This window comes from Lysobacter rhizosphaerae (genome assembly GCF_054779795.1).
Map to the genome: position 1 here is coordinate 165,276 of NZ_BAAGXO010000010.1, position 54,517 is coordinate 219,792.

General features: G+C 66.9%; 58 protein-coding genes and 1 pseudogene (2 of these 59 only partly in view). 25 read left to right on the top strand and 34 right to left on the bottom strand.

Annotation, left to right across the window (positions count from 1 at the left end):
- Positions 1-129: the final stretch of a general secretion pathway protein GspB gene (locus ACYVGE_RS14420; protein ID WP_460730819.1), read on the top strand. The gene continues 657 nt to the left of window position 1, outside the view; 129 of the gene's 786 nt are visible here — the last part of the coding sequence; its start codon lies off the left edge, out of view; it ends in the stop codon at positions 127-129.
- An 18-nt stretch (positions 130-147) separates the two neighbouring features.
- Here the strand turns inward: ACYVGE_RS14420 and ACYVGE_RS14425 are convergent.
- A pseudogene (locus ACYVGE_RS14425) lies at positions 148-487 on the bottom strand (cupin domain-containing protein).
- A 165-nt stretch (positions 488-652) separates the two neighbouring features.
- Between ACYVGE_RS14425 and ACYVGE_RS14430 the strand changes: the two are divergent.
- Together ACYVGE_RS14430 and ACYVGE_RS14435 are read left to right on the top strand one after the other, a co-directional pair.
- On the top strand, positions 653-1,168 hold the full coding sequence (locus ACYVGE_RS14430; protein WP_310053696.1) for an RNA polymerase sigma factor: 516 nt from the start codon (positions 653-655) through the stop codon (positions 1,166-1,168).
- Positions 1,169-1,195: 27 nt separating this feature from the next.
- Positions 1,196-1,852, top strand: a complete 657-nt coding sequence (locus ACYVGE_RS14435) for a serine/threonine protein kinase (RefSeq protein ID WP_460730820.1) — start codon at positions 1,196-1,198, stop codon at positions 1,850-1,852.
- A 59-nt stretch (positions 1,853-1,911) separates the two neighbouring features.
- Here the strand turns inward: ACYVGE_RS14435 and ACYVGE_RS14440 are convergent, their stop codons facing one another.
- Positions 1,912-2,940: a fatty acid desaturase gene (locus tag ACYVGE_RS14440; RefSeq protein WP_460730821.1), complete on the bottom strand. Its 1,029-nt coding sequence runs from the start codon at positions 2,938-2,940 to the stop codon at positions 1,912-1,914.
- Positions 2,941-3,096: 156 nt separating this feature from the next.
- Here ACYVGE_RS14440 and ACYVGE_RS14445 point away from each other — a divergent pair, with 156 nt between their 5' ends.
- From ACYVGE_RS14445 to ACYVGE_RS14455, 3 genes are all read left to right on the top strand, one after another.
- The gene (locus ACYVGE_RS14445; RefSeq protein WP_460730822.1) at positions 3,097-3,318 is read left to right on the top strand and encodes an RNA-binding S4 domain-containing protein; all 222 of its coding nucleotides are present in this window, start codon (positions 3,097-3,099) and stop codon (positions 3,316-3,318) included.
- An 83-nt stretch (positions 3,319-3,401) separates the two neighbouring features.
- Entirely contained in the window at positions 3,402-3,935 is a 534-nt protein-coding gene (locus ACYVGE_RS14450; RefSeq protein ID WP_460730823.1) for a hypothetical protein, read from the top strand.
- A 91-nt stretch (positions 3,936-4,026) separates the two neighbouring features.
- On the top strand, positions 4,027-4,929 hold the full coding sequence (locus ACYVGE_RS14455; protein ID WP_460730824.1) for a c-type cytochrome: 903 nt from the start codon (positions 4,027-4,029) through the stop codon (positions 4,927-4,929).
- 33 nt (positions 4,930-4,962) lie between these two features.
- Here ACYVGE_RS14455 and ACYVGE_RS14460 read toward each other — a convergent pair whose 3' ends face one another.
- Positions 4,963-5,841, bottom strand: coding sequence for a sterol desaturase family protein (locus ACYVGE_RS14460; protein ID WP_460730825.1), 879 nt, complete (start codon positions 5,839-5,841; stop codon positions 4,963-4,965).
- 170 nt (positions 5,842-6,011) lie between these two features.
- Here ACYVGE_RS14460 and ACYVGE_RS14465 point away from each other — a divergent pair, with 170 nt between their 5' ends.
- Complete coding sequence (locus ACYVGE_RS14465) at positions 6,012-6,932, top strand: CPBP family intramembrane glutamic endopeptidase (protein WP_460730826.1); 921 nt, start codon at positions 6,012-6,014, stop codon at positions 6,930-6,932.
- Between the two features lie 30 nt (positions 6,933-6,962).
- Here ACYVGE_RS14465 and ACYVGE_RS14470 read toward each other — a convergent pair whose 3' ends face one another.
- Both ACYVGE_RS14470 and ACYVGE_RS14475 read right to left on the bottom strand, forming a co-directional pair.
- Entirely contained in the window at positions 6,963-7,640 is a 678-nt protein-coding gene (locus ACYVGE_RS14470; RefSeq protein ID WP_460730827.1) for a GNAT family N-acetyltransferase, read from the bottom strand.
- A gap of 100 nt (positions 7,641-7,740) precedes the next feature.
- On the bottom strand, positions 7,741-9,345 hold the full coding sequence (locus ACYVGE_RS14475; RefSeq protein WP_460730828.1) for a PQQ-dependent sugar dehydrogenase: 1,605 nt from the start codon (positions 9,343-9,345) through the stop codon (positions 7,741-7,743).
- 295 nt (positions 9,346-9,640) lie between these two features.
- On the opposite strand from ACYVGE_RS14475, the gene ACYVGE_RS14480 reads away from it, so the two are divergent.
- The 4 genes from ACYVGE_RS14480 to ACYVGE_RS14495 all read left to right on the top strand — a co-directional run bounded on the left by ACYVGE_RS14480 (position 9,641) and on the right by ACYVGE_RS14495 (position 11,781).
- Positions 9,641-10,003: a DUF1428 domain-containing protein gene (locus tag ACYVGE_RS14480; RefSeq protein WP_460730829.1), complete on the top strand. Its 363-nt coding sequence runs from the start codon at positions 9,641-9,643 to the stop codon at positions 10,001-10,003.
- 208 nt (positions 10,004-10,211) lie between these two features.
- On the top strand, positions 10,212-10,460 hold the full coding sequence (locus ACYVGE_RS14485) for a GIY-YIG nuclease family protein (RefSeq protein ID WP_460730830.1): 249 nt from the start codon (positions 10,212-10,214) through the stop codon (positions 10,458-10,460).
- A gap of 147 nt (positions 10,461-10,607) precedes the next feature.
- Positions 10,608-11,264: an NAD-dependent epimerase/dehydratase family protein gene (locus tag ACYVGE_RS14490; protein ID WP_460730831.1), complete on the top strand. Its 657-nt coding sequence runs from the start codon at positions 10,608-10,610 to the stop codon at positions 11,262-11,264.
- Positions 11,265-11,340: 76 nt separating this feature from the next.
- A complete protein-coding gene (locus ACYVGE_RS14495; protein ID WP_460730832.1) occupies positions 11,341-11,781 on the top strand; it encodes a hypothetical protein in 441 nt (146 codons plus the stop codon).
- Positions 11,782-11,823: 42 nt separating this feature from the next.
- Here ACYVGE_RS14495 and ACYVGE_RS14500 read toward each other — a convergent pair whose 3' ends face one another.
- Both ACYVGE_RS14500 and hutU read right to left on the bottom strand, forming a co-directional pair.
- Entirely contained in the window at positions 11,824-12,519 is a 696-nt protein-coding gene (locus ACYVGE_RS14500; RefSeq protein ID WP_460730884.1) for a TonB family protein, read from the bottom strand.
- Between the two features lie 168 nt (positions 12,520-12,687).
- Positions 12,688-14,358, bottom strand: a complete 1,671-nt coding sequence (gene hutU, locus ACYVGE_RS14505) for a urocanate hydratase (RefSeq protein WP_460730833.1) — start codon at positions 14,356-14,358, stop codon at positions 12,688-12,690.
- A 147-nt stretch (positions 14,359-14,505) separates the two neighbouring features.
- On the opposite strand from hutU, the gene ACYVGE_RS14510 reads away from it, so the two are divergent.
- Positions 14,506-15,090 (top strand): TetR/AcrR family transcriptional regulator, encoded by a 585-nt coding sequence (locus ACYVGE_RS14510; RefSeq protein WP_460730834.1) that lies wholly within the window; start codon positions 14,506-14,508, stop codon positions 15,088-15,090.
- 219 nt (positions 15,091-15,309) lie between these two features.
- On the opposite strand, the gene ACYVGE_RS14515 is transcribed toward ACYVGE_RS14510, so the two are convergent.
- Positions 15,310-15,669, bottom strand: coding sequence for a hypothetical protein (locus tag ACYVGE_RS14515; RefSeq protein WP_460730835.1), 360 nt, complete (start codon positions 15,667-15,669; stop codon positions 15,310-15,312).
- A gap of 88 nt (positions 15,670-15,757) precedes the next feature.
- Positions 15,758-16,294: a YybH family protein gene (locus ACYVGE_RS14520; protein ID WP_460730836.1), complete on the bottom strand. Its 537-nt coding sequence runs from the start codon at positions 16,292-16,294 to the stop codon at positions 15,758-15,760.
- A gap of 100 nt (positions 16,295-16,394) precedes the next feature.
- Here ACYVGE_RS14520 and ACYVGE_RS14525 point away from each other — a divergent pair, with 100 nt between their 5' ends.
- The 3 genes from ACYVGE_RS14525 (at position 16,395) to ACYVGE_RS14535 (ending at position 19,811) form a co-directional block, all read left to right on the top strand.
- Entirely contained in the window at positions 16,395-17,636 is a 1,242-nt protein-coding gene (locus ACYVGE_RS14525; protein ID WP_460730837.1) for an alkaline phosphatase family protein, read from the top strand.
- A 130-nt stretch (positions 17,637-17,766) separates the two neighbouring features.
- Positions 17,767-19,308 (top strand): DNA-3-methyladenine glycosylase 2 family protein, encoded by a 1,542-nt coding sequence (locus tag ACYVGE_RS14530; RefSeq protein ID WP_460730838.1) that lies wholly within the window; start codon positions 17,767-17,769, stop codon positions 19,306-19,308.
- On the top strand, positions 19,305-19,811 hold the full coding sequence (locus ACYVGE_RS14535) for a methylated-DNA--[protein]-cysteine S-methyltransferase (protein ID WP_460730839.1): 507 nt from the start codon (positions 19,305-19,307) through the stop codon (positions 19,809-19,811). Before ACYVGE_RS14530 ends, ACYVGE_RS14535 begins: the two co-directional genes overlap by 4 nt.
- 6 nt (positions 19,812-19,817) lie before the next feature.
- Here the strand turns inward: ACYVGE_RS14535 and ACYVGE_RS14540 are convergent, their stop codons facing one another.
- The gene (locus tag ACYVGE_RS14540; RefSeq protein WP_460730840.1) at positions 19,818-21,167 is read right to left on the bottom strand and encodes a formimidoylglutamate deiminase; all 1,350 of its coding nucleotides are present in this window, start codon (positions 21,165-21,167) and stop codon (positions 19,818-19,820) included.
- A gap of 74 nt (positions 21,168-21,241) precedes the next feature.
- Between ACYVGE_RS14540 and hutI the strand changes: the two genes are divergently transcribed.
- Together hutI and ACYVGE_RS14550 are read left to right on the top strand one after the other, a co-directional pair.
- Positions 21,242-22,459, top strand: a complete 1,218-nt coding sequence (hutI, locus tag ACYVGE_RS14545; protein ID WP_460730841.1) for an imidazolonepropionase — start codon at positions 21,242-21,244, stop codon at positions 22,457-22,459.
- Between the two features lie 37 nt (positions 22,460-22,496).
- A complete protein-coding gene (locus ACYVGE_RS14550; RefSeq protein WP_460730842.1) occupies positions 22,497-23,687 on the top strand; it encodes a dipeptidase in 1,191 nt (396 codons plus the stop codon).
- 66 nt (positions 23,688-23,753) lie between these two features.
- On the opposite strand, the gene ACYVGE_RS14555 is transcribed toward ACYVGE_RS14550, so the two are convergent.
- The 5 genes from ACYVGE_RS14555 to ACYVGE_RS14575 all read right to left on the bottom strand — a co-directional run bounded on the left by ACYVGE_RS14555 (position 23,754) and on the right by ACYVGE_RS14575 (position 27,730).
- On the bottom strand, positions 23,754-23,942 hold the full coding sequence (locus ACYVGE_RS14555) for a 30S ribosomal protein THX (protein WP_460730843.1): 189 nt from the start codon (positions 23,940-23,942) through the stop codon (positions 23,754-23,756).
- A gap of 224 nt (positions 23,943-24,166) precedes the next feature.
- Positions 24,167-24,595, bottom strand: a complete 429-nt coding sequence (locus ACYVGE_RS14560) for a MerC domain-containing protein (protein WP_460730844.1) — start codon at positions 24,593-24,595, stop codon at positions 24,167-24,169.
- A 36-nt stretch (positions 24,596-24,631) separates the two neighbouring features.
- Positions 24,632-25,438 (bottom strand): metal ABC transporter permease, encoded by an 807-nt coding sequence (locus ACYVGE_RS14565; protein WP_460730845.1) that lies wholly within the window; start codon positions 25,436-25,438, stop codon positions 24,632-24,634.
- Positions 25,435-26,334 carry a metal ABC transporter substrate-binding protein gene (locus ACYVGE_RS14570; protein WP_460730846.1) on the bottom strand — a complete coding sequence of 300 codons (900 nt, stop codon included), beginning with the start codon at positions 26,332-26,334 and terminating at the stop codon, positions 25,435-25,437. The genes ACYVGE_RS14565 and ACYVGE_RS14570 overlap by 4 nt, the downstream gene beginning before the upstream one ends.
- Before the next feature lie 19 nt (positions 26,335-26,353).
- Positions 26,354-27,730 (bottom strand): hypothetical protein, encoded by a 1,377-nt coding sequence (locus ACYVGE_RS14575; protein WP_460730847.1) that lies wholly within the window; start codon positions 27,728-27,730, stop codon positions 26,354-26,356.
- A gap of 144 nt (positions 27,731-27,874) precedes the next feature.
- Here ACYVGE_RS14575 and ACYVGE_RS14580 point away from each other — a divergent pair, with 144 nt between their 5' ends.
- Both ACYVGE_RS14580 and ACYVGE_RS14585 read left to right on the top strand, forming a co-directional pair.
- On the top strand, positions 27,875-28,324 hold the full coding sequence (locus tag ACYVGE_RS14580) for a MarR family winged helix-turn-helix transcriptional regulator (RefSeq protein ID WP_460730848.1): 450 nt from the start codon (positions 27,875-27,877) through the stop codon (positions 28,322-28,324).
- Positions 28,321-29,550 (top strand): MFS transporter, encoded by a 1,230-nt coding sequence (locus ACYVGE_RS14585; RefSeq protein ID WP_460730849.1) that lies wholly within the window; start codon positions 28,321-28,323, stop codon positions 29,548-29,550. Before ACYVGE_RS14580 ends, ACYVGE_RS14585 begins: the two co-directional genes overlap by 4 nt.
- Before the next feature lie 20 nt (positions 29,551-29,570).
- Here ACYVGE_RS14585 and ACYVGE_RS14590 read toward each other — a convergent pair whose 3' ends face one another.
- The gene (locus tag ACYVGE_RS14590) at positions 29,571-30,068 is read right to left on the bottom strand and encodes a transcriptional repressor (protein ID WP_310053727.1); all 498 of its coding nucleotides are present in this window, start codon (positions 30,066-30,068) and stop codon (positions 29,571-29,573) included.
- Between the two features lie 9 nt (positions 30,069-30,077).
- Positions 30,078-31,481 carry a glutamate--tRNA ligase gene (gltX, locus tag ACYVGE_RS14595; protein ID WP_460730850.1) on the bottom strand — a complete coding sequence of 468 codons (1,404 nt, stop codon included), beginning with the start codon at positions 31,479-31,481 and terminating at the stop codon, positions 30,078-30,080.
- Between the two features lie 186 nt (positions 31,482-31,667).
- Between gltX and lpxH the strand changes: the two genes are divergently transcribed.
- Complete coding sequence (lpxH, locus tag ACYVGE_RS14600) at positions 31,668-32,399, top strand: UDP-2,3-diacylglucosamine diphosphatase (RefSeq protein WP_460730851.1); 732 nt, start codon at positions 31,668-31,670, stop codon at positions 32,397-32,399.
- 90 nt (positions 32,400-32,489) lie between these two features.
- Here the strand turns inward: lpxH and ACYVGE_RS14605 are convergent, their stop codons facing one another.
- The 8 genes from ACYVGE_RS14605 to serA form a co-directional block, all read right to left on the bottom strand.
- Positions 32,490-33,002 (bottom strand): COG3650 family protein, encoded by a 513-nt coding sequence (locus ACYVGE_RS14605; protein WP_460730852.1) that lies wholly within the window; start codon positions 33,000-33,002, stop codon positions 32,490-32,492.
- A gap of 58 nt (positions 33,003-33,060) precedes the next feature.
- Positions 33,061-33,879: a ferritin-like domain-containing protein gene (locus ACYVGE_RS14610; RefSeq protein WP_460730853.1), complete on the bottom strand. Its 819-nt coding sequence runs from the start codon at positions 33,877-33,879 to the stop codon at positions 33,061-33,063.
- A 130-nt stretch (positions 33,880-34,009) separates the two neighbouring features.
- Positions 34,010-35,494, bottom strand: a complete 1,485-nt coding sequence (gene purF, locus ACYVGE_RS14615; protein ID WP_460730854.1) for an amidophosphoribosyltransferase — start codon at positions 35,492-35,494, stop codon at positions 34,010-34,012.
- Between the two features lie 16 nt (positions 35,495-35,510).
- A complete protein-coding gene (locus ACYVGE_RS14620; protein ID WP_460730855.1) occupies positions 35,511-36,221 on the bottom strand; it encodes a CvpA family protein in 711 nt (236 codons plus the stop codon).
- 47 nt (positions 36,222-36,268) lie between these two features.
- Positions 36,269-37,354: an SPOR domain-containing protein gene (locus ACYVGE_RS14625; RefSeq protein WP_460730856.1), complete on the bottom strand. Its 1,086-nt coding sequence runs from the start codon at positions 37,352-37,354 to the stop codon at positions 36,269-36,271.
- Between the two features lie 143 nt (positions 37,355-37,497).
- Positions 37,498-38,814: a bifunctional tetrahydrofolate synthase/dihydrofolate synthase gene (gene folC, locus ACYVGE_RS14630; protein ID WP_460730885.1), complete on the bottom strand. Its 1,317-nt coding sequence runs from the start codon at positions 38,812-38,814 to the stop codon at positions 37,498-37,500.
- A 64-nt stretch (positions 38,815-38,878) separates the two neighbouring features.
- Entirely contained in the window at positions 38,879-39,523 is a 645-nt protein-coding gene (locus ACYVGE_RS14635) for a histidine phosphatase family protein (protein ID WP_460730857.1), read from the bottom strand.
- 2 nt (positions 39,524-39,525) lie between these two features.
- Positions 39,526-41,091, bottom strand: a complete 1,566-nt coding sequence (serA, locus tag ACYVGE_RS14640; protein ID WP_460730858.1) for a phosphoglycerate dehydrogenase — start codon at positions 41,089-41,091, stop codon at positions 39,526-39,528.
- A gap of 312 nt (positions 41,092-41,403) precedes the next feature.
- Between serA and ACYVGE_RS14645 the strand changes: the two genes are divergently transcribed.
- From ACYVGE_RS14645 to kbl, 3 genes are all read left to right on the top strand, one after another.
- On the top strand, positions 41,404-41,802 hold the full coding sequence (locus ACYVGE_RS14645; RefSeq protein ID WP_457098083.1) for a DUF3224 domain-containing protein: 399 nt from the start codon (positions 41,404-41,406) through the stop codon (positions 41,800-41,802).
- Positions 41,803-42,001: 199 nt separating this feature from the next.
- Positions 42,002-43,036 carry an L-threonine 3-dehydrogenase gene (gene tdh / locus ACYVGE_RS14650; protein ID WP_460730859.1) on the top strand — a complete coding sequence of 345 codons (1,035 nt, stop codon included), beginning with the start codon at positions 42,002-42,004 and terminating at the stop codon, positions 43,034-43,036.
- A 10-nt stretch (positions 43,037-43,046) separates the two neighbouring features.
- A complete protein-coding gene (kbl, locus tag ACYVGE_RS14655; protein ID WP_460730860.1) occupies positions 43,047-44,240 on the top strand; it encodes a glycine C-acetyltransferase in 1,194 nt (397 codons plus the stop codon).
- A gap of 120 nt (positions 44,241-44,360) precedes the next feature.
- Here the strand turns inward: kbl and ACYVGE_RS14660 are convergent, their stop codons facing one another.
- The 6 genes from ACYVGE_RS14660 to ACYVGE_RS14685 all read right to left on the bottom strand — a co-directional run bounded on the left by ACYVGE_RS14660 (position 44,361) and on the right by ACYVGE_RS14685 (position 50,348).
- Entirely contained in the window at positions 44,361-44,648 is a 288-nt protein-coding gene (locus ACYVGE_RS14660) for a hypothetical protein (RefSeq protein WP_460730861.1), read from the bottom strand.
- Between the two features lie 170 nt (positions 44,649-44,818).
- Positions 44,819-45,583, bottom strand: a complete 765-nt coding sequence (locus ACYVGE_RS14665; protein WP_460730862.1) for a pseudouridine synthase — start codon at positions 45,581-45,583, stop codon at positions 44,819-44,821.
- A 32-nt stretch (positions 45,584-45,615) separates the two neighbouring features.
- Positions 45,616-46,125: a hypothetical protein gene (locus ACYVGE_RS14670; RefSeq protein WP_460730863.1), complete on the bottom strand. Its 510-nt coding sequence runs from the start codon at positions 46,123-46,125 to the stop codon at positions 45,616-45,618.
- 205 nt (positions 46,126-46,330) lie between these two features.
- Complete coding sequence (locus ACYVGE_RS14675) at positions 46,331-47,410, bottom strand: OmpA family protein (protein WP_460730864.1); 1,080 nt, start codon at positions 47,408-47,410, stop codon at positions 46,331-46,333.
- A gap of 250 nt (positions 47,411-47,660) precedes the next feature.
- A complete protein-coding gene (locus ACYVGE_RS14680; RefSeq protein WP_460730865.1) occupies positions 47,661-48,737 on the bottom strand; it encodes an OmpA family protein in 1,077 nt (358 codons plus the stop codon).
- A 114-nt stretch (positions 48,738-48,851) separates the two neighbouring features.
- On the bottom strand, positions 48,852-50,348 hold the full coding sequence (locus ACYVGE_RS14685) for a bifunctional 2-methylcitrate dehydratase/aconitate hydratase (RefSeq protein ID WP_460730866.1): 1,497 nt from the start codon (positions 50,346-50,348) through the stop codon (positions 48,852-48,854).
- Positions 50,349-50,503: 155 nt separating this feature from the next.
- Between ACYVGE_RS14685 and ACYVGE_RS14690 the strand changes: the two genes are divergently transcribed.
- On the top strand, positions 50,504-51,286 hold the full coding sequence (locus tag ACYVGE_RS14690; RefSeq protein ID WP_460730886.1) for a DODA-type extradiol aromatic ring-opening family dioxygenase: 783 nt from the start codon (positions 50,504-50,506) through the stop codon (positions 51,284-51,286).
- 299 nt (positions 51,287-51,585) lie between these two features.
- Positions 51,586-52,044, top strand: coding sequence for a cell wall hydrolase (locus ACYVGE_RS14695; protein ID WP_460730867.1), 459 nt, complete (start codon positions 51,586-51,588; stop codon positions 52,042-52,044).
- Between the two features lie 66 nt (positions 52,045-52,110).
- Here ACYVGE_RS14695 and ACYVGE_RS14700 read toward each other — a convergent pair whose 3' ends face one another.
- The 3 genes from ACYVGE_RS14700 to prpB form a co-directional block, all read right to left on the bottom strand.
- Positions 52,111-52,587, bottom strand: a complete 477-nt coding sequence (locus ACYVGE_RS14700; RefSeq protein ID WP_460730868.1) for a potassium channel family protein — start codon at positions 52,585-52,587, stop codon at positions 52,111-52,113.
- A gap of 17 nt (positions 52,588-52,604) precedes the next feature.
- On the bottom strand, positions 52,605-53,759 hold the full coding sequence (gene prpC / locus ACYVGE_RS14705; protein ID WP_460730869.1) for a bifunctional 2-methylcitrate synthase/citrate synthase: 1,155 nt from the start codon (positions 53,757-53,759) through the stop codon (positions 52,605-52,607).
- 250 nt (positions 53,760-54,009) lie between these two features.
- Positions 54,010-54,517 carry the 3' portion of a methylisocitrate lyase gene (prpB, locus tag ACYVGE_RS14710; protein ID WP_460730870.1) on the bottom strand. 380 nt of this gene lie beyond the right edge of the window, so only the last 508 of its 888 coding nucleotides appear in the window; its start codon lies beyond the right edge, outside the window; the stop codon is at positions 54,010-54,012.

A 54,517-nucleotide genomic window follows, 5' to 3' on the forward strand; every position in this document is an offset into this window, starting at 1 on the left:
TTCGCGATCATCGACGGCACGCGCGTCAACCAGGGCGATCGCCTCGGCGAAGCCACCGTCGAATCGATCCAGAACGACGGCGTGATACTCGCGTGGCGCGGGCGCCACCTGCGTCTGCCGATTCGCTGAAGGTTCGCCCGAACCGTCTCAACCCCGCCCCGGCCCCTTCGGATTGCCATCAGCATCGAAGGCCGGCGGGTGAGAAATTGAGCGTCTTGAGCAGCGCGCGCCCGGTGTTGCGGACTTCATGGCGTTCGCGCTTCTCGATCACCAGCAGTGCGCCGGCCTTGAGCGGTACGCGGCGTCCCTCGACGATCGCCACGCCGCTGCCCGACAGGACGAACAGCCACTGGTCCGCGCCGCGATGACGGTTGTCCGGCCCGCCTTCGCTGTCGCCCGGCGCGATCACCATCTCCGCCGCCTGCGCCTTGCGCACATCGAAGGCGACGCGGAAGCCCTCGCCGAACTTCAGGGTTTTGCCGCGCATGGCCGCCTCCCGGGAACAGGCCCAAGCCTGCCCGCGCCGGCGTCAACGCCGGATGCAGGACGACCCTGTAAGGAATCGCCGCCCTGCGCGAATCACGTTTCCGACGACGCCGTGGGCGGCCCGCTGGCCCACGGTGACTCCACCTAGAATCGACACGGATCTTCCATGGAAATCGCCGCCCCCATGCAGGACAGCACGCGACAGGAATTCGGCGAACTGCTCGAACGCCATCGCGGCATCGTGTTCAAGGTCGCGTACTCGTACTGCCACCACCCCGACGATCGCGCCGACCTGGCCCAGGAGATCGCCACGCAGCTGTGGCGCGCGTTCCCCGGCTACGACGCCAGCCGCGCCAGCTTCTCCACGTGGATGTATCGCATTGCCCTGAACGTGGCGATTTCCCAATTGCGCAGCAACCGCCATCGCCAGCAGCAATCGGTGCCGCTGGACGAGTCGCTGCACGACATCCCCGGCGATGGCGGGGACCACGAAAGCGACCAGCACCTGCGCCTGCTCCATCGCTTCATCGTCCGGCAGGACCCGCTCAACCGCGCGCTGCTACTGCTGTACCTGGAAGACCGCAGCCATCGCGAGATCGCCGACATCCTCGGCATCAGCGAAGGCAACGTCGCCACCAAGATCAGCCGGCTCAAGCAGCGCATCCGCAACGACATGGCCTGAGCCATGCACGCAGACAGGACCCCGCCCATGGAACTCGACGACTTCAAGACCGCGTGGCAGAGCCTCGACCGCCGCCTGCAGCAGCAACACCAGCTCAACCTGCAGGTGTTCCGACAGGGCAAGCTCGACCGCATGAAATCCGGCTTGCGCCCGCTGTTCTGGGGCCAGATCGTGCAGATGCTGTGGGGCCTGGCGTTCATTGCCCTGGCCGCGCTGCTGTGGAGCCAGAAGCCGGAAGCGGCGTCGGTGATCGTGGCGGGCGTGATCGTGCACGCCTACGGCGTGGCCTGCATCATCCTCGCCGGCGTCACCCTAGGGCAGATGGCACGCATCGATTATTCGGCGCCGGTGCTCGACATCCAGAAACAACTGGCGAAGGTGCGGCGCTCGTACATCGTCAGCGGCATGGTGGCCGGCCTGCCGTGGTGGTTCATGTGGCTACCCATCCTGATGGTGCTGCTGGCCCTGGCCGGCGTCGATCTCTACGCACGGGCACCGTCGCTGGTCGGGATCGGCGCACTGGTCGGCGTGGCGGGGCTATTGGCGACCTGGTGGTTCCACCACTGGTCCCGGCATCCCAGCCGCCCGCGCCTGGCCCAGGCCATGGAGGACAGCATCACGGGAGGCAGCCTGCGCAAGGCGAAGGCGCAACTGGACGAACTGATGCAGTTCGAGCGCGAGTAAATCCAGACGCAAACAAAAAGCGGGCCGAAGCCCGCTTTTTGTTTTAACTAGTTGGGGTCTCAGGCGTGCAGCTGCTTGAAGCCCACCATCCGGCGCGTCTCCTCGCACCACAGCTTCAGGCGCGCGCTCTTCAGGCTGGTCCACAGCGTGATGCGCGGCGCCGCCTGCAGCAGCGGGCTCGACTCGAACGCCTCGCGCAGGCGGTAGTTCGGAATGCGGCTGGCGAGATGGTGGATGTGGTGGTAACCGATGTTGCCGGTGAACCAGTGCACCACGCGCGGCAGGTCGTAGTAGGAGCTGCCGGCGATCGCGGCCTGGCTCGAATCCCAGTCTTCCTTGCGCGACCAGTACGCGTCCTCGAACGTGTGCTGCACATAGAACAGCCACACGCCGGCGGCGCCCGCGATCAGAACGATCGGCAGGTGCACCAGCAGCACGGCCTTCCAGCCCAGCGCCCACATCATTGCGCCACCGACGACGATCAGTACCAGGTTGTTGAGCAGCACGCTCGCCCATTCCTTCTTCCACGTGAAGGGAAGGTCGAACGGAAAGCGGTGCTTGAGCACGAACTGATACAGCGGACCGATGCCCAGCAGCACCGGCGTGCTGCGATACATGCGATAGACCAGGCGACCGAACTTCGAACGCGAACGGTATTCGGCGACGGTCAGCGTTTCGATGTCGCCCATCTCGCGGCGGTCGAGGTTGCCGGAGGTGCCGTGGTGGATGGCGTGCGTCTTCTTCCAGTAGCCGTAGGGAAACAGCGTCACCACGCCGAGGACACGGCCCACGATGTCGTTCGCCCGCGCGCTGGCGAAGAACGAGCCATGGCCGCAATCGTGCTGGATGATGAAGGTGCGGACGTAGAGGCCGGCTGCAGGGACTGCCAGCAGCAGCGTCCATCCATGGCCCCATTCGGCGATCACGCTCCATGCCATCAGCGTCCACAGCACGATGAAGGGCACCAGCGTGTTGATCAGCTGCCACACGGCACGACCCAGTTGGGGAGCGGCGAATTGCGCGCAGAGTTTGCGCAGGTTGACGGACGGAGCGGCGTTGGGGGTGACGTGCGATGCAGCAGTATTCAAGGTGTTCTCCCGAAAGGGGCCCCCATTGTCCGGCCCAGCACGTCCCACCGCAAATGAGGGGTGCTACGGTCCGATATGAATGCGTGCCCCGTCACACTCTGCTTGCGAATCCGCGATCCGGCTGCGACGCTGGACCAATTCCTCCCAGAAACGACCATGCAGCTCATCACTTTCGAACTCGATCGCGACTTCGTCGAACTCAACCAGCTGCTCAAACTCACCGGCCTGTGCGACAGCGGTGGCGCCGGCAAGCAGCTCGTCGCCAGCGGCGTGGTGCGCGTGGACGGCATGGTGGAGTTGCGCAAGACCTGCAAAATCCATGCAGGCCAGCGCGTCACGATCGATGACATCGGGATCGACGTGGTTGCACAGGACTGAGCGCACGGAGCCCACGGGCGCAACCGACTTTCGCCGACGGAACTGGTTTACGCTTCGACTCCCGCACGCGGAGGTCGCCGTTGGTGGACGTCGTCAGTCGATTCCTGTTGCACCGAGACCGGCTGCTGCTGCGGCTCGACGAACTGCTGCAACAATCCGCCGATGCGGATGAGGTGGCCTGGATCCTGTGCGAGCACACCGGCCGCGAACTCAATCTCGCCGACTGCGTCCTGTACCTGCCCGCCGGTGACGACACGCTGGTGCAGGCTGCGGCCTGGGGGCCCAGGCGCGGCGCCGGTCGCATGCCGGAAGCGCGCCTGCGCCTGTCCGTCGGCCGTGGCGTGGTAGGCGATTGCGCGCGCCTGTTGCGCACGCAACGCGTCGACGACACCCGCCTGGATACGCGCTATGTCCACGACGGCGGGCTGGGCCTGTCCGAACTCGCCACCGCCATCAGCCACGACGAGATCCTGCTCGGAGTGCTCGACAGCGAAGCCGTGGACGCCGCGTTCTATGACACGCGTTACGAGCAGGCCTTCGAAGCGATCGCGGCGTGTGGCGCGGCGCACCTGTGGCGTTTCCGCAACGCGGCGGTCGCAGGTGCCGGCCGGCGCTGAATACGTATTCATCCGCTCCCGGCGCGGATCCCTGTCCGTTTGAGCAACCGGTTTTCGTGAGTGGTCCTGAATCAACAGGAAGACACGAACGATGCGACGTTTCATGAAATGGGCCGGCCTCGGCTTGGCCATCCTCCTGCTCGGCGTTGCCGGGTTGTTCGCCGTGGCCTGGGGCGTTACCGGCAAGGCGATGTCGCGCAAGTACGCGGTCAACGACCCGCCGTTGCGCATCGGCACCGACGCCGCGGCGCTGCAGCGCGGCAAGCACCTGTTCGACACGCGCGGCTGCGGCGATTGCCACGGCCCGCAGGGCGCCGGGCGCGTGCTCATCGACGATCCGATGCTCGGCCGCATCGTGCCACCCAACCTCACCCGCAGCCTGCGCAATCCGGCCTACACCGACGACGCGCTCGCCGCTGCCATCCGCCACGGCGTGCGTCCCGGGGGCACGCCGCTGCTGCTCATGCCGTCGGGTGAGTTCGCCAACCTCGCCGACGCCGACACCGCCGCCCTCGTCGCCTACATGCGCACGCTACCGCCCAGCGACAACGATCCGGGCACCAGCACCATCCGTCCGATGGGCCGCGTGCTCTACACGCTCGGCAAGGTGCCCCTGTTCTCCGCCGAAACCATCGACCATGCGCCGCGCCCGCGCCAGGCACCGGCCGCTGCGGCCACGCCCGACTATGGCCGCTATGTCGCGCAATCCTGCACCGGCTGCCATGCGCCGGACCTCGCCGGCGGCATCGTCGTCATTCCCGGCAAGCCGATGTCCGCCAACCTCACGCCGCATCCGAACGGACTGGCGAAGTGGAGCGAAGCCGACTTCCTCCGCCTCATGCACACCGGCCATCGCCCCGACGGCACCGTGGTGGATCCGCTGATGCCGTGGGCCGTCTACAACAACATGGATGAAACGGAATTGCGTGCAGTGTGGGCCTATCTGCGCACCGTCGAGCCTTCGCCGGGACGCGGCAAGGTGGCCCAGCGCTAACACCGGGGCACGCGCCCCACGGACGATGCGCCATCACGGCGACGTGATGTCCGCCCCGACCCGCAGGCGATGCGACAAAGCCCGTTCCGGCGGGCAGAACAATTGCCCGATCGCGGCGCGCCAGCCCTTCGCGCGCGCCGCGTCGCGGAACATCGCGATCCATTCGTGGAAGGTCAGGCGCAGCGGGTTGTGGCTCCCAGTCTTTCCAAGTGCGTCCTGCCCCACGATGCCGTACTCGCACGGCACCGCCGGGTCTTCCTCCACGAAGCTGCCGAACAGCTTGTCCCACACGATCAGCACGCCGGCGTAGTTGCGATCGATGTATTTCGCATTGCGTGCGTGGTGTACCCGGTGGTGCGAAGGCGTGTTGAACACATGCTCGATCCACCCCAGCTTCCCGACTGCCTGGGTGTGCACGAAGAACTGGAAGCCCAGGTTGATCGCCACCACCGCGACGATGTGCGTGGGTTCGAATCCGAGCCACGCGAGCGGCAGCCAGAACAGCCACATTCCGGAAATCGGATAGGTCAGGCTCTGCCGGAATGCGGTGGACAGGTTCAGTCGCTCCGACGAGTGATGGGTCACATGCGACGCCCACAGCCAACGGATGCGGTGGCTGGCGCGATGGAACCAGTAGTAGAAGAAATCCTGCGCTAGGAACAAGGCGGCGATCGTCCAGGCCGAAGCCGGCACCAGGTCGAACAACCGATGCCGGTACACCGCGTGGTAGATGCCGATCACCAGCAGCCAGGCCACCGCGTCGGCCGCCTGGTGCATCAGCGCCAGCGCCGCGTTCGACAACGTGTCGAGGCCGCTGTACATGCCCGGCCGGCGCCTGCGCCAATACCAGGCCTCAAGCGCGATCAGGCCGAGGAATACCGGGCCCATGCCGAGCAGAATCCATTTCTCCATGACGTCGCGTTCCTTGCTGCGGTCCGCCGGCGAGTCTGCCGGCTGATCGCGGCATCGTCCAGACCGTGGCGTATGGCGCCATCACAGGGCCCGGCGCGGCGTCCCGTGCCTATGGTTGGGCGACCAACGGAAGGAGCGGCCATTCGCGCCAGCGGGCATGCTGGCGCCCCATGAACCTCCCGCACTCCCTTCCGTCGCGTGCCGCGATCGTCGCCCTGGCTGTCGCCGCGCTCGCCTACGCCGGCGCCCTGTTCGTACTGCAACGCGAACCCGGCTTCAGTGTCGTCGAACCCCTGTTCCTGTTCGCCATGCTCGGCGTGGTGTTTCCGCTGCTGGCGTGGCTGTGCACGCTGAAGCGGGATCTGGCCACCGCACCTTTGCCCGAGCCCCACCAGTTGCCGCGCGTGCTGGTGTACCTGGCGGTGTTCGCGCTGGCCGTCCTCGGCTGGGGCTTCACCGCGATCAATACGACTTTCCCGAACGAGCCGCTGCAATCGATCGTCCAGGTCGTGGTGAAGCTGGTGACCATGGTGGTGTTGCCCGCCTGGCTGTTCCTCGGCTTCCGCCTCGATGCGCGCGCGACGCTGTCGTCGCGACGGCTGCTGCTCGTCTTCGTCGTGATGTCGCTGGCCTACCTGGCGATGCAGGCCGTATTCGGGCGCGGCCTGATCACCCTGCACGAACTCTCGCCTGCCGCCAGCACGCTCGCCTGGGCGATTCCGCTCTGCTGGCTCTGGCAGACGCTCGAAGCCGGGCTGTGCGAGGAAGTGCTGTTCCGCCGCGTCCTGCAGGAAAAAATCGCGCTGGCCAGCGGCTCGCAAGTGGCCGCGGTGGCGTGGGCTTCGCTGCTGTTCGGCCTGGCCCACGCGCCCGGCCTGTGGCTACGCGGCGGCCACCTGATGGAAGGCGTCGCGCATGCCACTCCGGCGTGGGCCATCGCCTATTCCATCGTCATGGTCGCACCGGCCGGCATCGCCTTCGGCGTGTTGTGGGCGCGCACGCGGTCGCTGTGGCTGATCGTGCCCCTGCACGGCATGGTCGACTTGCTGCCGCAGCTCGCGCCGTTCATTCGTGCGTGGACCGGAGGCTGAGTCCCGCGGAGGGTTGCGGGCAACAGCTCGCTAGGAATGCCGCAGCGACCAGAAGCCGATGTCGCGCCGGTGGTGGAAACCGAGCTGCTCGTACAACTGCTTCGCCCGCGTGTTCTCGTGGCTCACGTGCAGGAACGGAGTGCGGCCGCGAGCGAGCGTGTCGTTGGTGAGCATCGCCGTCAGCCGGCGCGCGTAGCCACGTCCGTTGAAGTCGGGATGCGTGCAGATCGCACTCATCTCCGTGTAGGCATCGGTGCCCAGGCGCTCGCCGATGATCGCCGCCAGCCTGTCCTCCTGGTAGATCCCGAAATAGCGGCCCATATCCATCGTCCGCGGGCGGAAGTAATGCGGATAGACCAGTGCAGTCAGGGCCAGCACATCGTCACGGTGCGCGTCGGAGAGTTCGATGATCTCCGGCCCCTCGATCACATCGAGCGGCGCGGTGCAGACCATCTGCGCCAAGGGCCGGAACGCTTCCAGGTGCCAGCCTTCCGGCACGATGGGCGCGACCCCCAGCAGGTACACGCTCTCGCCGGGGGCGACCAGCGGCGCCACGGCGTCCGCGACATCCACGCCGGCATGCGCGACGCCAAGGAACGGTGCGAACTCGGCCGGGTAACGGGCCGCCTCACCCTGGGACAGGGCGATGCCACGATGCCGCGTGCGCAGGGAATGCCAGAAGGGATTGTCGAGGTCGGGGGCGATCATTCGCGATACCTGCAGCACAAGGGCCAACGGCTGCCTGCCGCCATGTTCGTCCGCCCGCCCGGCCGCTGGCAACACGCCGGGCGGGAACCACGCCCCTGCATCACCGTCGTCTCGCGGCCCAATTCCACCTTTCCGACATGGGCGTTGCCGCGGCGGCGGCCGCCGTCGTGAGCCGTTCGATGACGAAGATCTCGCCGTCGAGATCGATGATGTAGAGGTTGCCGACCTCGTCGACGCCGAAGCTGACGATGCTGTTGTAGCTACCGGCGTTGGGAGCGAAGTCGGCATTGCGTACGGTGAACTCCGCGCTCGGTATCGTCGTTCCCTGCGTCACCTGCGAGATCGGGATCGTCCAGATATTGGGCGAGCCGAAATCGGCGAACACGTACTGCCGCTGCAACTGCTCGATGGGGCCGCGATAGACGTAGCCGCCGATGACGGTGCTGCCCTCGCGCGTGCCGGGGCCATGAAAGTATTGGGCAATGGGTGGGGTCAGGCCGGCCGTCGAACCACCGCGGAAGGGGGCCGTGCCCTCGAGGATCGGCCAGCCGAAATTGGCGCCGGCATCCTGGGGCCGGAGCATGTCGACTTCCTCCACGGCGTTCTGGCCGACATCGCCGATCCAGAGCACTCCGGTGTTGAAATCGAAGCTGTTCCGGAATGGATTGCGCAGGCCATAGGCGAGGACTTCAGGGGCACCGCCACTGGTCGCGAACGGATTGGCCGCCGGAATGCCGTAATCGCGGGTGGGGTCATTCGGGAAATCATCGCGCGTGGTATCGATGCGCAGGATCTTGCCCAGCAGCGTGTTGGGGTTCTGGCCGTTGTTGTCGGGATCGCCGGAACCACCGCCATCTCCGATCCCGATGTAAAGCAGGTTGTCGGGACCAAACCCGATCCAGCCACCGTTGTGGTTGTTGCGCGGGTGCGGCACACGCAGGATCACGTCGCCGCTCGCGGGATCGGCAAGTTCGCGATTGTTGGCGAACGTGCGATAACGGCGCAGTTCGATGGTGCCATCGAGCACGGTGACGTACACATAGAACGTGCCGGTGGTTCGGAAGTCCGGCGACGTCGCGAATCCCAGCAGGCCCCGCTCGCCATCGAGCGACAGTTGACCGCTCAGGTCGAGGAACGGGTTCGTGGCGATCGCCCCGGTGGAGGGCGTCAGCACCACGATGCGGCCCGCCAGTTCGGTGACGAAGACCCGGCCGGTTCCATCCGGCACCGGTGCGAGGAAGGCGGGCTGGTTGAGGCCTGCCACCACGCGCCGCACGCCGAAGGCGGTTTCGGAGGCGTCGGTGACCGCCACCGACAACGATTGCGTGACGCTTACCCTGCCGTCGCTCACGGCCAGGTCGACCTGGTAGACGTTGTCGCGGTTGGCGTCCGTCGGCACCTCGAAATCCGGCGCCGTGATGAAGGACAGGGCACCGCCCGTCGTGATGCTGAAGAGCTGGCGGTCGCTGCCACCGTTGATCGAGAACGTCAGCGCGTTGCCATCCGGATCCGTTGCCGTGGCGGTGAAGAAGGTGCCCGCGGTGTTCTCCACCACGGTGACCGTGCCGGCCGAGGTGAACACCGGCGGCCGGTTCATCCCGGTGACCGGCGTATTGCCGCCACTGCCCCCGCCGCCTCCGCAGGCCACGGTTGCCAACGCGAGCAGCACGATCGCACCCAGCCCGAATCGCCTTGACCTTGTCATGGGACGCTCCTCGGCACCGGCCGACAGCGGGCCGGGGATTGCGCAAGATTCCTGCGAAGCCCGCTTTGGTTTTGTGAAGGCGCCCGCGCCGGCAAACCGTCCCCAACGCTGCCCCCATCCGGCCCTGTCCACAGGACGTGAAGGTCCGGGCCGCTAACGTGAGTGTGCCGCGTGTCGAAGCGCGGCCAGCTTATTCGTCGTGGTGAAGAGGTGCACGTTCGTCGTGGTGAAGAGGTGCACGCGATAACCGCGCGCATCGGCCCACCCAGCATCGGCCCACCCACAGGAGAACCCCATGTCCTACATCGATGGCTTCATCATGGCCGTACCCTCTGCCAACAAAGACAAATTCATCCAGCACGCCAACAGCGGCGATTCGGTCTTCATGGAATATGGCGCGACCCGCGTCCTGGAGTGCTGGGGCGATGATGTCCCCGATGGCAAGGTCACCGACTTCCGCCGCGCCGTCCAGGCCAAGGACGACGAAACGGTGGTGTTTTCGTGGATCGAGTGGCCGGACAAGAGCACTCGCGACAGCGGCATGGAGCGCGTGATGAAAGACCCGCGCATGAGCCCGGAAAGCAATCCCATGCCCTTCGACGGCAAACGGCTGATCTACGGTGGCTTCGCGCCGGTGGTTGAGCTGCGCAAGAACTAGCGCCGCGGCGGTGCCGGTCTGGGGCCGGCTGACGTGCTGCGTCCACATCGCCGGCGCAAGAGCAGCGTGTTAAGCCTGGCGGGGTTCGCATCCTGCCCGCTGCTCTCTTTTCCCCAGCTTGCGCGCAGGCGCGTGGACGTTCCGTCGTCATGGAACATCGTCATGGCGGCACGTCGTCCGGCGTTGCCGCAGCCACTAAACTCGTGGCATGGCCTGCTGGTACGTCTATCTGATCGAATGCCGCGACGGCAGCCTCTACACGGGCATCGCCACCGACGTCGATCGTCGCTACGCCGAACATGTCGCAGGCAAGGGTGCGCGCTATACGCGCTCGCATCCGCCGCTGCGCCTGCTCGCGCGCTTCGAGCATCCCGACCGCGCCGCCGCCAGCCGCGCCGAATACGCGATCAAGCAACTGACGCCGGCACGCAAGCGCGCGCTGTGCGGGGCGGGATGACGGCGGCACCCGGGACCGACATGTGCCCGGCTGGGCCCCGCCCGCGGCCGCCAAGGCGCCATCCGGGCACACCGTCGCAACTTGCCAACCCGGTTTCCGGCACCATCGAGCCGAGCGACCCCATCTGTCTCCGCCAAGGAGCCTGCCATGCGAATCCTGCTCACGGGTGCAACGGGACTGGTCGGCCAGGGCGTCCTGCGCGAATGCCTGCAGGATCGGCGCGTCTCGCATGTGACCGCACTGGGCCGGCATGCGAGCGGTCATGCGCACACGAAACTCGACGACCTGGTCACCCCTGACTTCGCCGACCTCCACGCCATCGCGCCCCGCCTGCATCCCTACGATGCCTGCCTGTATTGCGCCGGCGCCCCACCCATCGGCACGAGCGAAGCCGAGTACCGCCACGTCACGCTCGACCTGACGACCCACGTGGCGCGCACGCTCGCCCGCCTCAATCCCGCGCTTACGTTCATCTACATCTCCGGCGCGCATTCCAATCCCGACAGCAAGCTGATGCCGCTGCGCATCAAGGGCGAAACCGAACGCGCGCTGGCCGCATTGCCGATACGCACCATCATGTTGCGGCCCGGCGGCATCCAGCCCGTGAACGGCGTGACCTCTCCGCACACCACGCTCGCGCTCATCTACGCCGTCGGCGCTCCCTTCATGGGCCTGGGCGTGCGCCTGATGCCCGGCGTCATGACCACCACCGAACGGGTCGGCCGCGCCATGCTGCAATTGCTGCACCAGCCGGATCCGCCACGGATCGTGGAGAACGCGGAGATCAATCGGCTGGGGAGTTGAGCGGCTTCCGCGGACCCACGGCCGCTTAACCGTCGGGTTCCTAGACTTGGCAACGGCCACTACACGGAGCACCGCCATGTACAGAAATGCTGCGATTGCGTTGTTCGCCACCGTACTGGCCCTGTCATGCGGTCCCGTGGGCGCACGCACCGGAACCATGACCTGCAAGATGACCTACTCCATGAGCGGGTGGTCGATCCTCTACAAGCATGCCTCGGGCACAGGCACGGTCACCTGCAGCAATGGCAAGAAGATGGCGGTCAAACTCACCGCAAACGGGGGCGGACTGACGGCCGGCAAGTACAAGATCACGAACGGAACCGGCGAGTTCTCAGGTGTGCGGGACATCAAGGATGTCCTCGGCACCTACGCCTCTGCAGGTGCGGATGCGGCGGCGGGCAAGGCGGCAGCCGCGCAGGCCATGACCAAGGGCGACATCTCGCTCGCCCTCGCCGGCAAGGGCGAAGGCTGGAACCTGGGCGTCCAGTTCGAAGGATTCACGATTTCCAAGCCGTGAAGCATCGCTACCGGCGCGTGCGCGCAGGCCGCGGAATCACGGTTATTTCCTGGCCTTCGCGAATGGCAGTCCCTGCAGCAGGAATTCCTGGGCTTTGGCACAGGCCTCCGCGGTGTCGTCGCAACGCATTGCGAACTTCACCACCGGCTCGCCTTCGACCATGACGGGCCGGTAATGCGCGGCGACATTTACGCTTCCGCTTTTCAAGGTGAAGAGCCAGAACTCACGCGCTCCCGGTTCACCGACCTGCACGAAGCGGCTCTGCACCGGATACGGCGATGGCCAGATCAGGTCGGGAGACGACTGGATGGCCTTATTCGCCGCGTCCGCGCTCGCGTACGTCATGGCCACATCGTCCATGGCATAGCGCGGCCGCTGGTGCGTCTTCGGCCAGTCCACTTTCTGGTAAGTCAGGATCGGGCCCAGGTTGAAGGCGATCGGCAGCGCGACATGGCCGTCGATGGCCTTCGCGCGCAGGGATTCGGGCAAGGTCACGCCCTTCACCGAAGCCAGCGCCGCGTCATTGAAGGCCCGCTTGTCCGCCTGCTTCACCCTGGCGTCGAGCACACGGCCGCACGTGTCGATCGTTAGGTCGAGGACCACGTTGCCGGACATTCCGCGGGCGAACATTTCGACCGGAAAGATCGGCATACGCAATGGTGTGCCGGGCGCGCACGAATCCGTTGCTGCACCCGGCACCTGTTGTGCGGACACTGGCGCAGCCGCCATGGCGATCACCAATGCCGCTGCAATGCGTGAATTGCCCATCGAATTCCCCTTGGATGCGCCTGCCGCCACAGGCGGCTATTGGCCATCGAGTGTAATGGCCCCGATCATCGCCGCGGCAATCCCTCGTCGTTGGCGCACGGGCGAGCCCGCAAGCCCGCCACGTGCGCCCATGACGCGTCACAGCATCGGCAGCTTCAACCCCTGCTCCTTCGCGCACTGCTTCGCGATGTCGTATCCCGCATCCGCATGCCGCATCACACCGGTGCCGGGATCGTTCCACAACACGCGCGCGATGCGCTTGTCGGCTTCCGCGGTGCCGTCGCAGACGATGACCACGCCGGAGTGCTGCGAGTAACCCATGCCGACGCCGCCGCCGTGGTGCAGCGACACCCAGGTCGCGCCGCCCGCGACGTTGAGCATCGCATTGAGCAGAGGCCAATCGGAGACCGCATCGGAACCGTCGCGCATGGCTTCGGTCTCGCGGTTGGGCGAGGCCACCGAGCCGCTGTCGAGATGATCGCGGCCGATCACGATGGGCGCCTTGAGTTCGCCGTTGCGCACCATCTCGTTGAAGGCGAGACCGAGCTTGTGGCGCAGGCCCAGGCCGACCCAGCAGATGCGCGCCGGCAGGCCCTGGAAGCTGATGCGCTCGCGCGCCATGTCGAGCCAGCGGTGCAGGTGCGGATCGTCGGCGATGATTTCCTTCACCTTGGCATCGGTCTTGTAGATGTCTTCCGGGTTGCCACTCAGTGCGACCCAGCGGAACGGACCGACGCCGCGGCAGAACAGCGGGCGCACGTAGGCCGGAACGAAGCCGGGGAAGTCGAAGGCATTCGTGCAGCCTTCGTCCTTGGCCATCTGGCGGATGTTGTTGCCGTAATCGACCGTGGGGATGCCCTGCGCGTGGAAGGCGAGCATCGCTTCGACGTGTACGCGCATCGACTTCTTGGCGGCGTCGCGGACGCGGCCCGGGTCTTCGGTCTGCATGCGCAGCCATTGCTCGACGGTCCAGCCGATCGGCAGGTAGCCATGCACCGGATCGTGGGCGGAGGTCTGGTCGGTCACCGCATCCGGGCGCACGCCGCGACGCACGAGTTCGGGCAGGATTTCCGCGGCGTTGCCGAGCAGCGCGATCGACTTGGCTTCGCCCGTGGCGGTGTACTTGGCGATGCGGGCAAGGGCGTCGTCGAGATCGGTGGCCTGTTCGTCGACGTAGCGCGTGCGCAGGCGGAAGTCGATGCTGGTCTGGCGGCATTCGATGGTGAGCGAGCTCGCGCCGGCGAGCGAAGCGGCCAGCGGCTGCGCGCCGCCCATGCCGCCCAGGCCGGCAGTGAGGATCCACTTGCCCTTGAGGCTGCCGTTGTAATGCTGGCGGCCCATCTCGACGAAGGTCTCGTAGGTGCCCTGCACGATGCCCTGCGAGCCGATGTAGATCCACGAGCCGGCCGTCATCTGGCCGTACATCATCAGGCCCTTCTTATCGAGCTCGTTGAAGTGCTCCCACGTCGCCCAGTGCGGAACGAGGTTGGAATTGGCGATCAGCACGCGCGGCGCATCCGCATGCGTCGGGAAGATGCCGACCGGCTTGCCGGACTGCACCAGCAGGGTCTCGTTGTCTTCCAGGTTGCGCAGCGATTCGAGAATCGCGTCGTAGCTCTCCCAGTCGCGCGCGGCGCGGCCGATGCCGCCATAGACGACGAGTTCGGCCGGATTCTCGGCAACCTCACTGTCGAGGTTGTTCTGCAGCATGCGATAGGGGGCTTCGGTCAACCACGACTTGCAGTTGAGCGTGTTGCCGCGCGGCGCGCGGATCTTGCGGGAGGGGTCGCGACGGGTGGACGTCGACATCGTGGCGTTCCTGCGGGTGCGGAGGTTGCAAAAATTATCGCGCCGCCGCTTCGGCCGCTGCCATGCGCGAGGCGCCCCGATCACACGGAAACTGCTGTTTGAGGGCCGGATAGAGCCCTCGCGGCCGCTTTTGTATACGCTGTATACATGCCCGCCCGCCTGCCCACCGCCGAACGCATCCTTCGCGCCGCCCGCACCCTGTTCGAGGGCGGCGGTTCGGACGCAGTGAGCATGCGCCGCGTCGCCGACGCCGTCGGCCTGACGCCGATGGCGATCTACCGCCACTTCCCCAATCGCGAAGCGCTGCTCAAGCGCATCGGCGACGACAGCTTCGACGAGATCGCGCGGCACTGGATCGCCCGCAGCCAGGGTGGCAACGTACTGGCGCGGGTGATCGGCCTGCAACGCATCTATCTGGACTATGCCTTGTCGCATCCGCATCTGTTCGATCATGCGTTCTCGGCGCGGCGCGCGGATGCGCGGAAGTACCCGGACGATTTCCGTGCCGGGCGTTCGCCCACGCTCACCGTGGCGGCCGAAGCGGTGGGCGAAGCGATGCAGGCCGGATTGTTGCGTCAGGACGACGCCTGGGACGTGGCGATGACCTTGTGGGCGCATACGCACGGACTGGTGGCGTTGTATCGCGCAGGACGCTTCAGCTACGACGAGGCGCAGTTTCGTGTGTTCTATGAGGCATCGCTGCAACGCTTGCTGCGTGGATTGATGCCATGACTTCACAAACAATCGAGCAGGAAAAGTCTGATTGCCGCGTGCTTTTGGCGGCACGCAGATCGCACACCGACGGCATCGCGACCTACGTCATCGAAGAGTAGCGCCGAGCCAAGCCACGAAGTGACTTTGCCTCCGCCCCCTACTTTCGTGAATGAAAACGCCCGGCATGGCCGGGCGTTCTGAAATGTAGCGATGCGGCCCCTCGGTGGGTCGACCCGCTCAGTGGATCGAGGGGTCCAGCTTGCGCAGCGCCGCGGCGATGTCGATCTCGCCGGTGAGATTGATGTCTTCACGGGTATAGGCGCGACCATTCTGCATCTGGTGGCACCTGTCCGACCGGCGGGTGTCCGCGGTGTGGCGGATGCGCGTGCCGGTATGGCGCAGGCAATAGCGATCGTTGATTTCCGGCGCCTGCGTCGCGTCCTGCGTGCCCGGCATGGTGTTGGCGGACGACGCGATTTCCTGCGACTGGGCGGCCTGGGGTTCGGCGGCCTGCGACTCTACGGCCTGGGGTTCGGCGGCTTGCGCCGCGGCGGCGAAGGCCAATGCGCCGAGCAGGCTGATCATCAGGCGTTTCATGACGCACCTCCGTTGCGATATTCCGACACCACCATACGCCCCGATACCGGGGCTGGCATGTGTCCGCCCGCCTGGATTCAGCCGTTTGTCAGCTGCGCTGCGCGCTGCGGCATTCGGCGCGGCCGGCATTGAACTTGCTTACGTCCTCGGCCGTCGCGGGGCGCGGTTCCACGCCATCGTCGAACAGCACACGCCACACGCCGTCCGCGTCCTTGTGCCACACGGAATGGAACGCGCCCAGCAGGTACCGGTCCTTGGCCTGTGGATCCAGCACCTCGAACAGGGCCGGCCCGCTGGACCAGGCGGTGTCGTCGACGCCCGCGGCCATGGTCACGCGCGTGGGATACCAGCTCAACGCGAGTTGCTTGCCTTCGATCAGTCCGGCCCAGCGTTTCACGATGGCGTCGCGGCCGCGGGTCGGCTCCGGGGTACCGGCGCCAAAGGCCGCGTTGATGCCCACGTGCCCGGCGAAGGCGGTGGCGTCATGCGCGGCGAGCGAGCCGGCGAAACTCTGTTCGCGTTGCCAGACCGTGCACTCCTCGGCGCTGAGCGGTGGCGTTGCGGCAGGCGCGGCGATGGCCACGACGGGAAACAGGCAGGCGAAGGCAAGTAGGTGTAGGCGCATGAGCAGGTCGGATTTGCCGTATCGGCCGGCATCTTGCCAGCCCGGCGGCGCCTGGCGTCCTGCAATAGTTGTCGCGTGGATGGCTGGCTATGATCGGACGATGCTCTCATTCCGATCGCTGGCCTGCGCCGCCCTCGTTTCCCTCGCCTTGGCGGCCTGCGCCGCCGCGCCTGTCGGCCCACGGGAATCCCCACAGGAACGGGCGCCGGTATTGCTGGTCTCGATCGACAGCTTTCGTCCGGACTACCTCGACCGTGGCGTCACGCCGAACCTCGCCCGCATCGCCCGTGAAGGCGTGCGCGCACGATGGATGAATCCGTCGTATCCCTCGCTCACCTTCCCCAACCACTACACCCTGGTCACCGGCCTGCGTCCCGACCATCACGGCATCGTGCACAACACGATGCGCGACGCAGCGCTCGGCGACTTCAGCAATTCGAACGAAACGGCCGTGCGCGAACCGCGCTGGTGGGGCGGCGAACCCGTGTGGGTGACGGCGGAAAAAGCCCACCTGCGTACCGCCACGCTGTTCTGGCCCGGCAGCGAGGCGCCGATCAACGGCACCTGGCCGACCGACTGGATCAAGTACGACGACGCCATGCCGATGACGCAGCGCGTCGACACCGTGCTGGGCTGGTTGTCGCGTCCTGCCGGCGAGCGGCCACGCCTGACGACGCTGTACCTGGGCGCACTGGACCACACCGCACACGACTTCGGTCCCGACGCACCGCAGACGGATGCGACGCTGGCCGAAGTCGACGTGGCCATCGGGCGACTGCTGCGCGGGCTTGCGGCGCGCGGAATGCGGGATCGCGTGAACCTGGTGATCGTGTCCGACCATGGCATGGCGCCGGTGCCGTATTCCCATTCACTGGACATCGGCGCGCTGGTGGACCCCGCCGACGCGGCGTACGTGACTACGGGCGAAGTGCTCGGCTTCGTGCCGCAACCGGGCCATGAAGCCGCGGCCGAAGCACGGCTGCTCGGCCGCCACGACCACCACGAATGCTGGCGCAAGGCGGAATTGCCGCCGCGCTGGCATTACGGCGCGAATCCCCGGGTGCCGCCGATCGTGTGCCAGATGGACGTGGGCTGGGAGGCCATCACGGCGCAGAAGCTCGCGCGGCGCACGCCGGGTTCGACCCGCGGTTCGCACGGTTACGATCCGGCGGATCCGTCGATGCGCGCGCTGTTCATCGCACAGGGCCCGGCTTTCAGGCGCGGGCAGGAACTGGCGCCATTCGACAATGTCGATGTCTATCCACTGCTGGCACGACTGATCGGAATCCAGCCGCAGCCCAACGATGGCGACATCGGCCCTGTTCTGCCGGCGTTGAAATGATGCAAAAGCTCATCGGCCGCCCATGTTCACACGCGCTGCGGCGCGTTCAACCAAACGGCTCGCCGTAGCTGCTCGTGGCGCTGTCCGAATCCGGCGAGTCCGCGCCCCGGCGCGGTGCTAGCCTGCGGCCATGTCCAGCCTCGCCATCCCCACCCTTCCCGATGCGCAGACCTGCGAACAGGCCCGGCGCAGCCGCGACCCGCGCTTCGACGGGCTGTTCTTCACCGCGGTCCTGAGCACGAAGATCTATTGCCGGCCGGTGTGCCCGGCGCCGATGGCCAAGCGGGTCGTGTATTACGCCAGTGCCGCGGCAGCGGAAGCGGCGGGCTTCCGTCCCTGCCTGCGCTGCCGGCCGGAATTGTCGCCGGGCGATGGCGCATGGCGTCGCGGCGACGCGGTGCTGGCGCGCGCCTTGAAGTTGATCGAACAGGGCGTGCTCGACGAACAGCCGCTGTCGGCGCTGGCCGAACGCGTGGACATCGGCGAACGCCAGTTGCGCCGCCTGTTCGTCGACCGGCTCGGGGTTGCGCCCATCGGCGTGCTCGGCACCCGGCGATTGTTGTTCGCCAAGCAACTGCTGACCGAAACCACGATGCCGGTCACCGAGGTCGCGCTGGCCGCCGGCTTCGGCAGCCTGCGCCGTTTCAACGCCGCCTTCCTCGATGCCTACCGCATGGCGCCGCGCGATCTGCGCAAACAACGCGACGAGCTGCCCGGGGAAACACTGACGCTGCGCCTGGGCTATCGCCCGCCGTACGACTTCGTCGCGATGCTGGATTTCCTGCGCGGGCGTGCGTTGCCGGGCGTCGAAGTCGTCGACGGTGCGAGTTACTCGCGCGTGTTCGCCCTGGACGTAGCATCCGCGAACGCTGCACCTGGCTGGCTGCGGGTCTCGCAATGGCCGGCTTCGCGCAAACACGCCGACCCGCATGCATTGCAGCTGGAACTGCATGGCGCGCGCCCGGCGCAGATGCTCGAAATCGTCAGCCGGCTGCGGCGCATGTTCGACCTCGACGCCGACCCGCAGGCGATCGGCGCCGCGCTGTCCGCGGATGCGCGACTGCGCCCGCTGCTGCAGCGGCGCCCGGGGCTCCGCGTGCCGAGCGGCTGGGACGGTTTCGAGATCGCGGTGCGCGCCATCATCGGCCAGCAGATCAGTGTCGCTGGCGCGCGCACGCTGGCTTCGCGCCTGTCGCAGAAGTTCGGCCAGCCGTTGTCCGCGCCGTTCGCCGTTGGCCTGGATCACTTGTTCCCGGCGCCGGACGCGCTCGCCGATGCCGACCTCACCGCGATCGGGCTGACACGCGCGCGGGCCGAGACCGTGCGTACCGTGGCGCGCGCCGTGCTCGACGGTCGCGTCGACTTCAGGCCCGAGCGCACGCTGGACGATTTCACCGCGCGCTGGATCGCGCTGCCGGGAATCGGGCCGTGGACCGCGCACTACATCGCGCTGCGCGCGCTGGGCCATCCCGATGCGTTTCCCGCCGATGACCTGGTGCTGCAGCGCGCGGTGCCCAACGATGGCTCGCGCATGAGTGCGAAGACGCTCGCTGCGCGGTCGGAAGCATGGCGGCCGTGGCGCGCGTATTCCGTGATCCAGTTGTGGAAGGACTCGTCCTTCGACAGGCTCAGGATGAGCGATGCCGCGAAGCCCGCGAAGGTGGTGGCATGAGCGACGTGCTCCATCGCCGCATCGAAAGCCCGGTCGGGCCGTTGCTGATCGCCGGAAACGATGCCGGGCTGCAGCTGATCGAGTTCCACGCGCCGCGCCACCCGATGGCGCATGGCGACGGCTGGCGCGAGGGCGATCACGCCGTGCTGCGCCAGGCGCAGGCGCAGTTGGCGGAATACTTCGCCGGCCAACGTCGCGACTTCGACCTGCCGCTGGCGCCGCAGGGCACCGATTTCCAACGCGAGGTGTGGTGGGAGCTCGCCAATATTCCGTTCGGCGGCACGATCAGTTATGCCGAGCTCGCGCTGCGGGTGGGGCGGCCCACGGCCACGCGCGCGGTGGGTGCGGCGAACGGTCGCAACCCGCTCCCCATCGTGCTCCCCTGCCATCGCGTGATCGGTGCGGATGGCAGCCTGACCGGCTTCGGCGGCGGCTTGCCGACCAAGCAGTTCCTGCTGCAGCTGGAAGGAGCGCTGCCGCGCGAACACGATCTGTTCGCGTAAGCGTGCTTACGCCTGCAACAGGGACTTCATGGCGTTGCGGTAACGTCCGGCGATCGCATCGCGATCGCGGTGCAGACCATTTTTCACGACCTGCTCGCCGCCGACGAAGACGTCACGAACGAGGTTGCGGTTGCCGCTGAAGATCCAGCGATCGATCGCATCGCTGGCCTGCACGCCCGCGAAGTGCGGCGCATCGGTATCGAGCACGAGGTAATCCGCACAGGCGCCTGGCGCCAACACGCCGACAGGCTGGCCACTCGCATGCGCCGCGCTCGCCACCACGCCGCGCAGCAGAGTCTCGCCGACGCTGCTGCAATCCGGACGCACCGCGATGTTGCGATGGCGCGTGACCAGGCGCTGGCCGTATTCGAGCCAGCGCAACTCCTCGACCGGCGACACCGAGATGTGCGAATCCGAACCCACGCCCCAGGCGCCATTGGCATCGAGGTAGTCGCGCAGCGGGAACAATCCATCGCCGAGGTTGCCCTCCGTGGTCGTGCAGATCGCCACCGTGGCGCCGCTGTCGGCGACGCGCCGCGTTTCATCCGCGGTGAGGTGGGTGGCATGCACCAGCGTCCAGCGCCGGTCGACCTCGGCGTTGTCGAGCAGCCATTCCACCGGGCGCGCATTGCGCAGCGCGAGGCAATCCTGCACTTCGCCCACCTGCTCGGCGATGTGGATGTGGATGCGGCTGTCGGTCGGCAGCGCCGCCAGCACGGTCCGCATCGCATCCGCCGGTACGGCGCGCAGGCTGTGCAGTGCGCAGCCGATGCGCAGTCGATCACCCGCTTCCGCGCGCAGCAGGTCGAGCAGGCGCAGGTAGGTGTCCACGTCGTGGCCGAAGCGTTGTTGCCGCGCGCCCAGCGCGCGGCCGTCGAATCCGCCGGTCATGTACAGCACCGGCAGCAATGTGAGGCGGATGCCGGTGTCCCGCGCCGCGGCGACCAGCGCGCGCGACATCTCGGCGGGATCGGCATACGCATGGCCATCGGGCGCGTGGTGCAGGTAATGGAACTCGCAGACCGAGGTGTATCCCGCTTCGAGCATCTCGGCATACAGCTGCGATGCGACGGCATGCAGCGAATCGGGATCGAAGCGCGCGGCGAAGTGGTACATCGTCTCGCGCCACGTCCAGAACGAATCGCTGGGATTGGTCTGCCGCTCGGCCATGCCCGCCATCGCGCGCTGGAACGCGTGCGAATGCAGGTTGGCGATACCGGGCACGATCCAGCCCCCACTTTCGCTGGGCTCGGCGCTGCGCAACGCAGTGATGCCGCCGCGATCGTCGATGTCGAATCCGGAATCGGCCTGCCACCCGGCAGGAGTCCAGAGCATGGCGGCGTCGGCTGTCTTCATGGCGCGCATTCTCGCCTATCGCGGCAAGGGCTGGCTGCCCGCTGCCCGGCAGGGCCTCCGCTAGAATCGTTCCGATGAACACTCCTGCCTTCGACGGTCTGATCCTCGGCGCCCACCTAGCCACGCTGGATGCCGACCAGGGTTACGGCGAGATCGCCGATGGCGCGTTGGGCTGGCGCGATGGCGTGCTTGCCTTCGTCGGGCCCCGCTCGCAGCTGCCCGCTGAACCCCGCGCGCTGGCGCGAGAGGTGATCGAAGCCAGCGGCTGGATCACGCCCGGACTGGTCGATTGCCATACCCACCTGGTCTTCGCCGGCGACCGCGCGCGCGAGTTCGAGCTGCGCCTGCAGGGGGCCAGCTACGAGGAGATCGCGCGCGCCGGCGGCGGCATCGTGTCCACCGTGCGCGCGACCCGCGCGGCGGACGAGGCCGAGCTGCTCAGGCAATCGCTCCCGCGCGCGCGCGCACTGCTCGCGGACGGCGCGACCACGCTGGAGATCAAGTCCGGCTACGGCCTCGACTTCGACAACGAGCGCAAGATGCTGCGCGTGGCACGGCAGCTGGGCGAGCTGCTCGGCGTCTCAGTGCGCACGACCTATCTCGCCGCGCATGCCCTGCCGCCTGAATTCAAGGATCGCGCCGACGACTACATCACGGCGGTCTGCGAGTGGCTGCCGCGCCTGCAATCCCAGGGCCTGGTCGATGCGGTCGATGCGTTCTGTGAAGGCATCGGCTTCAGTCCGGAGCAGACCCGGCGGGTGTTCGACACGGCGCGGGATCTGGGATTGCCGGTGAAGCTGCATGCCGACCAGCTCAGCGATCTCGGCGGCGCGGCGCTGGTGGCGGAATTCGCTGGCCTGTCGGCCGACCATGTCGAATACACGTCGCCCGAGAGCGTGCGGGCGATGGCGGCCCGCGGCACCGTCGCGGTGCTGCTGCCCGGTGCCTTCCACGTGCTGCGCGAGACCCGGCTGCCGCCGCTGCAGGCGTTCCGCGAACACGGCGTCGCGATGGCCATCGCCACCGACTGCAACCCCGGCACCTCGCCCCTGCTCTCGCTGCGGCAGGCGATGCAGCTGGGCTGCACGCATTTCAAGCTGACGCCGGAAGAGGCGTTGCGTGGCGCGACCGTGCATGCGGCGCGCGCGCTCAGGCTGGCGGATCGCGGCGTGTTGCGCGTGGGCATGCGCGCCGACTTCGTGCAATGGAACGTGGGCCATCCGGCGGAACTTTGCTATTGGCTCGGCGGCCAGCTGGCGGAAGCCGTGTACGCTTCAGGCCGCGCGCTGTGACGTTTACCGCTGCGCACCATCTGGCCCTGGAGAACGCATGAATCGCAATACGCTGGCAGTCCTGGTTTCCCTCTCGTTGCTGCTGTCCAATGCCCAGGCCGCCCCGGCGCCGGAGGCGGCACGCCGCCTTGCGCAGGACGCGACCATCGTCGACACGCACATCGATGCGCCTGAAGGCCTGGTCGACCATTGGGACGACCTGGCGCTGCCCACGCCCGGCAAGGAATTCGACTACCCCCGCGCACGCGAAGGCGGCCTCGATGTCCCCTTCATGTCGATCTATACCTCGGCCGACCAGGACGACGCCGGCACCGCCTGGCAGGTCGCCAACGCGATGATCGATTCGGTCGAGGCGCTGGCGCAGCGGCATCCGGACAAGTTCGCACTCCTGCGTTCGCCCAGGGATCTCAAGAAGCTGCAACGCGGCGGCAAGGTATTGCTGGCAATGGGCATGGAGAACGGCGCACCGCTGGTCGACGACATCGGCAACGTCGCGAAATTCCATGCCCGCGGCGTGCGTTACATCACCCTCGCCCACGGCCGCAACAACCGCATCAGCGATTCGGCGACGGACACGCAGCCGCGCTGGCACGGGCTGAGCCCGTTCGGCCAGCAGGTGGTGAAGGAAATGAACCGCGTCGGCATCATGGTCGACGTATCGCATCTGTCCGAGGACGCTATCCGGCAGGCGGTGGAGCTGAGCAGCGTGCCGGTCATCGCCAGCCACTCCGCGCTGCGCCACTTCACCCCCGGCTTCCAGCGCAACCTCAGCGACGAGAACGTCAAGGCAATCGCGGCCAAGGGCGGCGTGGTGCAGGTGCCGTTCGGCAGCATGTTTGTCGATGGCCCTGCGGCGAAGGCGTATGCGGATTACGTCAGCGCGCGCGAGGCCTACCGCCAGGCGAAGCTGGCAGCGGCCGCAGCGGGCCAGGCGTTCACCGCGGCCGAACCGCAATTCCCGAAGGTCGCCCCGGGGTCGGTCGCCGAGGTGCTCGACAACATCGATCGCATCGTGCAACTGACTGGCAGCGCGGACCACGCCGGCATCGGTTCCGACTTCGACGGCGTCAATGGCGCGCTCGTCTCGGAACTGCACTCGGTCGCCGACTATCCCGTACTGGTCGCGGGCCTGCAGCAGCGCGGCTACAAGGACGCCGACATCCGCAAGATCCTGGGCGGCAACCTGCTGCGCGTGTGGAGCGAAGTGGAACGGGCGGCGACGCCCTGACCCGCCGCGCCGCGCAACAAAAAAGCCCCGCGATGCGGGGCTTTTTCTTGTCTCACGAAGACCTGCTCAGGCAGCGGACTTCTTGGTCACGGCCTTCTTGGCCGGCGCCTTGGAAACGGTCTTGGTCGCGGCCTTCTTGGCGACCGGCGCGGCGGCGGTGCCGGCGGCCTTGGTCACGGCCTTGTTGCTGCGGGCGTTGCCGTAGCTGGAGTTGTAGCGCTTGCCCTTAGCGGTCTTGCGGTCGCCCTTGCCCATGTTCGTACTCCTGAATCTGTCAAAAATCCGCACGCGGGTGCGGGGTTACTAGAAATCGCGTCGCGCGCGAGGCCGCGAAGTCTATCACGCCGCCCCACCCCATTCTGTCTGGAGCAGAGCCCCCTTAGTAAGGGGGCGCCCCGAAGGGGCGGGGATTGGAAGCACATAGCCGGGGCCCAAGATTTGCGCAGCAAATCTTGGGATTGACCGATGCGCAGCATCGGTCAATGCACGCAGGATGCGTCGTGTACGTGGCCAAGCCGCAGATTGGCCAGGTGCGCCAGCCCGATGAGCGTACCGCCCAGCGTCATCGCGATGGCGTGTGGGACCAGCGCGTGGTGCAGCGGGCCATACAACACCCCAACCCAGAGCGTTGCCAGGCCCGGCAACAGCAGGCCCAGTGCGCGGACCGCCCCGTGACGGCGGTAGCCCCAGATCACGCTGAACAGGCCAAGCATGGTCGCGAACAGGACGAAGCCGCGCTCGAAATCATCTCCCAGCCACGCCGCCACGCCGAGCGACGGCAGCGCCGCGATCAGCAGCGGCAGCAGTGCGCAATGAATCGCGCACAGCAGCGATCCGGCGGCTCCGAGCCGGTCGAGTGTTGACCGGGTCGTAGCCGTGGACGGGGGGCGGGGGGCAAAGTCGCTCATTTCGTTACATTGTAACAGTCGCATGCCGTTGATCGGTCACGCTGCCGCGTCAAAAACGGCCCGCTCGGTTTCATGCGCGGGGTGGGAGCGGCGGACGGCCGGGACGGCCTGCGCCAGCAGGGCGCAACCGGCCAGGGTCCACACGATCATGGCGCCGCTGGGCATGTCGAACACGGCCGACAGCACGAGGCCCGAGACATAGCCGAGCGCACCGATGACGTAGGCCGCGACCAGCCGCGACCGTCCCTTCATGCCCGCCGTCGCCAGGGCCGGAACGATTAGGCTCGCAAACACCAGGTAGACGCCCACCAGTTGCACCGACGCGGTGATCGCCAGGGCAAACAATGAATAGAACAGCAGCCCGACCAGCTTGCCGCCGCGCAGCCACATGAAAGCCAGCAGCACGGCCGACAACACGGCCGCCGGAATCAGCTGTGCATAGCTGACCCAGAGGATCTGGCCCACCAGGAGGTCCTTCAGGTGCTCCCCGCCCTGCGGGTTGTCGGCCAGCAGCAGCAGGCCGCCGGTCGCGGCCAATGCAAACAGGGTGCCGATCAGCGGCTCCTGGTATTCCGGCCAGCGCCGGTCGGTCCACGACAGCAGGCCGGCGCCGGCCAGTGCGGCGGCGGCGGCGGCGATCTGCACGCCGAAACCGTGCTCGTCGATGCCGAGATACTGGGCGAGGATCACGCCCAGCCCGGCGATCTGCGCGATCGCCAGGTCGATGAAGATGATGCCGCGCGACAGGACCTGCTTGCCCAACGGCACGTGCGTGGACAGCACCACGAGCCCGGCGACACACGCGGGGCCGAGGATGCTGAGATCGAGACCTTCGAGTGTCATTTGGCGGCTCCCAGCAACTTGGAAATGGTGGAGTCGAACAGGCCGAACAGGTCCTTCGACTGCGCATCGCCGCCCACGGTGAAGGGCAGCGATACCGCCGGCACGCCGGTGCGATCGGACAGCCATTCGGATGGCTTTCCGTCCTGGTAAGCCGCGCGCACGATCGCCAGCGTCTTGCCGTCCTTGGTGGTGGCGATCAGGCTGGCCAGGTGCGCGCTGGTCGGCGGCACGCCGGGCTTGGGTTCAAGTGCACCGATCTGGTTCATGCCAAGCCAGTCCCACAGGTAGACCCAGCTGATGTGGTGGACGACCACGTTGCGGCCCTTCAAGGGCGCTGCCTCGGCCTTCCACTTCGCCATCGCGGCGAGCCAGCGCTTGCTGAAGCTGTCGAGGCGCTGCTGGTAGGTCGCGGCATTGGCCGGATCCAGCTGCGCCAGGCGCGCGTCGAGCGCCTTGGCGATGACGAGCACGCGGCGCGGATCCATCTGTACGTGCGGATTGCCATCCGGATGCACGTCGCCGTAGGCGCGGTCGAGCGCGGTCGGCTTCTCCAGCGTCTTCACCTGCGCGGCGGCCATGAAAGAACCCTGGCCCGATGCCACCTTGGAGTTGCCGGACTGGCGGATCAGCTGCGGCAACCAGCCCACCTCGAGTTCGGCGCCGGTGCACACCATCAGGTCGGCGCTGCGCACCTTGGCGATCAGGCTCGGCTTGGCTTCGATCTGGTGCACGTCCTGCAATGCCGACGTGCCGACATCGACGTCGACCTTGTCGCCGGCGAGTTCATTTACCAGCGAACCCCATTCCGGTTCGCAGGCGAATACCTTCAGTTTCGCCTGCGCCGGCATCGAGGCCAGCGCGGCAAGCAGTAATACGGAAATCGCGAAGGGCTTCATCGTCTGTATTCCTAAGGGCTTAGAACTTGTGCGCGCCGTGCGCGCCAAGGCTGGTCTGGTACTGCACGGTGACGGCGTTGTCGCTGTCGTCCGTGTTGGGCTTGTCGTGGCTCAGCTGCAGGCGGAACAGGCTGAATTCGCTGTTGCGCCAGGTGAGTTCGGCGGTATGTCGATCCGGGTCGAAGTCGCTGGCGAACGGCCCATTCGAATCCGCCCACAGCTTGTCGTAGCGGTAACCGATATCCCACAGGCGATTGAGGCGATACACCGCTTCGACGTAGGCCCCGCTGCGCTGGCCATCCCATGGAGAGATGAGCGTGTCGTCTTGCGGATCGATGAAGACACCATCGCGGTCGTCGCGGAAGTATTCCGTGCGCAAGGTAATGCCGCCGTCCTTGAAGTTGCCCTGCGGCGCCCATTTCCAGGTCGCGTCGGCGAGGTACACCTTGGCATCGCCGTTGAAGCCATCTTCGCCATCTGCGGTCTTCGTCTTCAGCATCGAGACGCCCGCCAGCCACTCGTTGTTGCTGCCGACGTCGCCGCCCATGTGCGCGAACAAGGTGCGCGTGCCAAGGCCACCGTCCTGCGCGCCACCGCTGGGATAGTTCTGGCCGCGCAGCACTTCACCACCGACTTCGAACAGCAGGCTGGTCGGCGCGACCCAGCGCAGCTGCACGCCGTCGTCGCCGTACTGACCGCCGAGGAACGCCTGGTAGGCGAGCGGGCGGTCAAAGAAATTGTCGGTGTGTGCGTGGTGGCCGTTGAGATAACCGATGTTGGAGAAGAAGCGGCCCAGGCGCAGGCTGAAACCGGCGGGCAGCGCGGTGGTATCGATGTAGGCCTCTTCGATGCCGAGGTGGTCGTCGCCGTCCTCGCTCTCGATCGATGCGGTCAGCTGGCCGTAGAACTTGTCGTCGATGTTGGCGGCGAAGGAAACCTCGCTTTCGCCCAGCGAGAACCCGTTCGGGCTCGGACCACTCTCGCCCGCCAGCGGGAAGCCGGCGCGGACGTAGTTGTCGGGATCGAGCGAATGATGCGAGTAGCTGCCGTTGAGGATGATGCTGATCGCCGGGTTGAACGCGTTGCCATTGGCGCCGCTGGCGCTGGTCGTGCCGGGCGTCGCCGCGACGGATTCGGTGGAATCGGCAGTCGCGGGAGCGGCTTCCGGCGTGGCGGCAAGCGCGTCGATTTCCGCCTCTTCGCTGCTCGCGGGCGTGGCCGCAGGCGCAGGCGTGGCCGCGACAGGCTGCGACTTCAACGCCTGCAATTCCGCCTGCAGCGCCTTGACCTGCGCTTCCAGGGCCTCGATGCGGCGATCGGTAACGGGATCGCCGGCGAACGCCGGAGAAGTCGCGATCGCGCTCAGCACGCACAGGGCAAGCAGGGATTTCCGCACAGGCGCCGGGCTCAGTTTTAAAAGGATGTAATAACATAACACTTGTATCGAACAGGTCGTCAACATGACCTTCGACCTGGTGTAGCCCCCCTGTTCATCCCAGCGGCAGTCGCTAGCATGCGGATATGCGTGTATATACACGCTATGCCTCGCACTGACCCCCACCCACCCAGCCTTTGCACCTGCTTCCGCCTGCGCAAGCTGTCGCGACTGGTCAGCCAGCGCTACGACCGCGAACTCGCGCCGGCCGGAATCAACATCAACCAGTTCTCGATCCTGCGCCGGGCTTCGCGCGAATCGCGGACGATCACGGCCTTGGCGCGCGAGATGGGCATGGACCGCACCACCCTCAGCCGCGACATCAAACCGCTGGTGACGGCCGGTTGGGTCGAACTCGCCCAGGGCGCCACCGATGCACGCCAGCGTTGCATCAGCGTCACCACCGCCGGCAAAGGGGTCATCGATACTGCGCTGCCGCTGTGGCGCAAGGCGCAGCACGCGATCGAAGCCACGCTCGGACAAACCGGCGTCGACGTGCTGCATGGACACCTCGACCACGCGATGCAACAACTCGAAGGCAGCCCGACCGGATGACCACGACCTCGCATTCCCCGCGCTACTGGCCGCTGGTGCTGGCCGCCACCGCGACGCTGATGGTCACGATGGGCATCCGCCAGTCGATGGGCCTGTTCGTCAGTCCGATCGGCAAGGCGACCGGACTGGGAATCGCGCAGATCAGCTTCGCGCTGGCGATCGGGCAGTTCGTGTGGGGCGCGGTGCAGCCGCTGTTCGGCGCGGTGGCCGACCAGAAAGGACCGGGACGCGTGTTGGTGCTGGGCGGACTGCTGCTGGTCGCGGGCACGGCGTTGGTGCCGATGTTCGATTCGCAGTGGGGCCTATTGATGACGCTCGGCGTATTGACCGCCGCGGGCGCCGGCGCCGGCAGCTTTTCCGTGCTGATCGGGGCGACGGCGCAGCATGTGCCGGCGAGCAGGCGATCGATGGTCGGCGGTGTGATCAATGCAGGCGGTTCGCTGGGGCAGTTCCTGTTCGCACCGTTCGTGCAGGCGCTGATCAGCGCATTCGGCTGGGCGGCGGCGATGTGGGCGCTCGCGGTCGCCGCGCTGTCGACGTTGCCCCTGGCATGGCCGCTGCGCCGGCGTGCAACCCCTGCCGCTCCCGCCACCGTGACATCGGCCGCACCCGCCGGAATGAGCCTGCGTGAGCAGCTGCGCATCGCGCTGCGCGATCGCAGCTACTGGTGCCTGCACATCGGCTTCTTCACCTGCGGCGTGCACATCGCCTTCCTGGTCACGCACCTGCCGACGGAAATCGCGATGTGCGGCTTGTCGCCGCAGGTCTCCGCGATCAGTCTCGGGCTGATCGGCCTGTTCAACATCGGTGGCAGCCTAGGCATCGGCTGGCTCGGCCAGCGCTATCGCATGAAGCACCTGCTCGCGCTGATGTATGCGAGCCGCGCGGCGTTGATCGCGGTCTACCTGGTCTCGCCGCCGACACCGATGACGTTCTTCCTGTTCGCCGCGGGACTGGGCCTGACGTGGCTGGCCACGGTGCCGCCGACCGCGGGCCTCGTCGGCAAGCTGTTCGGACCGCGCTACCTCGGCACGCTGTTCGGACTCACCCTGCTCTCGCACCAGATCGGCGGTTTCCTCGGCGCGTGGGTCGGCGGCCTCGTCGTCGAACGCTTCGGCGGCTACACCTGGATGTGGTACGCCGACATCGCGCTGGCATTGATCGCGGCAGCCGTGAACCTGCCGATCCGCGAATCCAGGGTCGTCCTGCAGCCAGCGACCGCGTAGCCCGCGGCTACCACTCCCGCTCAACCTGCGGACGCGGCCTGCCTGGCGCAGTCCGCGCACAGGCCATGCACTTCCAGTGTCTGCGCCTGCGGCATGAAGCCCACGGCGCGCGCGCTGGCGTCGAGCGAATCGACGATCGCGGCGTCCTCGAGCTCGGTCGCCGACTGGCACCCGTCGCAGATCAGGAACGGCACTGCATGTGCGGCGCTGCCCGGGTGGTGGCAGCCGACGAAAGCGTTGATGGAGGCGAGCTTGTGGATGAAGCCGTGCTCGAGCAGGAAATCCAGCGCGCGATACACCGTCGGCGGCGCCGCGGCATCGTGCGTGGCCTTCATCTGATCGAGCAGGTCATAAGCCTTGATCGGACGGCCGGCATCGGCGATCAGGCGCAACGCATTGGCGCGGATCGGGGTGAGGCGCAGGCCGCGTTGCTCGCACGCACGCTCGACCTCGCGCACGAAGGCATCGCCGTCGTGGACGTGGTGTTGCGGGTCGGTGCAGGCGTGCGAGTGGGCCATGGCTCTGATTTATGCCCCCGCCGGCACCTTTGCAAGGGCCGCGTCGATGCGCGCGACCGCCTCGCCCTGGCCCGCCAGGTACACGGTGTGCGAGATGTCCGGGCTGACCTGCGTGCCGGTGATCGCCACGCGCAGCGGCTGGGCGACCTTGCCCATGCCGATGCCGAGCGCCTCGGCGGTTTCGTGCAACGCGGCCGCGACCGATTCGGCGGTCCACGACGCCAGCTTCGTCAGGCGCTCGCGCGCGTCGGCCAGCGGCGCCCGTGCGGCGGCGGTGAGGTGCTTGGCGACGGCGGCCTCTTCGTAGTGCGTGAGCGGCTGGAACCACACCGCGGCACGTTCGGCCATGTCCCTCAGCGTCTGCACGCGATCGCGCAGGGCGACGACGACGTCGGCGGGCTTCGGCCCCTTGGCGAGGTCGTAACCCTGGTTGCGCAGGTGCCACTCGAGGTGCTTTGCCACATCCTCGGGCGCATCGCTCTTCAGGTACTGCTGGTTGAGCCAGCCGAGCTTGGCGGAGTCGAGGCGCGACGCCTTCGGATTCACGTCCTTCAGGTCGAACAACGCCGTCATCTGCGCGATCGAGAAGATCTCCTGGTCGCCATGCGACCACCCCAGGCGAACGAGGTAATTCAGCAGCGCGTGCGGCAGGTAGCCCGCATCGCGGTACTGCATGACGTCGGCCGCGCCGGTGCGCTTGGACAGCTTGGCGCCCTGCTCGTCGAGGATCATCGGCAGGTGCGCGAAATGCGGCACCGGCTTGCCCAGCGCGCGGTAGATGTTGATCTGGCGCGGCGTGTTGTTGACATGGTCATCGCCGCGCACCACGTCGGTGATCTCCATGTCGATGTCGTCGACCACGACGGCGAAGTTGTAGGTCGCATAGCCGTCGGACCGGAAGATCACCAGGTCGTCGAGCTCGCTGTTGCTGAACTCGATGCGGCCCTTGACCTTGTCTTCCCACGCGACCGTGCCTTCGAGCGGGTTGCGGAAACGGATGACGCGGTTGGGATCGTCGCGGAAGCCGGCGTCCTGCGTGCGATACGCGCCGTTGTAGCGCGGCTTCTCGTTCTTCGCCATCGCGGCTTCACGCATGGCCTCGAGCTCTTCCTTGCTCTCGTACGCGTAGTACGCATGGCCCGATGCGACGAGCTGCTCGGCGACTTCGCGGTAACGGTCCAGACGCTGGGTCTGGAAGATCGGGCCTTCGTCGTAATCCAGGCTCAGCCATTGCATCGCATCCAGGATGGCGTCGATCGCGGCCTGCGTGCTGCGCTCCCGATCGGTGTCCTCGATGCGCAGGACGAACGTGCCGCCGCGGCGGCGTGCCTCCAGCCAGCAATACAGCGCGGTGCGTGCACCGCCGATGTGCAGGTAACCGGTGGGACTGGGAGCGAAGCGAGTGCGGGTCATCGTGGGATTGGTGCAGCAGGCGGGAATCGCGCATTTTACTCGCCCGCGGCCGACTATCGGCGGCGGCACCGCGGAAGCCGCGCGGGCGGCCGACAGGGGCGAACAACGGCATCCAAGGCTCCGCGTTTTTCCGGCACGTGCGCGGATTGGCGCTGCACGGAGACAGGTACCCCTAAAATGTCCCCCATGACCACGCTTTTCATCTCCGACCTGCACCTCGATCCCGAGCGCCCGCAGGTCACCGGCCTGTTCGGCCGTTTCCTCCGTGCGGAAGCCCGCAAAGCCGACGCGCTCTACATCCTGGGCGACCTGTTCGAGGCCTGGGTCGGCGACGACGATCCGTCCGAAACCGGCGCTTTCGTCGCGCGCGAACTGCGCACCCTCGCCGACGGCGGCGTGCCGGTGTACTTCATCCGTGGCAACCGCGATTTCCTGCTGGGCGACGACTACGCGCGCCGCGCCGGCATGACGATCCTGCCGGACCCGGCGGTCGTGTTGCTCTACGGTCAACCCACGCTGATCGCACATGGCGACACGCTGTGCACCGGCGACATCGCCTACCAGCAATTCCGCGCCCAGGTGCGCAATCCGGCTTGGCAGCAGCAGTTCCTGTCGCAGCCGCTGGCCGCACGCGTGGCGTTCGCGCAGCAGGCGCGTGCGGCAAGCAAGGCGCACCAGGCCGGGCTGCAGGACCAGGGGGCGATGGAAACGATCACGGACGTCGCTCCGGAAACCGTGGCCGCGACGTTCGCGCGCTTCGGCATCGGGCGCCTGGTCCACGGGCATACGCATCGGCCGGCGATCCATGAGCTCGTCATTGACGGCCGTGCGCATCAACGCATCGTGCTGGGGGACTGGTACGACCAGGGCTCAGTGCTGCGCGTGACACGGGATGACGTGTTGCTGGAGTCTCTCTAGCAACCGACACGGTGCCTCCCCCGCACGCTTCGGCGTGTTCGAGCTGCGGAGTGTTCGCGATGCGACATGTGCGCACGCGCACGCGTCCGCTCACTTCGCCGCTTCCGCGCACCCCTTGTATGTCTTGTCGCCATAAAGGAAGCGCGACTCGTAGTGATAGCGGATGTCGGACATGCCGTCGCTGCATTCGCCGGGGAGGATGTACAGGTTGAAGGCGGTCTTGCCGTCCTTGCCGAAAATGACGACGCCCTCCGGCGAAGGCACGCGCTGCCCTTGCATGGTCCTGCCCGCCTGGTCTTCCGGCGTGGTGAACAGCAGCGTGTCGCCATCCACGCGCACGCCCCAGAAGGGTTCGGTACCCATGGCACGCCAGGCCAGCACGGGCGCGTTCTCCTGGCCGGCAGCGCGCTTGCCCTGCGCCATGGGCGGAGCGATGGGTGCAGCCGTGACCGGCTCGGAGGGCGCCGGATTGGTGCCGCTCGTGGCAGGCGGTGGCGCCGGGGCATCGCGGGAAGCGGCCGGCGCCTGCGTTCCACGCGAGCACCCCGCGAGCAGCGCGGCTGCCATGCAAACGATCACCAGCGGCAGGATGGGATGGCGCACGGGACGACTCCGGTCGACCCGCGCACGCTAGCCGCGTCGCCGTTAGCCAGTGGTGATGTCAGGACGCGGTCGCGGCGGCCTCGGCCTGCAGGGTGAGTAGTTCGTCCGCGTCGAAGCCGGCCGCCAGGCGCGCGTCGGTGTTGAAAGGCCCATGCAGCACGCCGCCGGCGTACTCGCGCAACAACTCGCGGAAGCGCACCGCGTGGCCGACGCCCGCGCGCTCGCAATACCAGCGATACCAGCGCGATCCGGCGGCGACGTGCGCCACTTCCTCGCGCAGGATCAGCTCCAGGATGGCCACGGTCGCCGTATCGCCCAGCGAGCGCAGCTTCGCGATCATGCCGGGCGTGACATCGAGCCCGCGCGCCTCCAGCACGCGCGGCACCAGCGCCATCCGCGCCAGGCCGTCGTGCGCGGTCTTCTCGGCCATCTCCCACAGCCCGTTGTGGGCGTCGAAGTCGCCGTAGTCATGGCCCAGCTGCTGCAGGCGCTCGCGCAGCAGGGTGAAATGGCGCGCCTCGTCGTGGGCGACGCCTATCCAGTCCGCATAGAACTCCGGCGGCAGGCCGCGGAAGCGGTAGGCCGCATCCCATGCCAGGTCGATCGCGTTGAATTCGATGTGGGCGACGGCATGGATGAAGGCTGCCAGGCCTTCCCGGGTGCCGAAGCCGCGACGCGGCAGCTCGCGCGGATGCACGAGCGCGGGGCGCGCAGGTCGGCCGGGCATGCGCACCGGTTCCGGTGCGGGCGCGTCGTCGGGAATGGAGAGTTCGCCGCGGCGAAAGGCGTCCGCGGCGGCGAAAGTGCGGGCCACCTTGTCCGCGGGCGTGGCCGCGTCGAGGCAGGCGCGCGCGGCGTCGAACAGCGACGAACTCACGATTCGTCATCCCGGCGAAAGCCGGGATCCATTTTGATTTTGCTTTGGCAGTCCATTTGCATTGCAAAGGCAACGGCAAAATGGATCCCGGCTTTCGCCGGGATGACAACATGTCCTTTACGACGCACGACTACGACGCGCGACGCGTCTTCTTGGCTTCGTCCGAACGCAGCTGCTTGATGCGGTCGAAGTAGCCTTCCTCGATGCCGGTGACGTATTTGCCGTTGAAGCAGGACGAGTCGAAGTGCTCCATGCGCTGCTTCGGCCCGGACACGGCTTCCTCGAGGTCGGCCAGGTCCTGGTAGATCAGCCAGTCGCAACCGAGCAGCTTCTGCACCTCTTCCTCGCTGCGGTCGTGCGCGACCAGTTCCTCCGCCGACGGCATGTCGATGCCGTAGATGTTGGGGAAGCGCACCGGCGGCGCGGCGGATGCCAGGTACACCTTGCGCGCACCGGCGTCGCGCGCCATCTGCACGATCTGTTGCGAGGTGGTGCCGCGCACGATCGAGTCGTCGACCAGCAGCACGACGCGATTCTTGAATTCCAGCGGGATCGGGTTGAGCTTGCGACGCACCGACTTCGTGCGCTGGCCCTGGCCCGGCATGATGAAGGTGCGGCCGACGTAGCGGTTCTTGATGAAGCCCTCGCGGTACTTCACGCCGAGCACGTTGGCGATTTCCAGCGCGGCATCGCGCGAGGTGTCGGGGATCGGGATCACCGTGTCGATGTCGTGGTCGGGCATCAGGCGCAGGATCTTCTCGCCGAGTTTCTGGCCCATGCGCATGCGCGCCTTGTGCACCGAGATGTTGTCCATCATCGAGTCGGGGCGCGCGAAGTACACGTACTCGAAGATGCAGGGCGTGTGTTCCTGCGGCGGTGCGGTCTGCTGCGCGAACAGTTCGCCGCGCGCGGTGACGACGATGCATTCGCCCGGGGCGACGTCGCGCACGCGCTCGAAGCCGAGCAGGTCGAGCGCCACGGATTCGGAGGCGACGGCGTATTCGTCGGAGCCCTCGTTCTTGTCGGCGCGCTTGGTACGCTTGCCCAGCACCAGCGGGCGGATGCCGTGCGGATCGCGGAACGCGACCAGGCCCAGGCCCAGCACCGTGATGACGACCGCGTAGCCGCCGACGCAGCGCCGGTTCACGCCTTCGATCGCCTTGAACACGGCTTCCGGCGTCAGCGCCTTCTGCAGGCTCAGCTCGTGCGCGAAGACATTGAGCAGCACTTCCGAGTCCGACTCGGTATTGACGTTGCGCAGGTCCTGCTCGAACACCTCGCGGCGCAGCTTGTCGGTGTTGATCAGGTTGCCGTTGTGCGCCAGCGCGATGCCGTAAGGCGAATTGACGTAGAACGGCTGCGCTTCGTCCGAACCTTCGGAACCCGCGGTCGGATAGCGGCAATGGGCGATGCCGAAGCGGCCCTGCAGCAGCTGCATCGAGTCCACGTCGAACACATCGCTGACCAGGCCATTGCCCTTCTGCACGCGCAGCTTGCCGCCGTCGCAGGTGGCGATGCCGGCCGCGTCCTGGCCGCGATGCTGCAGCACCGACAGGCCGTCGTAGAGCTGGGCGGCGACATCCGTGTTGCCGACGATTCCGAGAATGCCGCACATAGCAATGAATCCTGTCTTAGAGAACCCGCTTGTCGTCCGGCGTCGAGCCGTTCGGGGGCGGATCCGGGGTAACCCGTTTTGGATCGGGACGCGTCGCCGGTTGCACCGGCACCCGCGAAAGAATTTCAGGAACCGCCTGCGGTAGCTCCGGGATCGACCGCGGCAGTCCTTCCGGCATCACCTGCCTGAGTTGCTCCGTCCGTGCCTGTAACTGTGCCTGCAGGGACGTGCCACGCCCTTCAAAGTCCACGCGCTGCGCCATCCACGGTGGCAGGCAGCCGCGCATCCACTTGGCCGCCGGCAGCAGCGTCGCGACGCCGGCCGACTCGTGCCACGCGCGCTTGCCGGGAACGCTGGTCAGTCCCAGCATCAACAGCAAGGCGCAGGCGAGGAACAGGCCGCGCACCACGCCCAGGCCGAAGCCGAACAAGCGATCCACGCCCGACAACCCGGCTTCCTTTGCAAGCCGCCGCACCACCAGGCCCACCAGCGCCACGGCGATCCACACGACGGCGAAACTAAGTGCATAGCCGCCGAGGTATTCGCCCCAGCTCAGTTGGCCGTCCGTCACCAGGCCACGGCCCACGTCGCCACCGAACAGATATGCGGCCAACCCCGCCAGTAGCCAAGCCACCAGCGACACCACCACGCCGATCATTCCGCGCAACAGGCCGAGCAGGCCCGACACGCCCACGATCAGCAGCAATACCCAATCCAGCGCCGTCATGGCATGTCGCTCCTACAACGGCTTCACCGCCCGCGACGCCGGGGGCGTCACGGGTGGGGTTTCACGATGGCGTCGCCGATGCCGAGCTTGGCCACGACCTGCGCCTTGAGCAGGTCGGCCTCGGCACGCGTCAGCACCGGTCCGACACGCACGCGGCTGAGCACGCCCTTGTCGGTGCGCACCGATTCGACGAAGGCGTGCAGGCCGGCGGCACGGGCGCGGTCGCGCAGCTTGTTGGCTTCGACCGCGCTCGAGAACGCGCCCAGCTGCACGGCGAAGCCGGTACTCGCGGCGGCGGGCTCGCTCGGCCTGGTCGCGGCGGCAATGGGCGTGGCGGGCTTGCCCGCGGCCGTTGCCGTCGTGGTTGCAGGCTTGGTCGTGGCCGGCGGTGCCGGCTTGGGCGCGGGTGCGGGGATCACGGGCTTGGCGGCGGCGGGCTTGTCGGCAGCGGGCTTGGCGGCAGCGGGCGTGGTCTCGGCCAAGGGCTCGGGCTTGGATACCGGCGCGACAGGGGCGGCGACCGGTTGCGAAACCGGCGCCGCGGCGGTGCTGGCCGGCGCGGCGGTGCTGGCCGTCGCGGCATCGTTCAGGACCACGACCTTGGCGCTGACGTCGTCGCGCACGTGCGCCGCGCGCAACCGCGCGGCTTCGGCGTCCGCCTGGGTGGTGAAGGGCCCGATGCGCACGCGGTACAGCGTGCGGCCGTTGTCGGTGATGGATTCCTGGTAGCCGGTCAGCTGCGAGGCGCGCAGTGCCGCGACCACTTTGTCGGCATCCGCGGCGGTGGCATAGCGACCGAAGCTCACGGCGTAGTCGCCAGCCGCGGTGGCGGCCGGCATCAGTCCCGTGCCGGCGGCGGCGGTGTCCGTCGTCGCGACCGAGGCGTCGTCCGGCTGGGCCTCGCTCGCATCCATCCCGACCACGCCGCTCGCGGGCGCCGCGCCCGGTGCCACCAGGGGCAATTCGCGGGTCTGGATCGCCCCGTCGCCTTGCGGGGCATCAGGGAGCTTGAGGGGAACATCGGAAACGCCGCTTTCCGGGGCGGGACCCTTGATCAGCATCGGCAGGAAAATCACTGCCAGGGCCACGAGTACGACCGCACCAACCACGCGCTGCTTCAAAGCGGGTTCCATCGATTCATCGGCCTCGGGGGAAATGGCGCGTGAATTATAACGCGCCCCGGGAACCCTCCCGCCCCGGGTTGATGAACGCGTCGCCAACATCCATGCGCCAGGATTCGAGTGGAATCGAGCCGGAAAGGCGCGGCACACCGCCTTCAGGGCGACGCCTGCTCCCGCAGGGCAGCGGCCGCCGTATGGAACGATCCGAACACCAGGATGCGATCGCCCTGCCCGGCCTGCGCCAACGCGGCTGCAAGTGCCGCCGTGACGCTTGCATGGCGCTGCCCGGATGCGGCCGCGGCTCCGTCGAGGCGCTGTGCGAAGGCGTCGACATCGAGCCCGCGCGGGCCCTGCTCCGCCAGACCGGCGAGATGCCAGCGGTCGATATGGCTGGCCAGGGCATCGGCCACGCCGCGCAGATCCTTGTCGCCCAATGCGGCGAATACGGCGATCGTCTGCCCGGCAGCAGGCTCAGCGGCGAGCCATGCGGCCAGTTCACGCGCGGCCTGCGGGTTGTGGCCGACATCGACGACCACTTCGACGCCACCGCGCTCGAAACGCTGCAGGCGCCCGGCGACGTGCGCGTTGGCCACACCCTCGGCGATGACCGCGGCCGGCAGCTTCTTCCCGAGCGCGCGCATTGCGGCGATCGCGGTGGCGGCGTTGCGCAACTGCACCGGTGCGGCGAGGCGTGGCAGCGGCAGTTCGAAGGCGCAACCGATCTCGCGCCAGGTCCAACGCCCAGCGTCCGGCAGAACGGCGTCGGTGGGCGTGAAGCGGTTGCCATGGCCACCGGGGGTGTCGAAGAAGAAATCGCAGCCGGCGCGGATCGCGGAGGCACCGATCGCATAGGCGTGGCGCAACACACTGGCAGGCGGATCGTCGTCGCCTAGCACCAGCGGCTTCCATGCTCGCGCGATCCCGGCCTTCTCGAAACCGATCACTTCGCGGTCGTCGCCCAGGTAATCCTGGTGGTCGAGATCCACGGTGGTGATCACCGCGACATCGGGATCGACCAGGTTGGTGGCATCCAGGCGGCCGCCCAGGCCGACCTCGAGGATGGCGAGATCGAGCCGGCTACGCTCGAACAGCCAGAGCGCCGCGAGCGTGCCGTATTCGAAATACGTGAGCAGCGTGTCGCCGCGCGCTGCCTCGATCGCCTCGAACGCCGCGACGAGATCGGCGTCGCCGGCATCGGCGCCGTCGATGCGCACGCGCTCGTTGTAAGCGAGCAGGTGCGGCGACGTGTAGGCGCCCACCTTCCAGCCCGCCGCGCGCGCGATCGCCTCGATGAAGGCTACGGTCGAGCCCTTGCCGTTGGTGCCGCCGACCGTGATGACCTTCTTCGCGGGCTTTTTCAGCCGCAGGCGCGACGCGACTACGCGCACGCGATCCAGGCCCATGTCGATGGTCTTCGGGTGTTGGCGCTCGATGTAGTCGAGCCAGTCGGAAAGCGTCTGCGGCATGTCGATATTGTAGGGCGGCGCCCTCCCCAACCCTCCCCCGCTCTGCGGGGGAGGGAGAAAAGGGAGCAAATCACAACGCCCGATGCACCGCCTCGCCGAACAACGCCGTGTGGTGGCTGCAGTCGTTCAGGCGCACGACGTCGAGATGGTCGACATCGGCGCCTTCGAGCAGGTTGAGCGTGGTGGGTGCCTGGCGGAAGGACCACAGCTTCGCCAGCGGCATGCCGAGGATCCGGCACAGCAGGACGCGGTTGACCGCGTCATGCGCGACCACCAGCAGCGTCTCGTGCGCCCCCAGTCCCACGCACGCACGCGCGAACGCCGGCCACGCGCGGTCCAGTACGTGCTGCAGCGACTCGCCCTGCGGCATCAGCACTTCGTGCGGGGCATGCCGCCACGCCTGCATCAGCTCCGGATCGCGGGCCCGGATTTCCTCGGCGAGCAGGCCTTCCCAGGTGCCGTGCGCGATTTCCTTGAGGCCCTCGTCGAGGGTCAACATCGCCGCGCGTTCCTCACCGAGTGCGAGCTGCGCCGTACGCGCGGCGCGCACCAGCGGCGAGGCGACGGCGCGATCGATGCGCACCTCGCCGAGGCGTTCGCCGAGCGCGCGCGCCTGCACTTCGCCGATCGGCGACAGCGGGATGTCTTCCTGGCCCTGGTAGCGGCCCTCGGCGTTCCACGGGGTTTCGCCGTGGCGTGCGAGCAGTATCTTCATGCTTACACCTGCTGCAGCGAGAGCACGCCCGGGGTGGCGCGCAGGGTGACGAGCTGCGGTTCGCTCAGGGGCTGGTCCACCGTGATCGCCGCGCGCGCCTGGCCATCGCCGGCGGCACCGAGTGCGAAGTTGACGATGTTGATCCCGGCCGCGCCCAGTTGCGAACCGACCGTGCCGATCATGCCCGGACGGTCTTCGTTGCGAAGCAGCAGCACGTGCGCCTGCGGATCGAATTCGATCTCGACGCCGTCCAGGCGCACCACGCGCGGACCGCGATGCAGGGTCGCCTCGATCTCGCGCGGCTTGTTGCCGCCCTCGACGCGGATCCGCAGCAGGCGATCGAAACCGTCGCCGTCGCCGCCCACGGTTTCGGCGACGACCAGGCCGCGCGCGGCGGCTTCCTGCAATGCGTTCACCGGGGTGACGCGGCCCGAGTGCGTGCCGAGCAGCGCAGCGACGAGCAGGCGCGTGAGCGGACGGGTGTCGAGCGCATCGGTGCGGCCGGCATAGGTCACGGTCAGCCTGGTCGGCGCATCGACCAGGCGCGATGCGAGCTTGCCCAGCGACGACATCAGCGGCATCCACGGGCCGACTTCGCGCGCGGCTTCGGCGGTGAGCGGCGGCAGGTTGACGCAACCGGCAACGGCGCCGGTGGCCGTGAAGTCGATGATCTGGCGCGCGAGGATCGTGCTCACCGCCTGCTGCGCTTCGCTCGTGGACGCACCCAGGTGCGGAGTGAGGATCAGCTTGGGATGCGCGCGCAACGGCGAATCGCTCTGCAACGGTTCGGTGGCGAAGGTGTCGAGTGCGGCGCCGTTGAGGTGGCCTTCGTCGAGCAGGCGCAGCAGCGCGGCTTCGTCGACCAGTCCGCCGCGGGCGGCGTTGATGATGTAGGCGCCCTTCTTCATCGCGCGCATGCGCTGTTCCGAGAGCAGGTTGGTGGTCTCCTTGGTGCGCGGAATGTGCAGGGTGACGATGTCGGCCCAGGCCAGCAGTTCGTCGAGCGACTTCAATGGCACGCTGCCCTTGCCCGCGGCCGACGCCGGCAGGAACGGATCGTGCGCGGCCACTTCCATGCCGATGCCCTGCGCCTTGCGCGCGACGGTGCCGCCGATGCGGCCCAGGCCGATGACGCCGAGCTTCTTGCCTTCCAGTTCGAAACCGGTGAGCCCGGCCTTCGGCCACTCGCCGGCTTTCATTCCGGCATCGGCACGCGGAATGTGGCGGGCCAGCGCGAACAGCAACGAGATCGCGTGCTCGGCGGCGGCGAGCGTGTTGCCGTCGGGCGCGTTCATCACCGCGATGCCCCTGGCAGTGGCGGCATCGACATCGATGGTGTCGACGCCGGCGCCGGCGCGGCCGATGACTTTCAGGCCGCTCGCCATGGCCAGCGCCTCGGCCGGGACCTTGGTGGCCGATCGCACCAGCACGGCATCGACCTCGGCCAATGCCAGGGCGAGGACGCCGGGGTCCTTGATCGGTTCGGGGGCGACGAGGACGTCCCATCCCGCCTCGCGGAACAGGGCCAGACCGTCTTCGTGGATGCCATCGCAGGCCAGTACTTTCATCGCAAGCTCCATTGGGGTTGGGAGCGCGGAAAGCCTTGCGAGCCGGCACGACGTGTGGAACCTGCGGCGCCCCGAACCGGCCATGCCGCTTGCGGAACGCATGCGTCGCACGGAAGCGTGGACGCGGTGTTACTCACGGGTCGGGAGACGGGGCCGGCTTGGCATGGGAATCCGCGACGGACCAAGCCTAGCAGAGCCCGGGTACGGATTCGCAACAGTTGCTTATGAAATCGTGGCTGCGCACCGTGCTTGTGAAATTGGCATGCAGCGGGCGGGTACGATGCGCCCTCCCCCGCACACGGAATGCGAACCATGAGCCAGCAGGTCAAGGGCCCCTTCGACGTCAAGCGCACCGCGATGGATTCGATCGATGCCGGTGGCGATGCCGCCTTCGCCCGGATCCGCTTCGAGAAGCGCTTCCACGGCGAACTGGACGCGACCAGCGTGGTGGAGATGCTCAGCGCCGGCAATCCCGCCTCGGGTTCGGCCGGCTATGTCGCCGTCGAGCATCTCGTCGGCACGCTGCAGGGCCGCAAGGGCCGTTTCATGATGCAGCACAGCGGCGTGATGGATCGCGGCCGGGCCTCGCTGACGCTCACCGTCGTTCCCGACAGCGGTACCGACGAACTGACCGGCCTGCGCGGGCGCATGCAGATCGACATCGCCGAGGGCGGCGCGCATTTCTACACCTTCGACTACACATTGGACTGACGGCACGCTGGACTGACCGGCGCTGGTCGCCAAACGGCGGCGCATGGTCGTCCGCCCCCTTCCGGCAAACCGCGCGCTCCGGCAAAGCGCGCAACCGGCAAAACGCGCAACCGGCCGCCGTGCAGGCCCGGCGTATAATTTCCGCCCTCGCGACGCGCCGGCCCCGGCGCGCTCCCACCACGCACGCAAGGCAATCCCCATGTCGCAGACGATGAAAGCGCTGGTCAAGCGCGAAGCCACCAAAGGCATCTGGATGGAACAGGTGCCGGTCCCCGCGCCGGGCCCGAACGAGGTCCTGATCAAGCTCGAGAAGACCGCGATCTGCGGTACCGACCTGCACATCTACCTGTGGGACGAGTGGAGCCAGCGCACCATCAAGCCGGGACTGGTGATCGGCCATGAATTCGTCGGCCGCGTCGTCGACCTCGGCCCGGGCGTGACCGGCTACAAGATCGGCCAGCGCGTCTCCGCCGAAGGCCACATCGTCTGCGGCCACTGCCGCAACTGCCGCGCCGGCCGCCAGCACCTGTGCCCCAACACCATCGGCATCGGCGTCACCCGCGACGGCGCCTTCGCCGAATACATCGTGATGCCGGCGTCGAACCTGTGGCCGATCCCGGATCAGATCCCGTCGGAACTCGCCGCGTTCTTCGACCCCTACGGCAACGCCGCGCATTGCGCGCTGGAGTTCGACGTCGTCGGCGAGGACGTGCTGATCACCGGCGCCGGCCCGATCGGGATCATTGCCGCCGGCATCTGCAAGCACATCGGCGCGCGCAATGTCGTGGTCACCGACGTCAACGACTACCGCCTCAGCCTCGCCGCGGACATGGGCGCGACGCGCGTGGTCAACGTGACCAACACGTCGCTCAAGGACGTGATGAAGGACCTACACATGGAAGGCTTCGACGTGGGCCTGGAGATGAGCGGCAACCCGCGCGCCTTCAACGACATGCTCGAATGCATGTACCACGGCGGCAAGATCGCGATGCTCGGCATCATGCCCAAGGGCGCCGGCGTCGACTGGGACAAGATCATCTTCAAGGGCCTCACCCTGCAGGGCATCTATGGCCGTCGCATGTACGAGACCTGGTACAAGATGACGCAGCTGGTGCAGGGCGGATTCCCGCTCGGCAAAGTGCTGACGCACCAGCTGCCGATCGACGAGTTCCAGCAGGGGTTCGACCTGATGGAATCGGGCAAGGCCGGCAAGGTCGTGCTGAGCTGGAACTGAGGACGACCCCATGTCGCTGACGCATCGCTACGCCGAGACCCTCGACGAAATCCGCGCCGCCGGACTGTTCAAGTCCGAGCGCATCATCACCTCGCCGCAGTCCGCCGAGATCACGCTCGCCGACGGCCGCACGGTGCTGAACTTCTGCGCCAACAACTACCTCGGCCTCGCCGACCACCCGGACGTGATCGCCGCGGCGAAGGACGCGCTCGACACGCACGGCTTCGGCATGGCTTCCGTGCGCTTCATCTGCGGCACCCAGGACCTGCACAAGCAGCTCGAGAAGACGATTGCCGACTTCTTCGGCACCGAAGACACGATCCTGTATGCGGCCTGCTTCGACGCCAACGGCGGCCTGTTCGAACCGCTGCTGGACGAGAACGACGCGATCATCTCCGACGCGCTCAACCACGCCTCGATCATCGACGGCGTGCGCCTGTGCAAGGCCAAGCGCTATCGCTACGCCAACTGCGACATGGCGGACCTGGAAAAGCAGCTGCAGCAGGCCAAGGCCGACGGCGCGCGCACGATCATGATCACCTCCGATGGCGTGTTCTCGATGGACGGCTTCATCGCGCCGCTCGATGAGATCACCGCGCTCGCCGCGAAGTACGGCGCGCTGGTGCACATCGACGAATGCCATGCGACCGGCTTCCTCGGCAAGAACGGCCGCGGCTCCGCAGAAGTGAAGGGGGTGATGGACAAGATCGACATCTTCACCGGCACGCTCGGCAAGGCCATGGGCGGCGCGCTGGGCGGCTTCACCACCGCCAGGAAGGAAGTGATCGAACTGCTGCGCCAGCGCTCACGTCCGTATCTGTTCTCGAATTCGCTGCCGCCGCACGTGGTGGCCGCGGGCATCAAGGCCTTCGAGATGCTGGCCGCCGCGGGCGACCTGCGCGAAACGCTGGCGGCGAACACCGCCTACTTCCGCGAAAAGATGACCGCCGCGGGCTTCGACGTGAAGCCGGGCGTGCATCCGATCAGCCCGGTGATGCTGTACGACGCCCCGCTGGCGCAGGCATTCGCGCAGCGCCTGCTCGAGGAAGGCATCTACGCGATCGGCTTCTTCTTTCCGGTGGTGCCGAAGGGCCAGGCGCGCATCCGCACGCAGATCTCGGCCGCACACACGCGCGAACACCTGGATCGCGCCATCGCGGCGTTCATCAAGATCGGCGGCGAACTGGGCGTGATCAAGGCCTGAGCGCAGGCAGCGGGAACGGGCAACCCGTCGCCCCCTATCCCGCAAAAGAGAAACGCCACCAACCCTCGGCCGTCCGGCCGGGCTTGGTGGCGTTTGCCAGGTAAAGCGCGGTTCGCGCGCTTACTTGCCGCCGCCGCCCTTCTGCGGCTCTGCGTCCTTCTGATCCTTCCCAGCCGCCGGCGCGCCGGTGGCGACGCGGTAGCCGTTCTTCTTCATCCAGGCGTCGAAGTCGTCGGCGGTCATCTTCTTGCCGTCCTGGGTCATGTTGAAGCGCTTGCTGTCGGCCGCCGGAGTAACCGGAGCGGCAGCGGCCTTGGACGCCGGCTTGGGCGCGGCCTTGGGAGCTTCCTTCGCCAGAGCGAGGCCACTGAAAAGCAGGCACGGCAGTGCCACCAGGATCATGCGCATGTAATTTCCCCTTGGTCCGAGTTGCGGTGTGTGGTGCGTAAGAAACCACGCACTCGCCGCAAAAAAGGTGCGAGCAGGCACATTTCGGAAAAAGCGCCTGGCGCACGCCATCCCGGCCGTTGCGATTGCGTGGTGCGTCGCACATTACCCGACCCTGGTGGGCAGGCGGACTAGCGGCCCGGATTCTCCGTCCGCCCCTGCAGGCGGGCCACTTCGTCGGCCGTCAACCACCGCCACTGCCCCTTGGCCAGGTCGCCCAGCACCAGCTCGCCGATCGCCACCCGCACCAGTCGCAGGACTTCGATACCCAAGGCCGCCAGCAACCGGCGTATCTGCCGGTTACGGCCCTCGTCGAGGGTGATTTCCAGCCAGGCATTGCGTTCGCCCGCCCTCAGCAGGCGGACCGACTTCGCCCGCAACAGCTCGCCGTCGTGTTGCGCACCATGCACGAAGGCCGCGAGCAGGGCGTCGTCGGGCACGGTGTCGACCTGCACGTGATAGGTCTTGTCCGGCCCCGATTCCGGGTCGGTGACACGCGCCGCCCACTCGGGGTCGTTGCAGAACAGCAGCAGCCCTTCACTCGCCTGGTCCAGGCGCCCCACGGGCGCCAGCCATGGGAGCGGCCGGCCTTGCCAGCTGGCACCTTCCAGGCATCGGTAGACGGTATCCCGACCGCGTTCGTCGCGGGCGGTGGTGACCAGGCCCCGCGGCTTGTTGAGCATCAGGTAGAGACGAGGGGCCGCATCCAGTTCATCGCCGTCCACGGCGATGCGTTGGCGGCCAGATCCGGCGATGGGGAATTCGGGATCCCGGACGACGCGGCCGTCCACGGTCACGCGCCCGGCAACGATCCAGCGCGCGGCCTCCGTGCGCGAGCAGACGCCGCGCTTGGACAACACACGAGCCAGACCGTGGCGCACCCCCCCTGCCGTCATACGCCTGCCGTCATACGGATGCGCTTGCGCGCTTACTTCTTCTTCTCGGGAGGGTCGGCTGGCTCGACGGGTACGGTGGCCGCGCCAGTCGTACCTGCTGCGCCCTTGGCCACGCGCACGCCACGCGCTTTCATCCAGGCGTCGAACTCCTCGGCCGTCATGCGCTTGCCGTTCTGGCTCATGTCGAAGCGCCAGGGACTGTTGTCGTATTTGGTCTGCGGCTTGTATGCGGCAGGACTCGAGGACGATGGCAGCGCGGGCGCCGTCGCAGGCACGGCGTTGGCAGTGAGACAACCCTGGAGGCGTTGGCGCAGGAGGACGTTGTCGACAGACAGGCTTTCGTCGGGCGTCTGCGCCAGAACGCCGGTGGGCGCTCCCAATTGGTGCGCCGGAGCACTGAGCTCGGGCGAAAGCGGCGCGACCAGGGTCGGCTGGACCGGCAGGCTGGTGGGCAAAGACGTCGAACCGCACTGCTGCGCGTTCTGCGCGTGCGCGACGCCCACGAGGGCGAACAGAGACAAACCACTCAGTACGCGTTGCATGTTGCGCCTCCGCGAGCCTCGTAGATCCGCGAGTGTAGGCGCGGCCCAGTGGACCAACAACCTTCGCGATGTGAAGACGGTCCGCGCTGCATCGGACGGCAATCGGTTCAGTTGTTCACCCAATGGATGCTTCTCGCGGATGCTTCACGCAAAAACGAAGCCCGGCACAGGGCCGGGCTTCGCGGTAAAGCTGGAACGTCGAAACTCAGTTCTGGACGTTCAGCTCGGTACGGCGGTTCTTCTCGCTCTTGCAGCCCGGCATCGTCTGGCCCATGTCTTCCAGCGGACGGCTCTCGCCGTAGCCGTTCGGACCGGTCAGGCGCGCGGCGTCGATGCCGTTGCTGGTCAGATAGTCATACACGGCGCGCGAGCGACGCTCCGACAGGCTCTGGTTGTAGGCGTCCTTGCCGCACTGGTCGGTGTGACCAGCCACTTCGGCCTTCAGCTCCGGATAGCGCTTGAAGATCTCGATCGCCTCGTTGAGGATCTGCACCGCGTCAGGACGCAGCGTCGCCTTGTCGAAGTCGAAGTTCACGCCCTTCAGGTCGATCGACACCGGCACCGGGCAACCGTCCGGACCGATCGTCTGGCCGGCCTGCGAACCCGGGCACTTGTCGTCGCAGTTGTTTACGCCGTCGCCGTCGTCGTCGCCATCGGCGCAGCTCGGAGCCGGCGGCGGCGGCGGAGCGGCCACCACGGGTTCCGGACCCAGCGGGACGATGATGCCGACCGAGGCGAGGATGTCGCCGAACCAGTTCTCGCCCGAAGCGTTAACGCTCTGGTCGTCGAAGTCGGCGCGGTAGGCCAGTTCGGTGCGGAAGCCCCAACTACCCATGTCGCCCTGGATACCGGCGCCGACCTTGGCGGCGAAATTACCGTCCTTGCGCTGGCCCGGCGAGTCGGTGCTCGGGAACGCATCGAACTCTTCCTCGGAACGCTGATAGCCCAGTCCGCCCATGAGGTACGGATTCCAGTTGCGGCCTTCAGAGATGAAGTGATAGCGCGCGTCCAGCGAGACGCCGTACTGGCTCCAGTTGAGATTCTGGTTGTCGTCGAAGTTGGGGTTCTGGTAATTCAGCTCGCCATCGATCGACCAGTTGTCGCTGATGAACTTGCCGACGCCGAGCCCGAGGAAGGGAGCGTTGCGGGTGCCGCGATCGTTGTCCTGGAGATTGAAACCAGCCGAACCGGTCAGGTACCAGCGGTCGTCGAAATCCTGCGCGTTGGCGACCTGCGCACAGGCCAAGCCAGCGAGCAACGCTGTGCTCAACAAGCGGATCTTCATATTTCTGACTCCTTTAGAAATGTCGGGAAAACAACACACACGGCACGAAACTGTGACCGGGATCAACGCGCGGGCGGAACCCCTTCACGATCCCTGGCGCGGGGGATCATAGCATCGCCGAGACAATTGTTAACATTGCTTAACGTAATACGCAAACTTTACCCCCTAACCGGCCATTCAGTTGCAATCGGCGCAAAAACGAAGCCCGGCGCAGGGCCGGGCTTCGCGGTAAGGCTGGCAACGTCGAAACTCAGTTCTGGACGTTCAGCTCGGTACGGCGGTTCTTCTCGCTCTTGCAGCCCGGCATCGTCTGGCCCATGTCCTCCAGCGGACGGCTCTCGCCGTAGCCGTTCGGACCGGTCAGGCGCGCGGCGTCGATGCCGTTGCTGGTCAGATAGTCGTACACGGCGCGCGAGCGACGCTCCGACAGGCTCTGGTTGTAGGCGTCCTTGCCGCACTGGTCGGTGTGGCCAGCCACTTCGGCCTTCAGCTCCGGATAGCGCTTGAAGATCTCGATCGCCTCGTTGAGGATCTGCACCGCGTCAGGACGCAGCGTCGCCTTGTCGAAGTCGAAGTTCACGCCCTTCAGGTCGATCGACACCGGCACCGGGCAACCGTCCGGACCGATCGTCTGGCCGGCCTGCGAACCCGGGCACTTGTCGTCGCAGTTGTTCACGCCGTCGCCGTCGTCGTCGCCATCGGCGCAGCTCGGAGCCGGCGGCGGCGGCGGAGCGGCCGCCGCGGGTTCCGGTCCAAGCGGGATGATGATCCCGACCGAGGCGAGGATGTCGCCGTACCAGTTCGAGTCGGAGTGCACGCTCTGGTCGTCGAAGTCGGCGCGGTAGGCCAGTTCGGTGCGCATGCCCCAACGACCCATGTCGGCCTGGATGCCGGCGCCGACCTTGGCGGCGAAGTTACCGTCCTTGCGCTGGTCCGGCGAGTCCACGTTCGGGAACGCATCGAACTCTTCCTCGGAACGTTGATAGCCCAGCCCACCCATGAGGTACGGATTCCAGTTGCGGCCTTCAGAGATGAAGTGATAGCGCGCGTCGAACGAAATGCCGTACTGGCTCCAGTTGAGGTCCTGGTTGTCGTCGAAGTTGGGGTTCTGGTAATTCAACTCGGCATCCACCGACCAGTTGTCGGTGAAGAACTTGCCGACGCCGAGGCTCACGAAGGGGTCATTGCCGGTGCCGCGATCGTTGTCCTGGAAGTTGAAACCTACCGCACCGGTCAGGTACCAGCGGTCGTCGAAGTCTTGCGCTTGCGCTGCCTGGGCAAGGCTCAGCCCACCCAGCAGGGCGGCGCAGAGGAGTTTCTTATTCATCTTTTGCTCCTTTGTATTGGGAAAGCCGCCACTGCGGGGTTCCTTGGTTGGGGGATGGCATACCTGAACGACACGCCACCCGCGCAGGCTAGGTACCCCCTCGTGAAAGCAGTGTTAAAAAATACGTGTTTCGTACAAGTCTGAATCCGCATTTGAAATGCTTGCGCCTGTCAGCAGCGCCATGAAGGCAGTCACCGGGAGGGCATCCAGCCTTTCGGGGTCGCCGGCCAGTGCCAACAGGGTCTCGACATTGTCGGCAGGCAGCTTCGTGCGGACCGCGGCTTCGAACTTGGCCATCAATAACGGAATGGCTTCGGCGCGGCGCTTGCGGTGGCCCATCGGGTAATCGATCGAGATCTTGGCGGTGGCCGTACCGTCCTTGAAAAAGACCTGCACCGAATTGCCGATGTAGCGCTTGTCCGGATCGAAGTAGTCGCGGGTGAAGCGTGGGTTCTCCTTCACCACCATCCTGTCGCGCAGTGCATCGAGGCGCGGGTCCGCGGCCACTGCATCGCCGTAGTCGGTCGCGACGAGACGACCGAAAACCAGCGGCACCGCGACCATGTACTGCAGGCAGTGATCCCGGTCCGCGTAGTTGGCGAGCGGGCCGGTCTTGTCGATGATGCGGATGGCCGCCTCCTGGGTTTCCAGTTCGATGCGTTCGACCTCGTCGAGCCGATCCTTCACCTGGTCGTGCAGCTGCAGCGCGCATTCGACCGCGGTCTGCGCATGGAACTCGGCCGGAAAGCTGATCTTGAAGAGCACGTTCTCCATCACGTAGCTGGCGAATGGGCGTTCGAATTCGAACGGTTTTCCTTTGAAGGCGACGTCGTAGAAACCCCAGGTCGGAACACTCAGTGCGCTCGGGTAGCCAACCACGCCCTTCACCGCGTTCAACGCATGGATGACGGCACGGCGACAGGCATCGCCAGCGGCCCAGCTCTTGCGCGGGCCGGTATTGGGAGCATGGCGGTAGGTGCGCAGCGCACCGTTGTCGATCCAGCTGTGCGAGATGGCGGTGATCACCTCGTCCCTGCCGCCGCCGAGCATTCGCGTACTGACGGCGGTCGAGGCCAGGCGCACCAGGATCACGTGGTCGAGGCCAACGCGGTTGAATGAATTCTTCAACGCATAACAGCCCTGGATCTCGTGCGCCTTGATCGCATGACCCAGCACCTCCCTCATGGTCAGGGCCTTGCCGCCTTCCCGCTCCGCCTTGCGGCCGAGGTAGTCGGCGACCGCGAGGATCGCGCCGAGATTGTCGGACGGATGCCCCCACTCCGCGGCCAGCCAGGTGTCGTTGAAGTCGAGCCAGCGGATCTGGACGCCGATGTTGTAGGCGCCCTGCGCCGGGTCCAGAGCGTGCGAGGTGAATGGCACGCGCGCACCACCAGGCATGTCGGCGCCGGCGACCAGCGGCCCGAGGTGCTTCACGCACTCCTTGTGGTCCATTGCCAGCGCGGCGCAGGCCAGTGAATCGAGCAGCATGTAGCGCGCGGTGTCGAAGGCCTCCCGGGAATCGATCCGGTAATCGACGATGTAGTCGGCGATCTCCGCCATCGGCGGGTCGGGCTCCGGGCGGACGGTGGAACGGATATTGACGTGGCCCATGGGTGTGCTCCGCAGGTGGGCGGCGCTCGCGGGGTTGGCCGCGGCGCATTTCGCCGGGCGGGATGCCGGACCGGCTCCATTGCATTGTGGAACGCATCGACGCGAAGAGCGTGCTTGGAATCCAGCTGTGCCGGGCTCACCCTGACGGCATGGACATCGAACGCCTGCCCACGCTTTTCCTCTCCCACGGCTCGCCGATGCTGGCGACGGAAGACTCGCCGGCGGGTCGCTTCCTCGATGGGCTCGGCGCGGCCCTGCCCCGCCCCCGCGCGATAGTGGTTGCCTCTGCGCACTTCCTAACCGACCGGCCCATGCTGGGGGGCCATGCCCAACCGCATACCGTCCACGACTTCGGCGGATTTCCAGAACCGCTGTACCAGCTCCAATACGCCGCGCCCGGTTCGCCGGAACTGGCGGACGACATCGCCGGGCGACTGGCAAGCGCCGGGCTGGCGGCCAAGGTGCGCCCCGGCCATGGTCTGGATCACGGCGTCTGGGTGCCACTGGGGCGCATGTATCCGCAGGCGGATATTCCGGTCGTGCCGCTGTCGGTGAATCCGCTTGCCGATGCCGCCGCGCACTTCGCGCTTGGGCAGGCGCTGGCCGGCCTGCGCGGGGAAGGCGTGCTGGTGATCGGCTCCGGCGGCTTCGTCCATAACCTGGGCGACCTGGACTGGCAGCACCGCGATGTCCCGCTGGCCCCCTGGGCGGCCGCCTTCTCCTCCTGGATGCACGAGAAGCTGGCCAGCCATGACTGGGCCGCCCTGCTCGACTGGCAGGCGCAGGCGCCCAATGCCCGGCACGCCCACCCCACCACGGAGCATCTGATGCCCTTGTTCGTGGCGTTGGGCGCCGGGGGGACCGACCCGGAAGTCGAAGTCCTGCACCGCTCGCACGAGTTGGGGACCCTCGCCCTGGACGCTTTCGCCTTCCGCTGAGCCCCCATGGCGGATACTCGGGCCTAGCACCGGACCGGGCTGGGCACAATCCGTGACCTGCTTCACCAATTCAGCTACGGTTAGGAAAACCGCCGCTACCGTGCGCCAACTTTTCAGCCGCCCCCCGGCGGCACCGTCGCAACGCCCGCGCCCCCGCGCGGTCCCGATGCCCGGGCAAAGCACGCCAGAGAGCGTGCCGCCCTCCCCAGTACGCCATACCGGATCCCGCCCCCGGCAGCCGCCTCCTCCCAGGAGACGACGCCGACGTGCGGACCGGCCAACGGAGCAAGGAGTACGACATGAAACTCGCCTGGATCCTGTGGCTGGCGTCCGTGCTGCCACCGCAATCAGCCGATTCGCTGTGCCTGAGTACCACCGTCTACCTCGAAGCCCGCGACCAGTCGGTCCGTGGCCAGCAGGCGGTGGCCGAGGTCGCCCTGCGCCGCCGTGACAGCGGCCTGTGGGGCGACACCCTGTGCGACGTGGTGACGGCCCGCAAACAGTTCGCGCCGACCCTGGTCTCGCCCTCGACGCAACTGGGCAATACCGAAGCCTGGGCGCAGGCCGTGACCGTGGCGCTGGAGGCGGAGAACAACTGGTCGCTGCCCGCCGGCAAGCGCAAGGAAATCGTTCCGGGCGCCAGCCACTTCGCCGCGCTCGGCATCGCCAGTCCTACGTGGCGCAACGCCTACCAGGTGGCGACGATCGGCGACCACACCTTCTATAAGGTGCAATCGCTCAAGCCGCGCAGGACCTGATCCGAAAGCCCCCTGGAAGAAGCAAAAGCCGCGCAATGCGCGGCTTTTTTGTGGCTTCGCAATCCATCAGCGCGAGTCTGGCTCGCGCCAAAGGCGCGACATCTCCAGGTAAGTGAAGGAAGCCGACCAGGTGATCAACAACAATCCGGTCAAGGACTCCATGCCCGATACCAGCCGGATGGCGCCCACCGGCGCCAGGTCGCCAAACCCGACGGTGCTGAACGTGATCGCCGACAGGTAGACCGCGTCGAAGACCGTGTCTGTGCCCGGGTTGCCGTGCAGGAATCCGGTCCCCGGCACCTGGATCAGGCCCCAATAGGACAGGCCATAACACCAGATCTCCGCGATGTGCAGCCCCAACAACGCGAAGATGATCTGGAGCATCGCGCCGCGGTCGTGCTTGGGCGCGCGCCGCGAATAGCGGCGCGCCAGCCAATGCACTCCTTCGTAATGGATCACCACCACCAGCGCCGTCACCACGAAGGCGCCTGCGGCGACCAGCAGGTGCGCCTTGAACTGACCTTCCGGGATGAACCAGTTCAAGGCGGCGCCTCGCGTTGTCAGCGCTTGTCGATCGCCACGTATGCGCGATCTTCCGGCCCGATGTAGTTCGCGCTCGGGCGGATGATCTTGCCGTCCTCGCGCTGCTCGATCACGTGCGCGCTCCAGCCGGTGGTGCGGGCGATGACGAACAGCGGCGTGAACATCGGCGTCGGGATTCCCATCATGTGGTAGGCCGATGCCGAGTACCAGTCGAGGTTCGGGAACATCTTCTTGGTGTCCATCATCAGGTTCTCGATGCGCTCGGACACGTCGAACAGCGTCTGGTTGCCGCCGTCCTTGCACAGCTTGCGCGAGAGTTCCTTGATGATCGGATTGCGCGGATCGCCGATGGTGTAGACCGGATGTCCGAAGCCGATGATGATCTCCTTACGTTCCATGCGCGCGCGGATATCGACTTCGGCCTCGTCGGCGCTGTTGTAGCGGCTGATGATGTCCATCGCCACTTCATTGGCGCCGCCATGCTTGGGACCGCGCAATGCGCCGATCGCGCCGGTGATGCACGAATGCAGGTCCGACCCGGTGCCGGCGATGACGCGCGCGGTGAAGGTCGACGCATTGAATTCGTGTTCCGCGTACAGGATCAACGACTTGTCGAGCGAGTCGGCATGCAGGGCGGACGGCTCTTCGCCGTGCAGGAGATGCAGGAAATGTGCCGCGACGCTGTCGTCGTCGGTTTCAACGTCGATGCGGCGTCCATTGCGGGTGAAATGCCACCAGTACAGCAGCATCGAACCGAAGCTGGCGATCAGCTTGTCGGCGATGTCGCGCGCCTCGGATGCCGGGTGGCCCTCGCGTTCGGGCAGTACGGCGCCCATTACGGAGCAACCGGTGCGCAGCACGTCCATCGGATGCGCATTCGCCGGCACCAGCTCCAGCGCTTCCTGAACGATCGCAGGCAGGCCACGCAGGCGCTTGAGCTTGACCTTGTAGGCATTGAGCTGCGACTGCGTGGGCAGCGCCCCGTGCACGAGCAGGTGTGCGACTTCCTCGAACGTCGACTTCGTTGCGAGGTCGTGGATGTCGTACCCGCGGTAATGCAGGTCGTTGCCACTGCGGCCCACGGTGCACAACGCGGTGTTGCCCGCGGCGGTGCCACTCAGGGCGACGGATTTCTTGGCCTTCGGCAGGACCTGGGCAGCGGAATCGGTCATCGGATCTCTCCTTGGGGTTGCAGCAGGATGTTGTTCATCCTGCTTGTCATTGCCGTGTCCGGAATCGGTAAGCAGCGGCGTTTTCTGTTGTAGGAAATAGCCTGGATGCGACCATTGGGGGTCGCGACGACTGCGGCGGGCCAGATCGCGCTCGCCGCAGTCGGAGGGCGGAAGTACGCGCCGGCGGAGGAGGCTACAGGGGGCACGCATCGCGTGAACCTGTTCCGCTCCGTCGGCCGACCCCGCATGTTCAATCCTTGCCGCCGGCGAACAACGCGTCGAGCTTGTCCTCGTAGGCGTGATAGCCCAGGAAGTCATACAGCTCGGCGCGCGTCTGCAGCGTGTCGATGATGTTCTTCTGCGTGCCTTCGCGACGCACGGTCTCGTAGAAGTTGAGCGCCGCCTTGTTCATGGCGCGGTAGGCACCGCAGCAGTAGAGCGCGATGTCGACATTGGCATCACGCAGTTCGCCGGTGGTGAAGAACGGGGTGGAACCGAATTCGGTGAGGTTGGCCAGGATCGGCACCTTCACCGCTGCCTTGAACCTGCGGTAGTCGTCGAGCGAGTTCATCGCTTCAGGAAAGATCATGTCGGCGCCGGCCTCGACATAGGCCACGGCACGCTCGATCGCCGAGTCGACGCCTTCCACGGCCGCGGCATCGGTGCGGGCCATGATCACGAAGCTGTCGTCGGTGCGCGCATCGACGGCCGACTTCACGCGGTCGACCATCTCGCCCTTGGACACCACTTCCTTGCCG

What these genes read in the sequence shown, in the direction of transcription:
- ACYVGE_RS14430 (WP_310053696.1), top strand. Translation starts at nt 653, where the DNA reads ATGGAAATCGCCGCCCCCATGCAGGACAGCACGCGACAGGAATTCGGC.
- ACYVGE_RS14435 (WP_460730820.1), top strand. Translation starts at nt 1,196, where the DNA reads ATGGAACTCGACGACTTCAAGACCGCGTGGCAGAGCCTCGACCGCCGC.
- ACYVGE_RS14445 (WP_460730822.1), top strand. Translation starts at nt 3,097, where the DNA reads ATGCAGCTCATCACTTTCGAACTCGATCGCGACTTCGTCGAACTCAAC.
- ACYVGE_RS14455 (WP_460730824.1), top strand. Translation starts at nt 4,027, where the DNA reads ATGCGACGTTTCATGAAATGGGCCGGCCTCGGCTTGGCCATCCTCCTG.
- ACYVGE_RS14460 (WP_460730825.1), bottom strand. Translation starts at nt 5,841, where the DNA reads ATGGAGAAATGGATTCTGCTCGGCATGGGCCCGGTATTCCTCGGCCTG.
- ACYVGE_RS14465 (WP_460730826.1), top strand. Translation starts at nt 6,012, where the DNA reads ATGAACCTCCCGCACTCCCTTCCGTCGCGTGCCGCGATCGTCGCCCTG.
- ACYVGE_RS14470 (WP_460730827.1), bottom strand. Translation starts at nt 7,640, where the DNA reads ATGATCGCCCCCGACCTCGACAATCCCTTCTGGCATTCCCTGCGCACG.
- ACYVGE_RS14475 (WP_460730828.1), bottom strand. Translation starts at nt 9,345, where the DNA reads ATGACAAGGTCAAGGCGATTCGGGCTGGGTGCGATCGTGCTGCTCGCG.
- ACYVGE_RS14480 (WP_460730829.1), top strand. Translation starts at nt 9,641, where the DNA reads ATGTCCTACATCGATGGCTTCATCATGGCCGTACCCTCTGCCAACAAA.
- ACYVGE_RS14485 (WP_460730830.1), top strand. Translation starts at nt 10,212, where the DNA reads ATGGCCTGCTGGTACGTCTATCTGATCGAATGCCGCGACGGCAGCCTC.
- ACYVGE_RS14490 (WP_460730831.1), top strand. Translation starts at nt 10,608, where the DNA reads ATGCGAATCCTGCTCACGGGTGCAACGGGACTGGTCGGCCAGGGCGTC.
- ACYVGE_RS14495 (WP_460730832.1), top strand. Translation starts at nt 11,341, where the DNA reads ATGTACAGAAATGCTGCGATTGCGTTGTTCGCCACCGTACTGGCCCTG.
- hutU (WP_460730833.1), bottom strand. Translation starts at nt 14,358, where the DNA reads ATGTCGACGTCCACCCGTCGCGACCCCTCCCGCAAGATCCGCGCGCCG.
- ACYVGE_RS14510 (WP_460730834.1), top strand. Translation starts at nt 14,506, where the DNA reads ATGCCCGCCCGCCTGCCCACCGCCGAACGCATCCTTCGCGCCGCCCGC.
- ACYVGE_RS14515 (WP_460730835.1), bottom strand. Translation starts at nt 15,669, where the DNA reads ATGAAACGCCTGATGATCAGCCTGCTCGGCGCATTGGCCTTCGCCGCC.
- ACYVGE_RS14520 (WP_460730836.1), bottom strand. Translation starts at nt 16,294, where the DNA reads ATGCGCCTACACCTACTTGCCTTCGCCTGCCTGTTTCCCGTCGTGGCC.
- ACYVGE_RS14525 (WP_460730837.1), top strand. Translation starts at nt 16,395, where the DNA reads ATGCTCTCATTCCGATCGCTGGCCTGCGCCGCCCTCGTTTCCCTCGCC.
- ACYVGE_RS14530 (WP_460730838.1), top strand. Translation starts at nt 17,767, where the DNA reads ATGTCCAGCCTCGCCATCCCCACCCTTCCCGATGCGCAGACCTGCGAA.
- ACYVGE_RS14535 (WP_460730839.1), top strand. Translation starts at nt 19,305, where the DNA reads ATGAGCGACGTGCTCCATCGCCGCATCGAAAGCCCGGTCGGGCCGTTG.
- ACYVGE_RS14540 (WP_460730840.1), bottom strand. Translation starts at nt 21,167, where the DNA reads ATGAAGACAGCCGACGCCGCCATGCTCTGGACTCCTGCCGGGTGGCAG.
- hutI (WP_460730841.1), top strand. Translation starts at nt 21,242, where the DNA reads ATGAACACTCCTGCCTTCGACGGTCTGATCCTCGGCGCCCACCTAGCC.
- ACYVGE_RS14550 (WP_460730842.1), top strand. Translation starts at nt 22,497, where the DNA reads ATGAATCGCAATACGCTGGCAGTCCTGGTTTCCCTCTCGTTGCTGCTG.
- ACYVGE_RS14555 (WP_460730843.1), bottom strand. Translation starts at nt 23,942, where the DNA reads ATGGGCAAGGGCGACCGCAAGACCGCTAAGGGCAAGCGCTACAACTCC.
- ACYVGE_RS14560 (WP_460730844.1), bottom strand. Translation starts at nt 24,595, where the DNA reads ATGAGCGACTTTGCCCCCCGCCCCCCGTCCACGGCTACGACCCGGTCA.
- ACYVGE_RS14565 (WP_460730845.1), bottom strand. Translation starts at nt 25,438, where the DNA reads ATGACACTCGAAGGTCTCGATCTCAGCATCCTCGGCCCCGCGTGTGTC.
- ACYVGE_RS14570 (WP_460730846.1), bottom strand. Translation starts at nt 26,334, where the DNA reads ATGAAGCCCTTCGCGATTTCCGTATTACTGCTTGCCGCGCTGGCCTCG.
- ACYVGE_RS14580 (WP_460730848.1), top strand. Translation starts at nt 27,875, where the DNA reads ATGCCTCGCACTGACCCCCACCCACCCAGCCTTTGCACCTGCTTCCGC.
- ACYVGE_RS14585 (WP_460730849.1), top strand. Translation starts at nt 28,321, where the DNA reads ATGACCACGACCTCGCATTCCCCGCGCTACTGGCCGCTGGTGCTGGCC.
- ACYVGE_RS14590 (WP_310053727.1), bottom strand. Translation starts at nt 30,068, where the DNA reads ATGGCCCACTCGCACGCCTGCACCGACCCGCAACACCACGTCCACGAC.
- gltX (WP_460730850.1), bottom strand. Translation starts at nt 31,481, where the DNA reads ATGACCCGCACTCGCTTCGCTCCCAGTCCCACCGGTTACCTGCACATC.
- lpxH (WP_460730851.1), top strand. Translation starts at nt 31,668, where the DNA reads ATGACCACGCTTTTCATCTCCGACCTGCACCTCGATCCCGAGCGCCCG.
- purF (WP_460730854.1), bottom strand. Translation starts at nt 35,494, where the DNA reads ATGTGCGGCATTCTCGGAATCGTCGGCAACACGGATGTCGCCGCCCAG.
- ACYVGE_RS14620 (WP_460730855.1), bottom strand. Translation starts at nt 36,221, where the DNA reads ATGACGGCGCTGGATTGGGTATTGCTGCTGATCGTGGGCGTGTCGGGC.
- ACYVGE_RS14625 (WP_460730856.1), bottom strand. Translation starts at nt 37,354, where the DNA reads ATGGAACCCGCTTTGAAGCAGCGCGTGGTTGGTGCGGTCGTACTCGTG.
- ACYVGE_RS14635 (WP_460730857.1), bottom strand. Translation starts at nt 39,523, where the DNA reads ATGAAGATACTGCTCGCACGCCACGGCGAAACCCCGTGGAACGCCGAG.
- serA (WP_460730858.1), bottom strand. Translation starts at nt 41,091, where the DNA reads ATGAAAGTACTGGCCTGCGATGGCATCCACGAAGACGGTCTGGCCCTG.
- ACYVGE_RS14645 (WP_457098083.1), top strand. Translation starts at nt 41,404, where the DNA reads ATGAGCCAGCAGGTCAAGGGCCCCTTCGACGTCAAGCGCACCGCGATG.
- tdh (WP_460730859.1), top strand. Translation starts at nt 42,002, where the DNA reads ATGTCGCAGACGATGAAAGCGCTGGTCAAGCGCGAAGCCACCAAAGGC.
- kbl (WP_460730860.1), top strand. Translation starts at nt 43,047, where the DNA reads ATGTCGCTGACGCATCGCTACGCCGAGACCCTCGACGAAATCCGCGCC.
- ACYVGE_RS14660 (WP_460730861.1), bottom strand. Translation starts at nt 44,648, where the DNA reads ATGCGCATGATCCTGGTGGCACTGCCGTGCCTGCTTTTCAGTGGCCTC.
- ACYVGE_RS14665 (WP_460730862.1), bottom strand. Translation starts at nt 45,583, where the DNA reads ATGACGGCAGGGGGGGTGCGCCACGGTCTGGCTCGTGTGTTGTCCAAG.
- ACYVGE_RS14670 (WP_460730863.1), bottom strand. Translation starts at nt 46,125, where the DNA reads ATGCAACGCGTACTGAGTGGTTTGTCTCTGTTCGCCCTCGTGGGCGTC.
- ACYVGE_RS14675 (WP_460730864.1), bottom strand. Translation starts at nt 47,410, where the DNA reads ATGAAGATCCGCTTGTTGAGCACAGCGTTGCTCGCTGGCTTGGCCTGT.
- ACYVGE_RS14680 (WP_460730865.1), bottom strand. Translation starts at nt 48,737, where the DNA reads ATGAATAAGAAACTCCTCTGCGCCGCCCTGCTGGGTGGGCTGAGCCTT.
- ACYVGE_RS14685 (WP_460730866.1), bottom strand. Translation starts at nt 50,348, where the DNA reads ATGGGCCACGTCAATATCCGTTCCACCGTCCGCCCGGAGCCCGACCCG.
- ACYVGE_RS14695 (WP_460730867.1), top strand. Translation starts at nt 51,586, where the DNA reads ATGAAACTCGCCTGGATCCTGTGGCTGGCGTCCGTGCTGCCACCGCAA.
- prpC (WP_460730869.1), bottom strand. Translation starts at nt 53,759, where the DNA reads ATGACCGATTCCGCTGCCCAGGTCCTGCCGAAGGCCAAGAAATCCGTC.